Below are 54,025 nucleotides of genomic sequence, written 5' to 3' on the forward strand. Positions count from 1 at the left end.
TTCCCTCATCCGACAAGCCGAAGCATTGCTGGGCAATGTACATGCGCAGCATGCGCTCAAGACCGACCGGCGGCCGGCCACGACCATCGCCTTTCGGATAGTACGGCAGCAGCGCCGCAACCAGAGTTGGCCACGGCGTTGCAGCCTCGATCTCTGCAAGGAAACGGTCGCGTCGAGTCAGCTTCTTCTTGCTGGCGTACTCAACATCGGAAAAGCTCATCTGCGTCATCGATTTACTCGGAAATTGGATGCGCTATTGTGACAGCTCAGCAGATTGGCAGACGATTAAATCAGTACTTCCATAGAGGTCGCCATATTTGAAACCGGCGAAATATTCGAATTGATAGGTTTTCAGATGCTCGTCATCAGTTCCGGTGCCGAGGACTGGATCCGCTTTGGAGCGCGTGGTGTAGAGCGCATTCAGATTTGCTAGCTGGAATTCTGTGGCGGCCGCTGTGACGGCATTGACCAGGCACAGTAGGGCGAGTGCGGTCCGAGCCGAATGATGCCTTGTACTCATCTTGTCTCCATGATTATTGCGCGGGCTCGGCGCCAGTAGCCGGCCCGCGTCTGTTATGCCGTACGCTGGCAGGATGATCGATCAAGCCGGTACCGCTTCCTGGACACCCTTGTCATGCCAGGGGATCTCGCTCGCCGGGAGATGCAGCGCAGCTTCGCGGGGAGCGGTATCGCGCACGTCCTTGTGGATGACGCCGTCCTGCATCACCATCGCGATGCGTGCCGGATCGGTCAGGATGCGCAGGTCGCACAGTGGATCGCCATCCACCAGGACCAGGTCAGCGAGGAAACCAGGCTGGATCTGTCCGAGTTCATCCCCGCGCATCATGATCTCTCCTCCCAGGCGGGTGGCGGACAGCAGCGCTTCTTTCGGCGTCATGCCGATGTAGTCGACGAAATATTGCAGGTCATTCGCGTTCGTGCCATGAGGCATCCATGCAAACCCATAGTCTCCTCCCGGCAGGACACGGATCCCTCGCCTGTGCATTTTTCTCAAGGTGTCCGCGGCCGCTTCGAGCTCATGCCGGTATCCCATCTTTTCCGCGATCTCAGGCGTGATACCATATTCGGAGGCGTGGAAACTTGTGCGCACCAGCCAGCCGATCCCCGGCGCCACGAAATGCTTTTCCTTGTTGGCCTCGAGCATGTCGAGCGCTTCCTCGTCGGCAAAACTGGCGTGGAAGACCATCTCGATGCCATGCCGCACGCACTGCTTCACCGATTCGGCAGAGCGCGCGTGGGCCGCGACCCGTTTGCCGTTGCGTTTGGCCTCGGTGGTCAGCATGGCGATTTCTTCTTCCGAGAAGGGCGACAGCTCCGCCGGGATGCCTGCGATGTACTCGCCCGACAGATTGATTTTCAGGTGGTCGACACCGAACTTGAGGAACATGCGGGTCGCCTTGCGCACCTCTTCCGGTCCGATGACGATGTGGCCGAAGCTGAATTCCTCGAACGGCAGATGCGGCAAGGTCATGTCGCCGAGGCCGCCCAGAGTGGTGATTTCCTGGCTGCCCGCCAAGTAGCGTGGCCCGGGGCACTGGCCGGCGTTGATGGCATTGCGTAATACCACGTCCAGGCGTGCTTTCGCGGCCGCGGCGCCGATGGCCGACGTCCATCCCATGTCGAGGTAACGCTTGGCCACCTCGACGCACCAGAGAATATGTTCTTCGGGCGGCATCATCTGGATGGCAGCGAGGGTCGGCTGATCGTTCCAGGAGAAATGGGTATGCGCTTCGGTCATGCCAGGCATCAGGAACTTGCCCTTACCGTCGATGAACTGGTCAGCCTGCGCGGCAATCTTCTCGGGAAAGCGCGCTACTTCGACAATCCGGTTTCCTTCTATGAGGATTTCACCGTTGAACACGTCACCACCGCTGCCATCGAAAATCGCAACGTTGGTAATTGCTGTCTTTTTCATGTCTATCTCCTCATTCCTTGAAAAGTCTTAGCTCGACGGGTGCAGGAAGGTGTCGAGCTGCCGGATGCATTCCTGCGGCCGCTCGAAGGTGGTCCAGTGGCCGCAGCCCGGGATGACCACCATGCGGCTGTTCCGTATGCGCGCCGCCATCGCCTCGACAGCCGCGGCGGGCGCCACGCCATCCTGGTCGCCGGTCACCAGCAGGACGGGGACGCTGATCCCATCCACCGCCGCCGCTTGCGCATCAGCCAGCGCGGTGCAGCTTTGTGCATAGCCCGCGGGCGACTGGCGCATCACGCTCTCGCGCACCAGGGCCAGTGCGGCCGGCTGGGTTGCCTTGGTCTCGCGCCCCGTGGCGGCGGCGACTATGGCGTCGGCAATGTCCTGCATGGCCGCCACGCCGCCCGAGGTGGCCTTGTCGGCACGCGCTCGGATGCTGGCGCGCCCCTGCTCGGGAGGGCAGAGCAGGGGGCCGAACAGTGCAAGCCGGCGTACCAGGGACGGATTCCGTGTCGCGAGGTGCTGGCAGACGATGGTGCCCATCGAGTGACCGAGGAAGACCGCCTCGTTCACATCGAGGCGGCGGCATACTGCCTCTACTGCCGCGGTCATGCTGCCGATGCAGAGCTTCCCGGCGGGCAGCGGCGAACGGCCGCTGCCCGGCAGGTCGATCCGGATGACGCGATGGCCTTGCAGCACCGGCAGTAATGGCGTCCAGGTGTTGCTGGTTCCGCCCAGTCCGTGCACGCAGACGACAGCCGGTCCCTCTCCCTCGATTTCGACGGCAAGGTCTTCAATGATGTGGGTGGCCATGCCGGCTCCTCAGGCAAATTTGTTTTCGATGGCGCCAATGCCATCGATTTCGACGCGCACCACGTCGCCGGACGACAGGAAGCGCGGCGGCGTCATGCCCAGGCCAACGCCCGCCGGCGTCCCGGTGGCGATGACATCGCCGGGATAGAGCGTGATGCCGCGTGAAATGGTTTCGATCAACGTGGGGATCTCGAAGATGAGGTTCTCGGTCGGACCATCCTGGCGCAGTTCGCCGTTGACCCAGCAGCGCACCCGCGTCCTGGTGCCGTCGAGCTGGTCGGCCGTGACGATCCACGGTCCCATTGGGCAGAAGGTGTCGAAGGACTTGCCCATGTCCCACTGCTGGTGGCGCATCTGGACGTCGCGCGCGGTGACATCGTTGACGATCGTGTAGCCGAAGACATGGTCCATTGCACTGGCCCGGCTGATGTTCTTGCCGCCCTTTCCGATCACGACGGCGAGTTCCGCTTCGTAATCGATCTGTTCGGAGATGGCGGCGCCAGGCAGCGTCACTTGGTCGTACGGGCCAACGACGCATTCCGGGACCTTGGTAAACACGATCGGCCACGATTCCGGATTGGCGTCGTTGTCCTTGAAAACCGAGGTCTGCAGCTCTTTGGCATGCGCGTGGTAGTTGCGTCCGACGCACCAGAGATTGCGGCGGGGGTGAGGTAGCGGCGCCAGCAGTTGCACCGACGCGAGCGGCACTGCCTGTCCGGAGGCAACCGGCAGTGCCGCGCCCTTGGCCAGCAGTTCGATCACGGAGAGGACGCCGGTCGCGGCGACGCCTTGTGGCAGATCCAGTGGGGTGACATGCTGGCCGTCGGAATCGACGACTCCGACAAACCGGCGGTGATCAAACAGATAGGCTGCGAGTTGCATTGTTTATTCCTTCCTAACGTCGGCCTGTTCCACCCTGTGCGGAACGAGCAACCGTGCGACGAAGTGTAGGAACAAGGAGCGCGATGCGCTTATCGCAGGATGGCCGCTCTTATCCTCGTATCCGACGGCTTATCAATGCGTCTGATATCTTTTCGATCGATGTCCTCCATCAGTTCAAGCGAGATTAGAATCGAGCTACAAAACGACCGGAAAGACCGGCGAGGAGACATACAATGGCAGAGGCATACGCGTTCCGTGAAGGAGCGTTTGGCCAGGCGATCGTGCTCGAGGCTTGCAACGACCTGGTGGCGCATTCACACTCGGAATCGCAAATCGTATTCTGGCTGGGTGGTGCGCGTGCGCGGGCTAGCGTTGGCGGGCAATGTATCCAGTACGATGAGAATACCGGACTGGCCACCAATGCAAATCAGTCGCATGACATGACGGTGCTGGATACCGGAAGTCCGGCGATTTTCCTGGTTTTCATGATTTCGCGGAGCTGGCTGAACGAGCGCCGCAAGGCGACCGGACGGCCATTCGTGTTTCCATCGCCGAGAATTCCGATTGACGCGGGTTTGCGCCAGGCGTGCTGGCAAGTCCTTGACCTGATTCTCTCCGACCCCGAGGCGGAGCAGACGCTGGACGATCTGGTCGAACAGCTCATCATCGCCACCATCGATGCGGTCACCCGGCAATCCGTGGTCGATGCAAAGCGCCTGCTTCCGCCGCTCCTGGATCACCGCTTGCGCACAGCGATTGCGCTGATGCGCGAGCATGTCAGTGAAAAGTTCGCGGTCGACGAGATCGCTACACGGGTCGGCTTGTCGCGGGCGCATCTGTTCACGCTGTTTCGCGACCAGCTCAATACGACGCCACAGGTGTTTTGGAGCGCCGTGCGCGTGGAGGAGGCAATGCGACGACTTATCAGCAAGGAAGAAACCCTGACATCGGTGGCCTTCGACCTGGGCTTCTCCGCGCCCAGTAACTTTTCGCGTTTCTTCAAGGAGCATACCGGGGTGTCGCCGTCGACATTCCGCCGAGCAGCAAGCGGAGCAATGCCAGCAACGGTCACGGGCCTGGCTGCATAGCGCTGCCCGGACCCGCCAGGCATGAATTGATTTCGCCCTTCATTGAGATTTCCTCGTTTGTCCTCGTCGCCACGATCCGCGAACATGAGGCCACTACGAACATTTCAGGAGACGAAAACATGTTACTCAAAGATCGCGTGGCAGTCGTCACGGGCGGCGCCGGCTTCAACGGCCTGGGCTTCGCCACCGCACGCATGCTGGCGGCACAGGGCGCCCGGGTCGTGATCCTCGACCTGGCATCCAGCAACCCGGCCGCCGCCGCGGCCGAACTCGGCCCGCAGCACCTCGGCCTGGTCGCCGACGTGACCAACCAGGAACAATGCGAAGCCGCCGCGCGCGCCACGCTGGAGCGCTATGGCCGCATCGATATCCTGTTCAACAACGCCGGCATCACCCAGGCGCGCAAGACGCTCGACATCTCGGCCTCCGACTACGACGCCGTGCTCGACGTCAGCCTGCGCGGCACCCTCCTGATGTCGCAGGCCGTGCTGCCCGCCATGCAGCAGCAGCAGGGCGGCAGCATCATCTGCACCTCGTCGGTGTCGGCGCAGCGCGGCGGCGGCATCCTCGGCGGTCCCCATTATTCGGCAGCCAAGGCCGGCGTGCTCGGCCTGACCCGGGCCATGGCGCGCGAATTCGGCCCGCAAGGCATCCGCGTCAATGCGATTACGCCGGGACTGATCGCGACCGACATCATCAAGGGCAAGCTCACCGAGGACCGCAAGGATGCGATCGCGCAGGACATCCCGCTGGCGCGCCTGGGCCGCGCGGATGACATCGCCGGCGCCGTCGTGTTCCTGGCCAGCGACCTGTCGAGCTACTGCACCGGCATCACGCTGGACGTCAACGGCGGCATGCTGATCCACTGATCGCCGCAGCAGGCCGGGTGATCCCGGCCTGCATCCCCCGCACCCATCCGCCTTCCTCACGAGCGGGCTGCCGCATCCTCCGCCGTTCCTTCGCCCCCGTTCCAGTCCGCGAACCCCTTGATCCAGTCCACCACGGCGCCTACCGCCTGGAGCCGCTCCTTGCTCCTGGGGACGGCCAGGTAATGCGCCGTCGCCTCGATGGCGAGTTCGCCGAACGGGCAGACCAGGCGCCCTTGCTGCAGGTACTCGTGCACCAGCACCGTGCTCTCGATACACATCCCCAGTCCGTTCTCCGCCGCACTGAGCGTCATGAAGGCGCGGTCGAGGCGCAGGCCGCGCACCGGGTTGCTGCAGCCCGGCGCGAAGCGTGCGATCCACTCGTCCCACGAGGTCAGCGACACGTCGTTCTGCACCAGGTAGAAATGCTCGATGTCGCTGGCCGGCAGCGGCAGCTCCCATCCATCGACGAGCGTGGGACTGCACACCGGCAGGTAGCGCTCGCGCGTCGAGATCGGCTCGACATGCACCCCGGCCGAGGCGGGCGGACGGCCATAGGTCACCGCCACGTCGACACCGCTATGGGAAAAGTCCGGCGCCTGGTGCACCGCCCACAGGCGCACGTCGATCTCGGGATGGGCGCGCAGGAAAGCGGGCAGGCGCGGCATGATCCAGATCGCGGCAAAGCTCGGCGCGCTCTGGATCGTCACCACCTGCTGCTTGTCGCTGCGGTCCAGGATGGTCCGCAACTCGTCGTCGATCTCGCTGAACGAGCGCCGGATCACGTCGTACAGCCTGGCGCCGGCCTCGGTCGGCACCACGCCGCGCCGTCCGCGCTCGAACAGCATGGTGCCGAGCGCATCTTCCAGCGTCTGGATCGAATGGCTGACGGCCGATGCGGTGATCGACAGCTCCTGCGCCGCACTGGCGAAGGAGCGGTGCATGTAGGCCGCCTCGAAGGCCTGCAGGCCCTTGAGTGAAGCCTTGCGCAAGGCGCGATATCGCTGAACTAAATTCATGTATGGCTAAATATTACTCGCTATGCGATTCATGTCTCGATTTATACACTGGTTTCATGCAAGCGCTGCTTCGACACGCGCGATTTCGACACCAACCGGAGACAAGCATGGAAAACTCTCTCGCCGCCCTGAACAGCGCGGCCTACCGCATTCGCCGCTACGCCCTGCGCATGGGCGAAGTCCAGGGGCAGGGCTACGTCGGCCAGGCCCTGGGCATGGCCGACATCCTCGCCGTTGCCTATCGACATGCCATGCATTATCGGCCGGACGATCCCGCATGGGAAGGCCGCGACCGCTTCCTGCTCTCGCACGGCCATTATGCGATCGCCCTGTATGCCGCCCTGATCGAGGCCGGCATCATCCCCGAGTCCGAGCTGGAAACCTATGGCAGCGACGACAGCCGCCTGCCGATGTCCGGCATGGCGACCTACACGCCGGGCATGGAGATGTCCGGCGGCTCGCTCGGCCAGGGCCTGAGCATCGCCGTCGGGATGGCGCTCGGGCTGCGCCAGAAGAGCAACCCGGCCTTCGTCTACAACTCGATGTCGGATGGCGAGCTGGATGAAGGCTCGACCTGGGAAGCCGCGATGTCGGCCGCCCACTACGGCCTGGGCAATTTGATCACCCTGGTCGACATCAACAACCAGCAGGCCGACGGTCCGTCGAGCAAGATCCTGGGCTTCGAGCCGCTGGCCGACAAGTGGATCGCCTTCGGCTGGTTCGTCCAGCGCGTGAACGGCAACGATATCGCCGCGGTGCGCGAGGCCTTCGATGCCGCCCGCAAGCATCCCGAGTCCCAGCCGCGCGTGATCCTGTTCGAGACGCTGATGGGCGCCGGCGTGCCCTTCCTCGAGGAGCGCGACAAGAACCACTTCATCCGGGTCGAGCCTGAAGAATGGCAGCAGGCCATCGCCATCGTCGACGACAACAACGCAGGAGACCAGCAATGAGCACCGCAACCGCCAACAAGCCGCGTTTGACCACCTCGGCGATGATCGCTTCCATCGCCAGCGAAGGCCAGCGCACCCGGAGCGCACCCTTCGGCAACGCCCTGGTGAAACTGGCCGGCGAGCGGCCCGACATCGTCGGCATGAGCGCCGACCTGGCGAAATACACCGACCTGCACCTGTTCGCCAAGGAATTCCCGCAGCGCTTCTTCCAGATGGGCATGGCCGAGCAGCTGCTGATGGGCGCCGCCGGCGGCATGGCCAAGGAAGGGTTCACGCCCTTCGTCACCACCTACGCGGTGTTCGCCTCGCGCCGCGCCTACGATTTCATCCACCAGGTGATCGCGGAAGAACACCTGAACGTCAAGATCGCCTGCGCCTTGCCGGGGCTGACCACGGGCTACGGCCCCAGCCACCAGGCCACCGAGGACATCGCCATCTTCCGCGGCGTGCCGGGCCTGACCATCGTCGATCCCTGCGACGCGCTCGACACCGAGCAGGCGACGGCCGCGATCGCCGCACACCAGGGTCCGGTCTACATGCGCCTGCTGCGCGGCAAGGTGCCGCTGGTGCTGGACGAATACGATTATTCGTTCGAGCTCGGCAAGGCCAAACTGCTGCGCGACGGCCGCGAGGTGCTGGTCATTTCGAGCGGCATCATGACCATGCGTGCGCTCGAGGTCGCCGAGGCGCTGAAGGCCGATAATATCGGTGTCGCGGTATTGCACACGCCGACCATCAAGCCGCTCGACGTCGAGGCGGTGGTGCGCGAAGCCTCGCGCGGCGGCCGGCTGGTGGTCGTGGCCGAGAATCACTCGGTGGTGGGCGGACTGGGCGAAGCCGTCGCCGGCGCCCTGCTGCGTGCGGGCGTGGCCTGCGCGTTCAGGCAGGTCGGCTTGCCGGACGCCTTCCTCGATGCCGGCGCGCTGCCGACCCTGCACGACCGCTACGGGATCTCGACGCAGGCCATGGCGGCCAGCATCAAGTCCTGGCTGGGCTGAGCGCCGGCAGGCGGCGCGGGCGGCAAGAAGGCGCAGACCTTCGCCGCGAACGACCTGCGCCGCATGCGCTTGAATAGAGTGCCGCGCGTCGACACACGACGCGGCGCCACAATGAGAATCATCTGGAGACACGCATGAAATCGCATACCGTCACATCCTCGGCGGGCGCCGAGGCCTACGCAGCGCCCGCCGACGACCTGGAAGCGCGCACCTATGCCAAGGTGATGCGCCGCCTGGTTCCCTTCCTGATGCTGTGCTACCTCGGCGCCTACCTGGACCGGGTCAACGTCGGCTTCGCCAAGCTGCAGATGCTCAGCGACCTGCAGTGGAGCGATACCGTGTATGGCCTGGGCGCCGGCGTCTTCTTCATCGGTTACTTCCTGTTCGAAGTGCCCAGCAACATGATCCTGCACAAGTTCGGCGCGCGTCGCTGGCTGGCGCGGATCATGATCACCTGGGCGATGATCTCCGCCAGTTTCAGCATCGTCGATTCGCCGACCGCGTTCTACGTGCTGCGCTTCCTGCTCGGCGTCGCCGAAGCCGGATTCGCGCCGGGCGTCATCCTGTACATCACCTACTGGTTCCCGTCGGCGCGCCGCGCCAAGGTGATGGCCTTCTTCTTCATGGCGATCCCGCTGGCGAGCATCGTCGGTGCGCCGCTGTCGGGCTGGATCATGGAAGCCTTCGCCGGCGTGCAGGGCCTGCGCGGATGGCAGTGGCTGTTCGTGCTCGAGGCGCTGCCGTCGCTGATCCTCGGCGTGGCCATCCTGTTCTACCTCGACGACAGCATCGCCGCCGCCAAATGGCTCACGCCGGAAGAGAAGGCCCTCCTGCAGCGCAATATCGAGAAGGAGGCGGGAGAGAAGGTCGAGCACCATTCGGTCGGCGCCTTCTTCTCCGACCGCCGCCTGTGGCTCCTGACCGCCATCTACTTCTGCATCGTGATGGGCCAGTACGGCATCACCTTCTGGCTGCCGGCCATCCTGAGCAACATCGGCGCCGGCAGCGTGGGCAGGATCGGCATGCTGGCCGCGATTCCGTATGTGTTCGCCCTGGTGTGCCTGCCCTTCGTCGGCAGGAGCTCGGACCGTACCCGGGCCCGGCGCCTGCATTGCGGTGCGCCGATGCTGGTGGCCGCGGTGGCGCTGTTCGCCCTGGCGTTCACCGACGGGATCGGCCTCGCGCTGGTGCTGCTGAGCGCCGCAGCGGCGGGGGCGATCTGCGGCACCTCGCAGTTCTGGGCGCTGCCGACCGCTTTCCTGGGGGGGATGGCGGCGGCGGCGGGCATCGCCACCATCAACTGCATCGCCAACCTGGCCGGCTTCTTCTCGCCCTCGCTGGTGGGCTGGCTGAACGATGTCACCGGCAAGCAGGGCGCGGGCCTGATGCTGACCTCCGCCGCCTTGCTGGTGGGCGCCTGCCTGCTGCTGTTCGTTCCGAAACAGGCAGTCGATCGCTGACCGGAGCGCAATCCGCAGGGGCGCGCCTGGACCTGTCCGGCGCCAATCGTGAAAAAGGCTCCCGCCGGGAGCCTTTTTTTCAGTCGGGGAAGAGGCGCTTCAGCGCGAGTCGTCGGCGGAACCGGACCCCTTCATGTCGCTGTCGGCGCTGTTGACGTTGACGTCCGCGGTGTACGAGCCGCCTGCGGCGCCGCCTGCGCCGCCTTTGCCGCCTGGACGGGACACGCCCTGGTCGGACGTCCCGGGCCTGCCGCCGCCCGCCGCGCCGCTCAGGCCGCCCCGGCCCCCGGCGCCGGCCCCGCCGACCGTGCCGCCCGGCATCGATTCAGCAGCGCCGCGGTCGCTTTGCGGCGAGCCCGCCGGGAACACGTTGCTCTCGGGCGGTGCATTCAGGAAGCCGGTGTAGTGACCAGCGTTCGAGCCCTGGGCGCCCTGGTCGGGCTTGTCGCCCTGGGGCCTGGCCTGGGACTGGTCGCTTCCCGGGTCTTTCGGTTTGTTGTCAGCCATCATGATCTCCCAGCATCAATCGATAGACCCCATGGTAATCCTTCATTCCCGGCCTTCAATAGGCGCAGGCGCTGAGCGGGTGTAGGAGTAGGCGAGAGCCGGGCCATCGCGTCCGGCCGCGCGCCCCCTACAGCCGAGCGTGGCGACGCCTTGATTGCATAAATGGCATGATGCTCGCGAGTTGTCGAGAGGAGTGCAATGTGTGGTGGGAACGTAGCTGGATGACGGTACAGCAGGAATTTTCGGACCTGGGCAATGCCGAGGACATCACCCGGATCGTGGTGCGCCTGCTGATGGCGGTCGCGCTCGGCGGCTTGCTGGGTTATGAGCGCGAATCGGTCGGCGCCTCGGCCGGGCTGCGCACCCACATGCTGGTGTCGCTCGGCTCCGCGCTGTTCGTGCTGATTCCATTGCAAGCCGGCATGGAAATCCAGGACCTGTCGCGCGTCCTGCAGGGCGTGACGGCCGGCATCGGCTTCCTGGGCGCCGGCGCCATCCTCAAGCAGACCGAGAAGAACGACATCCGGGGCCTGACCACGGCGGCCAGCGTGTGGCTGACGGCCGCCATCGGCATCGCGGCCGGGATGGGCAGGGAGGCGACGGCGGTGCTGAGCGCACTGTTCGCCATGGTCATCCTGGCGATCCTGCGCCACCCGTCGAAATCCGAATGAGCCCTCAGCCGCGCTGGCGCTGGTCCGCGAAGAAGGCGGATGGCGTGCACCCGAAGGTCTTCCTGAACATGGCGGTGAAGGCGGACTGGCTGGCATAGCCGAGCTGCCCGGCGACCTGCCACAGCGGCATGCCGCGCGCGATCAGGGGCGCCGCGTGCGCCAGCCGGACCTGCTGGCGCCACTGGCCGAAGCTCATGCCCAGCTCTTTCTCGAACAGGCGCGCCAGGGTGCGCTCGGAGGCCCCCACCGCGCCGGCCCACTGGGCCAGCGTCTGGCCATCGCCCGGCGCATCGACCAGGGCCGCGCACAGGCCCTTCAGGCGCTTGTCGCGCGGCATCGGCACGCGGATCGGACGGGTCGGCGCCCGCACCAGTTCGTCGAGGATCAGCTCCCCGATCAGCGCCGCCCGCTCCGGCGGCAAGTCCTTGGTGCCGGTATCCAGCGCGGCGATCAGCTCGCGCAGCAGGCCGCTGACTTCCAGCACCCGGCAGGTTTCGCCGGGGAAGGGCGCGCGCGAGGCGTGCACGCGCAGCGGACTCAGACAGGCCGCATCGAGCATCGTCACCTCGTGCTCGATGCCGGGCGCAATCCAGATGGCGCGCTGCGGCGGCACGATCCAGCTGCTGTCTTCCGCACTCACGCGGATTACGCCGTTCGCGGCATAGGTCAGCTGTCCCCAGGCATGGCTGTGGGCGCCGATCATGGTGTCGGCGGGAAGCATGCGGGCGGACAGGGTGACGGGGCATTGCCGGGTAGGATCCGGTCCCGGCCCGGGTGAAAGGATAGCCATGGCAGTTTCTCGTTAAATGTTGTCGCACTATCTTAAATCGGTCGCGCCGGTTTTGCTTACACTGGGTTTTTCTCACGAGGCGCAGCATGAGCAACGACAACAACACCGTCCGCCAGGATGCCAGGGTGATCGGCCTGGTCGGCCTGGCGCACGGCACTTCCCACTTCTACCACCTGATCCTGGCCGCGCTGATTCCCTGGCTCAAGCCCGCCTTCAATCTCAGCTATACGGAGCTGGGCCTGCTGATGACGGTGTTCTTCGTCGTCTCGGGCGTGGGCCAGGCGATGGCGGGCTTCGTGGTCGACCGTGTCGGTGCGCGCAACGTGCTTTACTTCGGCATTTCCACGCTGGGCCTGTCCGCCGTCGTGCTGTCGGGCGCGGGAAGCTATGCGGGCCTGATGGCGGGCGCGCTGCTGGCCGGCGTCGGCAACTCGATCTTCCACCCCGCCGACTACACCATCCTGAACCAGCGCGTGTCGCGTGCGCGGCTGGCGTATGGCTTCTCGGTGCACGGCATCGTCGGGAATATCGGCTGGGCCGCCTCGCCGCTGTTCCTGACCGCGATCGCGGCAACCCAGGGCTGGCGCACCGCATTGCTGTCGGCGGCGGCGCTGCCGCTCGTGGTGCTGGTCCTGCTGGTGCTGAACCGCGAGGCCCTGCGTCCCGATCCGATCGGCGCGCACGCCAGGCCAGGCGGCGCGCAGGGCGGCACGCTGGACTTCCTCAAGCTGCCGGCGGTGTGGATGTGCTTCGGGTTCTTCCTGCTGACGGCGGTGGCGCTGGGCGGGATCCAGGCCTTCTCCTCGATCAGCCTCGAGGCCCTGTACGGGATCTCGCGCGAACTGGCCACCAGTTCCTACACCGCCTACATGCTGGCCTCGGCGGTGGGCATGCTGGCCGGCGGCTTCCTCGGCGCGGGCATCAAGCACCACGACCGCACGGTGGCCGCGGCCTTCGCCGTCGCCGCGCTGCTGGCCCTGGTGCTGGCCGCGGGCGCCGGTCCGTCGTGGATGGCGCTGCCGCTGATGGGCCTGATCGGCCTGTGCTCGGGCGTCGCCGGTCCGTCGCGCGACCTGATGATCCGCGCCGCCACGCCGGCGGGCGCGACCGGCCGCGTGTACGGCGTGGTCTACTCGGGCCTCGACAGCGGCCTGGCAATCGGCCCGCTGCTGTTCGGCCTGGCCATGGATGCCGGCCGTCCGGGCTGGGTGTTCGCAGGCGTGGCGCTGTTCCAGGCGCTGGCGATCGCCACCGCGGTGGGCGTGGGCGGGAATACCCGCTCGGCGCAGCTGAAGGCCGCCTGAGCGGATCAGGGAACGATGGTCGTGAACAGGTAGACCGCGAAGATCACCAGGTGCACGGTGCCCTGCATGACCGTGGTGCGCCCGGTGCCGAGCGAGAGCGTGGCCACCATGAGGGACAGCAGCAGCAGCACGGTCGATTTCACGTCGATCCCGAGCGACAGGGTCCAGCCGGTGGCCAGCGATACGATGGCCACCGCGGGAATGGTCAGCCCGATGCTGGCCAGGGCCGAGCCCAGCGCCAGGTTGAGGCTGGTCTGCAGGCGGTTGGCGCGCGCGGCCTGGTAGGCCGCGATCCCTTCCGGCAGCAGCACCACGGTCGCGATGATGATGCCGACCAGCGCCTTTGGCGCGCCCATGGCCGCCACGGCCGCTTCCAGGGTCGGCGACAATGACTTGGCCAGCAGCACCACGCTGGCCAGGCAGGCCAGCAGCAGCCCGGCGCTGATCCAGGCCATCTTCGCGGGCGGCGGCGGCGCATGCACGTCCTCGTTCTCGGCGGCGCGCTCGGGCAGGAAATAGTCGCGATGGCGCACGGTCTGCACCAGCACGAAGGTCCCGTACAGCACGATCGACACCACGGCGATGAAGCCCAGCTGGCTGCTGCTGTAGACCGGACCCGGGGTGGTGGTGGTGTAATTCGGCAGCACCATGGTCAGCACGGAGATCGCCGCCAGGGTCGCCAGCGAGGCCGAGACGCCATACAGCCCGAACTTCTGCTCGCCATGCCGTTCCGCGCCCGCCAGCAGGCACAGCCCCACCATCCCGTTCAGGATGATCATCACGGCGGCAAACACGGTGTCGCGCGCCAGCCCGCTGGTCGCCTCGCCGCCGGCGAGCATCAGCGACACGATCAGCGCCACCTCGATCGCGGTCACCGCCACGGCGAGCACCAGCGTGCCATAGGGTTCGCCGACCTTGTGCGCGACGATCTCGGCATGGAAGACGGCGGCCAGCACGCCGGCGAACAGGCCGATGACGAGCAGGATGGTGTAGGCCACGCCGAGGAGATCGCCCGCGCCGAGGGCCAGGCCTGCGAGCAGGAGCCAGGCAAGGATGGGAGCGGCGATCGACCAGGCGGGGAGGGCAGCGGAGATTTTCATGGCAGTCTCGAAACGGGAGACTATCCAGTTTAACAACAAAGCTCTGCTGTTCGCTATCCTTACGCGGTGCTGGCCGGCTGCGCCGGCGCGGTCTTTTGCAGCGCCGGCGCCTTGCGCCTGGCCGGCTGGCGGCGGAACTTGATCCAGATGACCAGCCCGGTGATGAAGAAGGCCAGCGGGCTCAAGCCCACCACGCTGACCAGGATGCGGCCGACGATGCCGAAGGCTTCGCCCGTGTGCAGCGGGAACAGGGTGCTCACGAACCAGTCGCCGCCGCGCGCCGCCAGGGGATCGGCCACGCGCAGCACCTCGCCGCTGCCGGCGTCGATGCTCACGCGGGTGGCGCCGTCGCCGTGGCGCAGTTCGCCGGGCTGGCGCACGCGCAGCTCGAACGGTTGATTGGGCTTGGCCGGGAAGCTCAGGCGCGACACGCGGCCCTCGGGGAAACGCGCCTGCGCGGCCGCGACCGCGCTGGCGGCGTCGATGCGCGGCGCGCCGGCGTCGCTGCGGTTGTCGAGCTTCGGGTTCGGACCGAGCGGCGCCACCGCATTGATCGCCGGCTTCACCCAGTCCGGCGCGTTGAAGTAGACGCCCGAGAAGGACAGCACCACCAGGAACGGCGCCGTGTAAAAACCCGCCGCGCGGTGCAGCTGGAAGCTGAAGCGCGGCCAGTTGCCGCCATGGCGCACCGTCAGCGCCTGCCAGATCGCCTTCGCGGTCAGCTTGGGCCACCAGACCACGATGCCGGTCAGCGCCAGCAGGAACAGCGCCACGCCCTGGACCGCGATCACGATCTTGCCCGCTTCGCCGGACATCAGGTAGCGGTGCAGGTGGAACAGGGTCGGCATCAGGAGCGGGCGCGAGAGGCCCGCTTCGCCCCAGTTGCGCTCGCCCAGGATGGCCATGCTGGCCGGATCCACCATGACCTGGCGCGTCACCCCCTGTTCCCAGCTGGAGGCCGGGGTCTGCGGCCGGTACCAGGCGATGAACACGCCGCCCTGGGTCTCCGGGAACATGATCATGTTGGGACGGCCATAGCCGGGCTCGCGCGCCAGCCGTTCGGTCACCGCCTGCGCCGCCGCCGGGCTGACCCGCATCGGGTCGCCGGCCGTCGCGCCCGCCGGCGGCGCGACGCGCAGCAGGCCGGGATTGAGCCAGGCGTCGAGCTCGTGACGCCAGCCGAGCACGGTGCCGGTGAGGCCCTGCAGGACGAGGATGGTGCCGAAAATCAGGCCGGTCCAGAGGTGAACGGTGCGGATGAGAGATTTCATGAACGAGATGATAGCGCAAATGAGAATGATTCTCGATCCTTGCATATGGAATTGAGAATCGTTATCATTCTCACGCTTTATTTCACAAAAGAAAAGTGTCCCTTCGCAAAGTGTCGAGATGATGAGTACGATGAAACCGGTTTCCCTCGCGGTCGCGGCCGCATGCGCGCTGATGGCGGCGCCGTGCGCCCTGGCCCAGCAGGCCCAGCAGAACCAGGAGCAGGACAGCGAGATGGCCTCGGTGGTCGTGACCGCCACCCGCACGGCGAAGGCCGTGGACAAGATCCCGGGCGCGGTGTCCGTGATTACCCAGCAGGAGCTGTCGACCCAGTACCTGATCGCCGATGACCCGTCGCAGGCCCTGGCGACCTATGTGCCCGGCTACGCGCCGAGCCGCCAGAAGCTGACCTCGACCGGCGAATCGCTGCGCGGCCGCCAGCCGCTGATCCTGCTCGACGGCATTCCGCAGTCGAACCCGCTGCGCGCGGGCCAGCGCGAAGGCTATTTCGCCGACAGCGCCATCATCGAGCGCATCGAAGTCATCAACGGTGCGTCGGCGATGCAGGGCCTGGGCGCGACCGGCGGCATCATCAACTACATCACCAGGACCCCGCGCGCCAACGGCACCAGCTACAACGTCAACACCCGTTTCTCGAGCCAGTTCCGCTCGGATAGCCTGGACTGGAAGACCGGCCTGACCGTCAGCCACAAGTCGGACGGCTTCGACCTGCTCGCCTATGGCGCCGTGCAGCGCCGCGGCATGGGCTATGACGGCAAGGGCCGTCGCCTGGGCATCGACAACGTGCAGGGCGACACCCTCGACTCGCACGGCGACGACCTGTTCGTGAAGATCGGCAAGACCTTCGGCGACCAGCGCCTGCAGCTGAGCGTCAACCGTTTCAACCTGAGCGGCGACGGCGACTACCGCAACCAGCCGGGCGTGGTGGCCGAGGGCGTGCCGACCAGCTCGGAGCCGGGCGACCCGATCGGGGCGGAGCCGCGCAACAAGGTGCGCAGCGCCAGCCTGGACTACCGCCATGCCGATCTCGGCGGCGGCGCGCTGACCGCGCAGCTGTTCACCCACGATTTCGAGGCGCTGTACGGCGCCACCAATACCGCGACCTTCCAGGACGCCCGCATCGCGCCCGTCAGCAGCCTGTACGACCAGTCGCACATCGTGGCCGACAAGCTCGGTTCGCGCATCACCTGGGTGCGCCCCGACACCCTGGTCGAGGGACTGGAAGTGACCGCCGGCCTCGACTGGCTGCGCGACCACACCCTGCAGCGCCTGGCGCAGACCGACCGCACCTGGGTGCCGGAACTGAAATTCCGCTCGCTGGCGCCCTTCCTCCAGCTCGAATACGAGATCGGCCCGGTGACGGTGCGTGGCGGCGTGCGCTACGAGGACGCCAAGCTCGAGGTCGACACCTACACCACCCTGGCCGCCTATGGCAACCGGGTGGTGCAGGGCGGTTCGGCCGAGTTCACGAAATCGGTCAAGAACATCGGCGCGGTATGGCGCTTCGCCCCGCAATGGTCGGTCTTTGCGGCCAGCTCGGAAGGCTTCGGCCTGCCGGACGCCGGCCTGGTGCTGCGCGGCGTGGCCGTGCCGAACCAGTCGGTGTCGAACCTGGTCAGCCTGCAGCCGATCGTCACCCGCAACAACGAGGTCGGCATCAACTGGCGCGGCGCGAACGGCCAGTTCGGCGTCTCGCGCTACGACTCGCGCTCCAAGATCGGCAGCGTGATCCGCATCAACTCGGCCGGCATCGGCCTGGTCGAGCGCGTGCCGACCACGGTCAAGGGCTGGGAGGCGAACGCCGAGTGGCGCTTGACGAAGGGCCTGTCGCTGTCCGGCACCTGGTCGAGCATCGACGGCAAGACCGCCGCCACCCAGGGCGCGCCGCTGGACCTCGACCTCGGCGCCCGCTCGCAGGGCCCGGACAAGACCACGCTCGGCGCCAACTGGAGCTTCATGCCGAAGGCCCAGCTGCGCCTGCAGGCCTCCCACCTGCGCGACCGCGACATCAACATCGGCCGCCGGGTCGGCACCGCCAACCTGGAAGAGCACTTCAAGGGCTACACCCTGGCCGACGCGGCCGCCACCTGGGACAGCCGCTACGGCAAGTTCGGCGTGAGTATCGAGAACCTGTTCGACAAGCAGTACGTCGGCTATTACTCGCAATCGGCATCGGCGGTCGACTCGACCGCCACCTATGCAGGCCGTGGGCGTACGCTGGCGCTCAGCTGGAACCGCAGCTTCTGATTCTTCCGCGGTGCGAGGCGGCCGGCCCCGGGCCGGGCCGCCGCCCAGCCCGCCCCCTGTTCGCCGCTAGCGCTTCACCGCGTGCAGCCAGACCGCGGCGATCCGTTCCACGTCCTCATAGCCCGGCTCCCCGAGCTGCCCGCCGAAGATGTCGGGATCGAGTTCCTCGTAGCTCCACATGTCGCAGGTCCGCTCGAGCAAGGGGCGGAGCGATTCCAGGAAATGGTCGTCGGCCCCCGACAGCGCCACCCCCGTATACAGCATCAGGTTGCCCCCCGGCCGCAAACGCGCCAGGCTGTCTTCCACGATACGGCGCGAGAGCTCCGCGCCGCGTTCGCCGCCGCCGTGGCGGTAAGGCAGCCTGTCCTCGTCCAGGATGTAGGGCGGATTGGCGACGATCAGGTCGAAGTCGCCTTCCAGGGAGCCGAACAGGTCGCTGTGGCAGAGCGCCAGGTTGTCGACCCGGGCCAGGCGGGCATTCACGGCCGCCAGTTCCAGCGCCTTGACGTTGATGTCGGCGCCGATCACCTCCGCATGGGGAAACTTGCGCGCGATCGTGAGCGCGGCGGCGCCGCTGCCGCAGCCGATGTCGAGCGCCCGCGTCGGGCCGGAACCGATCCAGGGAAAGGCGCGCTGCATGGTGCCGACGAAGCGGTAGGTATCCGGCCCAAGGAAAACCGCATCGGGCTCGCTGGTCGGGTATGCTGAATGGAACAACAACAGCTCGCCCAGGGTGGATGCCCGCACCGTGGAGCGCAGCGCGGCTTGCTTGCCCGCCAGTACGCCCGCTTCCTTCATCCGCTCGAGCATGTCGGGTGGCAGGAGTTCGGGGCGGAACGGCCGGCTCCAGCCGAACACGCCGCGCAGGTCGGTCGCCTCTTCGTTGCCGGGGCGCCCGTTGAGGCGCCGGTGGGTGGACGGCGTGACGGTCATGAAGCGGTAGCCTGCCGCGTGCAGACTGCGTCCCAGGGCAAGCAGGGCGTTGGCATTGGAAGTGTTCATTGCCTCAGCGTCGCATGCGCCCGGCCGGCGCTCCGTGCGCTGGGCAACGTAGCCGGATAAGCGGACAGGCGGCCTGTGCGGAATTTGATTCGCTATGTGAATGGTCGAACAGTCTCCGTGCGAGCCCTTGTCCATACTCGATTGCAGCTGTACCTAAATAGGGAGAGCAACCATGGCAGAGAAGAAACAGGACGTGGCGCCGAAGGGCCGCATCGAACGTGAAATCGCCCGTGAACGGCACGAGCGCAGCCTGCACGACGAGGCGCGCGCGCGGCTGGCCACGCCGGAGGATTTCCACACCAAGGATGCGCGCGAGAGCGCCGATTCGAGCAACGTGAAGCGGCACCCCGGTCGCTGACCTGGGACGCCGTCAAGGAGACGGGCGATGAAATGGGAAGGTGACCGACAGAGCGACAACGTGGAGGACCGCCGCGGCAGTGGCGGCGGAGGATTTGGCCTGGGCGGGCGTTCGATCGGCATCGGCACCCTCGTCATCGCCCTGGTGGGCTCGTATTTCCTGGGCGTTTCTCCCACCACGATCCTGAACATGCTGGGCGGCGGCGAGGCGCCGCAGGTGGCCCAGACCCAGACCGTGCCGGCCAACGACCGCGAGACCCAGTTCGTGCGCACCACGCTGGCCTATACCGAGGATGCCTGGGTCGAGCTGTTCCGCCAGCAGGGCGCGCAATACTCGCCGGCAAAACTGGTGCTGTTCAACAACCGCACCGAGACCGCCTGCGGCCAGGGACAGAGCGCGACCGGACCGTTCTATTGCCCGGCCGACCAGAAGGTGTACATCGACCTGAGCTTCTTCCGGCTGATGCAGAGCCGCTTCAACGTGGCCGGCGAATTCGCCCAGGCCTACGTGATCGCGCACGAGATCGGCCACCACGTGCAGAACCAGCTGGGCATCTCGAACCAGGTCCACGAGGCGCAGCAGCGCGCCTCCGAAGCCCAGGGCAATGCGCTCTCGGTGAAGCTGGAACTGCAGGCCGACTGCTTCGCCGGGGTCTGGGCCCACCACACCCACCAGCGCGAGCAGTTCCTGGAGAAGGGCGACGTCGAGGCCGCGCTGAACGCCGCCACGGCGATCGGCGACGATGCGCTGCAAAAGCAGTCGCAGGGCGTGGTCGTGCCCGACTCGTTCACCCACGGCAGTTCGGCCCAGCGCGTGCGCTGGTTCAGCCGCGGCCTGGAGAGCGGGAAAGTGGAAACCTGCAATACCTTCGAGGCGCGCCAGCTCTAGCCTGTCAAGTTCTCAACAATTTCCAGCCGTGAATGATTCGCCCTCACGGCTGGAAAATCTCCAGAGAATTGCGTGTTCGTTTCCGTGCGCTTATCGCAATTCTTAGTCCTTTGACATAACGTGTTTCCTCACCAGCCCGTCGGTATCGGCGGGTTTCACAACCGTTGTTGAGGAGGACTTTATGCTGGCAATGAACTACCGCGGACCGTACCGCGTCCGCGCCGACCACAAGCCCGATCCGGTCATCGAGCATCCGGGCGACGCCATCGTGCGCGTCACCCGCACCTGCATCTGCGGCTCGGACCTGCACCTGTACCATGGCATGGTGCCCGACACCCGCGTCGGCCACACCTTCGGCCATGAGTTCATCGGCGTGGTGGAAGAGGTCGGCTCCGGCGTGCAGCACCTGAAAGTCGGGGACAAGGTCCTGGTCCCGTTCAACGTGTTCTGCGGCTCCTGCTTCTTCTGCCAGCGCGAACTGTACGGCAATTGCCACGACACCAATGCGCAAGCGAGCGCCGTGGGCGCCATCTATGGCTACTCGCACACTGCCGGTGGCTACGACGGCGGCCAGGCCGAACTGGTGCGGGTGCCGATGGCCGATGTCGGGCCGACGGTGATCCCCGACGACATCCATGACGACGATGCGGTCCTGCTGACCGACGCGGTACCCACCGGTTACCAGGCGGCCGAGATGGGGGACATCGAGGAAGGCGACACCGTGGTCGTGTTCGGCGCCGGCCCGGTGGGCATCTTCGCCGCCAGGTCGGCCTGGCTGATGGGCGCGGGGCGCGTGATCGTGGTCGACCAGGTCGACTACCGGCTCGAGTTCGTCAAGCGCTATGCCCAGTGCGAAGTGGTCAACTTCAAGGATGTGCAGGACATGGCGCTGCACATCAAGAAGATGACCGACTGGATGGGCGCCGACGTCTGCATCGACGCGGTCGGCTGCGAAGCGTCCGGCAATGCGATGCAGACCATGTCCGGACGCTGGGGCATGGTGCAGGCCGGCGCCGCCACCGCGCTGCACTGGTGTATCAACTCGGTGCGCAAGGGCGGCAACGTGTCGATCGTCGGCGTCTACGGTCCGACCTTCAACGCGGTCCCGATCGGCAATGCGCTGAACAAGGGCCTGACCCTGCGCATGAACCAGGCGAGCGTCAAGCGCCACCTGCCGCGCCTGATCGAACACATCCGCGCGGGCCGCCTGAACCCGAAGGAAATCATCACCCACCGCGTGCCGCTGGAGGAAGTGTCGGACGCCTACCATATCTTCTCGGGCAAGCTCGACAATTGCATCAAGACTGTCCTGATTCCGCCCAACACCAACCAGGTGCGCAAGATAGCGGCCACCGCATCGCATTGAGGAGAGAACATGGAAACGCGTACCGAACTGAAGGAACACGAGCACGAGCATGATCACCAGCACGGGCATGGCCACGTGCATGCGCATCCGTCGCAGGGCCAGCTGCAGCCGCGCCGTCCGACGCGCGAGGAGCTTGGCCATATCCCGGGCTGGGGCGCCGACCTCGACCGCAAGAACCGTCCGGCCGTGCCGATGGAGCGCACCCCGCCGCGCTTCATCAACGCCCCGGTGCCCGAACCGGAGCAGCAGCCCGAGCGGGTCGAGGTGCTGGTCTCGCCCGAGCGTCCCGGCATCACCCAGATTTTCGGCACCGTCCAGCCGCCGTCCGGCCTGTCGGGCGTGATCCGGCGCGCGGCGTTCAAGACCACCGAGAACGACCTCCGCCACTGGCTGCTCCTGCTGCTGGCGGACCGGGTCAACATGGTCGAGGGCATTGCCGACGACCTCGCGCGCGGGCATGTGCCCAACATCCTGGGCGAGATGGGCATCAAGGCGGAGTGGAAGCATAATCCGGCGGGGCTGGTGAAGAAGGCGGCCATCGCCACGGCGGTGGTGGGCACCGCGTACTACCTGCTCAAGGGGCGCGACCGCAGCCATCGCTGATCCCGGGAGAGGAGGGTGCGGGCGCCGAATCGCCGGCGCACCCTCCGACAGCCACGCCCACCGACGCGCTTCTTGCGTCTAAGCAAATACTCGTCCGCAAGCAAGTCCATCATGTCCGATGACCGGCGCACCTGCGCCGGCTCTGACCGGATGGAGACGAGATGACCCCTCACACGACACTCCGGGCAGCCCTGCTGGCGGCTGCCGTCCTGCTCGCACACCCCTCGTTCGCGGCTCCCGTGATGAGCCCGCCATTGACCCTGGACGCGAAGGCGCAGGCGGCGGTGCTGGGCCAGCTCGCCTCGCTGCGCCCCTCGCATGGCCTCGACCCCGACCACTTCTACAAGGTGACGGCCCAGCATCCGGGCGTGCAGGGCACCCAGGTGGTGCGCGCCGCGCATACCTACAAGGGCCTGAAGGTGTTCGGCTCCGATTCGGTGGTGCTGCTGGACCAGCAGCTGCGCATCCTGTCCGAGACCGCCTCCACGCGCCGCCTGCACCTGGGCCGCGGCGTGGCCAACCGGCTGGGCGCCGCCACCGCCAGTTTCGTCACCCGGCCGCGCATCGGTGCGAAAGCCGCGATCGCCGCCGCGCTGGCCATCCTGGCGCAGGGCGCCACCCACGTGGCGGCGCCGCGCGCCGAGTTGCTGATCTATCCGGTGATGGGCGAGGAGCGCCTGCCCGAGGCGCTCGGCAAGGCCGAGGAAGACCTCAATGCGCTCGACGTCCAGGAAGTGGTCGAACGCTACGAGCTGGCCTGGCTGGTGCGCACGCGCATGCGCGTCGGCGAGCAGCCGCTGTTCCACGACACCGTCATCAGCGCCCGCGACGCGGCACCGATCGACCAGTGGAACATGCTCCAGACCGTGGCCGGTGTCGGCCGCAGCCAGTACAACGGCGAGGTCCCGCTCAGCACCACCTTTGCCGACGGGGTCTACCGGATGCTCGATCCCGAACGCGGCAAGGGCGGGACCTTCGGCGCGATGGCGATCACGAACGCGAACCACGGCACCAGCGCCGGCAAGGTCTACGCCAGCGACAGCAATACCTGGGGCGACGGCAAGCAGTTCGTGGAGGGCGGCAGCACCACCGGGCCGAATGGCCAGACCGCGGCCGTGAACGCCATGTGGGGCCTGATGAACACCTACGACGCGCTGAAGAACGTGCTCGGCTGGCGCTCGCTCGACGGCCGCGACACCGCGACCCACATCGCCGTCCACGTCAACCGCGGCTACGACAACGCCTACTACAGCGACACCTGCCGCTGCATGTTCATCGGCGACGGCAGCTTCTTCACCAGCCTGGGCTCGATCGACGTGATCGGGCACGAGATGGGACACGGGGTGACGGCCGCGACCTCGAACCTGGTGTACATGGGCGAATCGGGCGGGTTGAACGAATCGGCGTCGGACATCGCCGGCGAGGTGGTCGAAGCCTATGCGCGCGCCGGCGGCAAGGGCGAGGCGATCCCGGACGAGGGCAACGACTGGATGCTGGGCGCCGAGATCAGCCGCAACGGCACGCCGCTGCGCTGGATGGCCAGGCCCAGCCGCGACGGCAGCAGCCATGACGCCTGGAGCACCGGCCTCAAGCGCCTCGACGTGCACTACAGCAGCGGTCCGAACAACCGCATGTTCTACTTCCTGGCGCGCGGTTCCGATGCCGCGCGCGACAGCGAGGCCTGGAGCAAGTACCTGGTGAAGCAGCCGGCGGCGATGACCGGCATCGGCCTGGACAAGGCCTTCCGCATCTGGTTCCACGCCAGCACGACCAGGTTCACTTCCAGCACCAACTATGCCGCCGCGCGCGCCAGGATGATCGAGGCGGCCGAGGACCTGTACGGCAAGGACGGGCGCGAGGCGGTCGCGGTGCGGCGCGCCTATGCGGCCATCAACGTCGGCGAAGACGTCGACGAGCCGCCCGTCAATCCGTCAGCAGCGGAAACGGATTGAGCGGGGTGCCCTTCCACCACTCTTTCTCGGGCGTGAGTTCGACCAGGGCGAAATGCAGGTGCGGCGCGTTGGGGTCGGAGTTGCCGCTCACGCCCACGTAGCCGACCAGGTCGCCGCGCTTGAGCGTCATGCCTTCCTTGACGCCGTCGGCGTAGCGGTCGAGGTGGGCGTAGTAGTAGGCGTATTTCTCGCTCGGGTCGAACTGGTAGACCGTCAGGCCGCCCGGCTTGCTCTCGAACAGCTTGACCACCTTGCCGTCGCCGGCCGCCAGCACCGGCGTGCCTTTCGGAGCCATGATGTCGAGCGCTTCGTGGTGGCGCTGGTTGCCGCGCGGCTTGTCGAAGGTGTCGGTCAGGCCCGCGGCCTTCACGCCCTGCACCGGGACCAGCAGCCTGGTCGGCAGGGTGGAAACGGCGCCGGGCGTGGCCCTGGCGGCCGACAGCGCGTCGGCGGTCGGCCGCAGCGGCAGGTCGGCCTCGGCCAGGTTGGTGGGAACGACCGGGGCGCCCTGCAGCTGGGCGTCGACCGGGGGCGGCGTGCCGGCCGGCGGGGCCGGCGGGGCGGCATCGGCTGGCGCGGCATCGGCTGGCGGCGGCGCCGCATCGGGCGGCGGCGCGGCCGCGACCGCCGCCGTATCCACCGCGGCGACCTGCGCCGGCGCCGGCTCGTCCGCCACGTCGTTCAGCAGGACGAACAGCACGCCCGCGCCCACCAGCAAGCCCACCACGAAGATCATCAGCCGTTTCATCTCATCCTCCGCTCGGATCAGCTCAGTCCTGAAGTACGACCTCGACGCCGGCCGCGACCACCTTCGCCACCTCGGCGGCGCTCCAGTTGGTCAGGCGGATGCAGCCGTGCGATTCGGTCTTCCCGACATGCCCGGGCACCGGGGTGCCGTGGATGCCGTAGTGCGGCTTGGACAGGTCGATCCAGGCCACGCCGACCGGGTTGTTCGGACCCGGGGCGATCTTGGCCTTCTTGTCGCCCGGCTCGGCATCCCAGAACAGCTTGGGGTTGTAGTTGTAGACCGGATTCGGGTGCACGCCCTCGATCTTCCAGGTGCCGACCGGCAGCGGATCACGGTCGCTACCGGTCGAGGCCGGGTACTGGGCCAGCAGCTGGCCGCCGGCGTCGTACAGCTGCAGGGTCTTGGCCTTGTCGCGCACCACGACCTTCGCCGCCGGCGGCAGCGGCTCCTTGCCGCCCACGTTCGGCACCGTGATCTCCTCGCCGGCGCGGGTCAGCTCCTTGCCCGGATTGAGGCGCTCGAGCAGCTTCGGACTGGCATGGAATTTCTCGCCCAGGCCCTCGGCCGCGCTGGCATAGCCGAGCGCCGGCAGCGCGGCTTTCGCCATCATCTCGCTCGGCACCGGGCGGAACGGACCGGCCACGTCGGCCTCGGCCAGGGTATAGCTGACCAGGTGCGGGGTGTCGTCTTCATTCAGCGCGTCCCAGGTCGCCTTGTCGAGCTTGCCGGTGACGGGCAGCTTGCGCGCCGCCTGGAAGCTGTTCAGCGCCTGGCGCATGTTGGAGCCGTAGGCGCCGTCGATCTCGCCGGGCGAGAAGTAGGCGCGGTCGAGCAGCACCTGGGCGCGCAGCAGGCGCTCGAACTGCGCCTGCTTGCCGGCGGCCGGTTTCTTCGGCGCCGCCTGGACCTGAGGCTGTGCGGGGTCCGCGGGGGCCTGGGGAGCCGGCGCCGCCGGCGGGGCGGGCACGGCCGGTTGGCCGGCGGGCGGCTGGGCGACTGCGCCCGCGGCGAGGGAAAGGGAGCCCAGCAGGGCGGCGATCGAGGCTGCGGTGGTTTTTTTCATGTGGTTTCCTGCTTCTTGCTCTGGAAACCCCAGCGTAGTGGCGCGGCTGAAAGGAGTCTGTGCGACAACGTACCCTGCATCCCGACATCCCGGACGCTACAATCGGCCACCATGTCCACGACCATCCACACTGTCACCCTGCTGCCGGGCGCGGAAAGCTTCGGCGCCGACGAGCACACCAGCATCCTGCGCGCCGCCGAGGCGGCCGGCCTGGACCTGCCCAGTTCCTGCCGCAACGGCACCTGCCGCACCTGCATCTGCCGCCTGCGCGCGGGGCAGGTGGCCTACCTGGTCGAGTGGCCGGGCCTGTCGTTCGACGAGAAGCGCGAGGGCTATATCCTGCCCTGCGTGGCGGTGCCGCGCAGCGACCTGGAGGTCGAGGCGCCGCTGGCGCGGCGCGTGCGTCCGGCCGAGCCTTAAGGGCTGGCCGGCTCCGGCGCCGCTGCGCGCGCTCCGGTCCCGAGCGCGCGCTCGATGACCTGGAGCACCCGCGGCCAGGCGGGCGAGGTGGCGGCCACCTCGTCGTAATGGCTGGCATCGGGCAGGATCACGACCTCGGCCGCGTCGCCGGCGGCGCGGGCGCGCGCCGCATAGTCGTGCGCGGCGCGCGGCGGCGAGATGGTGTCGAGCGCGCCCGTCACCAGCCAGGTGCGGCTGCCGTTCGGCATCAGCTCGGCCGCATTGGTGTCCACGAACACGTCCGGACGGCCGGGGCCCGCTTCCCCCGCCAGCTGCGCGGTATCGCGTCCGCAGCTGGACTTGATCAGGGCCGCTTCGTGGCGCAGGTCGGCCAGTCCGCCGAGGCTGACGATGTTGCGCACCGGGAGCGGATCGGCGCGGTACAAGGGGCTGTCGCGGGGAATGCGCGCGCGGCCGGCGATCCATTGCACCAGCTGGCCGCCCGCCGAATGGCCGACCGCGACCACGCGCCCGAGGTCGAGCGGATGGCGGCCCGCCTGGGCGCGCAGGGCGTCGAGCGCGCCGTGCATGTCCTGGTACATGCCGGGATAGCCGCCGCCCGGCTCGTCGACGCGGCGGTATTCCACGTTCCAGGCCGCGATCCCGCGCGCGGCCAGCGCGCCGGCCATGTTGCGCAGCTGGGTGATGCCGCCGAACTTGCTGGTCCAGCAGCCGCCGTGCACCAGCACCGCCACCGGGAACGGCCCTTTGCCCTGCGGCAGGAACAGTTCGGCATACTGCGAGGGCGCCGGACCGTAGGGAACCCGCAGCAGCGGTTCGGGGCCGCCCAGGGCCAGGTAGTCGGCGAGCTTCATCGGGCTGGCGGCAAGGGCATGGGTGGCGGCGAACAGCAGGGCGGCCGGGAGCAGGCGGAGCGGGAGCATGGATGCGGGTTCATGTGGATGGAGTCGCCACTATAGCCGAGCCGGGACGGTCCGCAAAACCCCCGCGCACTATTGAAAAACCTGCTGTTGGCATCCGTGCTAGGCTCCTTCCGACGTCATCATTTTCATCACGGAGGCAAGCGATGGGCAATTCGAAATCGAGCGGTACCCAGAACAAGCAGTCGGCCAATATGTCCGAGGAAGAACTGGCCAAGCAACGGGCCGGCAAGACCGAAAAAAGCAGCCACGATGAAAAATCGCGGGTGAGGGCGGGCACCGGCGAAGGCGCCGGCGGCGGCGCCAAGCAGAAGCAGAAGCACTGAGCATCGAGCTCGCGGCGGGCGCCCGCCTGCCGCGGTTTCCGGCAACCTCGTTGCCTTCCATGTCATCGCGCGTCGCGCCATGCCTCTCATGTGCGCGGCGCGCGGCATCCACCTGAGAGGCCAACCATGAACGAGTTCACGGCGCAGGACACGCTGCGCGATTCCCTCGACATCCTGACGGCGCAGGATCCGGTGCGCGATCCGGCCGCCACCGCGATCTCGGCGCATACCACGCCCGATCCCGAAACACCGCCCGACCAGAAACCGCCGGGGCATCCGCCTCCGGTGCCGGACGACGTCCCCGACCCGATCAACGCACCGGTCGAGGAGCCGCGCCTGCCCGAGCCGCCGATCCGGGCCGGCTGAACGGGCCGGCCAGGGCCTGCGGACCGGGCTCCAGCCCCGGTCCCGGGCCTTACATTTGCGCTTGCCCGCGCCGGCTTACGGCGCCTTGCTGTCGGCGGGGGCATCGCGCCCCTGGCCTGCCTGTCCCGCATCGCCCGACTGCCGGTTCGACGGCGGCAGCGGCGGGATCTGCCTGATCATCTCTTCGGTTTCCTGCTCTCCCGGGGATTTCTCGCCGCTACCGATATCGGCTTCGTCATAGAGGGGGCGGCCTTGCGCCGCGGGGTCGACCGTGGGACTGCGGTGGTTCATGCTGTGCTCCAGTAAAGTTGTCAATGTCGTATGATCCTAACAGGCCCCTACGTCGGCTGGCGCGCGCTAGTGGCCTGCCGGTGTTGCTTTTTCGTCTGGCCGACGCATGCTGTGCCGTTCGTCACACAGCTGCCATACCGGAGTTTCTATAATGAGATCAGGAACATGACATTGCAGGAGGCGATGATGATGGGTTCGACTTTGTACAACAAGATCTATCTGGGCCGTAGCCCGCTGTTCGGTTCGCGCCGCGTGCAGCTTGCGCTGGCGCTGGGCCTGGCGGCGGCGAGCGCCGGCATCGGCTGGTTCGCACTGCGTTCGACGCGTTGAGGTTGCCGTGCGCCGGCGTGGCGGTTACCATGTCGCGCCTTGGTGAATGAAAGCGGTAATGAAGAACGAAAAGCTGACGACAGACGAATTCGACGCACTCGAGCTGGTGCGCCGCGGTACCCGGCGCGAGAACGCCACTGCCTGCGTGGGGCGCAACGCCAAACGCCTGGCCGGCCTGAAGATGATCGAATACGCGCGTGACGGCCGCATCCTGCTGACTGAAAAAGGGCAGCAGGTGCTGTTCCTGCGCCGCTGCGTGGAAGCGATGCGCGCACTGGCGGACGACGCCCAGGCCCAGGTGCCTGGCGACGTGCTGCAATTCCTCAGCTCGAAGTCGCACGTGGCCGCGCGCGAAGAGGGCGGCTACGCCTTGACGGAGAAGGGACGCGAGTCGCTGGCCGACATCGCGCATCAGGAAAAGAAGCGCTAGGAAAGACACGCCAGCGGCGACTCCCGCCCGCTGGAAGGGGTTCCTAGCCGCCGCGGCGGCGGTTCGGGTAGACCAGCACGCGGACCGCCACTTCGGCCGGGACGTTCATCGTCGCGAGGAACTCGGCTGCGCGCGGCAGGCCGAGGGTGGGAACCGACGCGATCGCCTGGTTGACCAGGTCGCGCGTGCGGATGTCGGTGCGTTGCCTGCGCGTTGCCGATTCCTCGGCCTTCGGAGGCAATAGTTCATTCATGACCATGTTTTCCAGACTCCGGCGTTATGAAATAGGCATGAGATTGTATGCCAGTGATGTCTTACTGGCTACAAAAATGTTTTCCGGACAGGTTTTATTGATGGGCAGCTTCAGGCGGCCGCCGCCACGACCGCCGGTTCCCCCTCGGGCGCCTTCGCCGGCAGCGCGCGGCGCTGGCGCAGCAGCTGCTCGAAATCGGCCGCGGGCAAGGGCTTGCTGAAGTAATAGCCCTGCATTTCGTCGCAGCCGTGGGTGCGCAGGTAGTCGAGCTGCTCGGCCGTTTCCACGCCTTCGGCGATCACCGCCAGCTTCAGGTTGTGCGCCAGCGCGATGATCGAGGTGACGATCGCGGCGTCGTTGGCGTCGTGGGTGATGTCGGCCACGAACGAGCGGTCGATCTTCAGCACGTCGATCGGGAAGCGCGACAGGTAGGACAGGCTCGAGTAGCCGGTGCCGAAGTCGTCGATCGACAGGTTCACGCCCAGCGACTTCATGCGGTGCAGCAGTTCCACCGCCGGCGTCACGTCGCTCATGAACAGGCTCTCGGTCAGTTCGATCTCCAGGCAGTCCGGCTCCAGCCCGGTGTCGTTCAGCGCCGCTTCCAGGCTGGCGATCAGGTCGGCCGCGCCGAACTGGCGCGCCGACAGGTTCACCGCCACCCGCAGGCGGCCCAGGCCGGCATCCTGCCAGGCCTTGTTCTGGGCGCAGGCGCTGCGCATCACCCAGGCGCCGATCGGGACGATCAGGCCGGTCTCCTCGGCCACGCCGACGAAGCGGCCAGGCGGCACCATGCCCAGTTCCGGGTGGTTCCAGCGGATCAGCGCCTCCATGCCCACGATCTGGCCGCTCTTCAGGTCGACCTGAGGCTGGTAATGCAGCACGAATTCGTTGCGCTCGAGCGCATTGCGCAGGGCGCTCTCGATGCGCACGCGCTCGAGCGATTCTTCGTTCATGGCCGGGGTGTAGAACTGGAAGTTGTTGCGGCCCAGTTTCTTGGCGCGGTACATGGCGATGTCGGCATGCTCGATCAGGTTGTCGGCCGCCGTGCCTTCGCTCGGGTAGACGGCCACGCCGATCGAGCAGGTGACGAAGAATTCCTTGGTGCCGAGCATGACCGGCTGGGCCACCGAATCCATCACGCGCTGCACGATGTCGCTCGTCAGGGGCTCGTCCTGGTACTGCGACAGGATCACGACGAACTCGTCCCCGGACAGGCGCGCCACGGTGTCGGAATCGCGCAGCGAGGAGCGCAGGCGCGCCGCCACCGTCATCAGGAGCACGTCGCCGGCCTTGTGGCCCATGCTGTCGTTGACGAACTTGAAGCGGTCGAGGTCGATCAGCATCACCCACACCGGATGGCCGCTGCGGTTCGCATAGGCGATCGCCTGGGCCAGGCGGTCCTGCAGCAGCGAACGGTTGGGCAGGCCGGTGAGCACGTCGTGCTGGGCCACGTGGTGCACGCGCTGCTCGGTCAGCTTGCGCTCGGTGATGTCGGTGCCGGTGCCGCGGTAGCCCGTCAGGACGCCGTCGTCGTCGAACACCGGCTGGCCGTTGACGCAGAACCAGCGCGTGTCGCCATGCTCGTCGACGGTCTGGTATTCGAGATTGGTGAATGGCTCGTGGGCCCTGAGCTGGGCGACGTGGGCGCGGCCGAATTCGGTCTCGAGCAGGCTCGGCATGTATTCCCAGCGGGTCTTGCCGAGCAGGTTCTCGACCGCGACGCCGGACTTCTCGGTGAAGCCGCCGGTGACCATCGTGAAGCGCAGCGCTGCGTCCTGTTCCCAGTACCAGTCGGACGACATCGACACCAGCTGGCGGAACCGCTGTTCGCTCTGCTGCAGCGCCTTTTCCGCGCGCTCGCGCGCCACCATGTCGTCCAGCAGGCGGCGGTTGGTGCGGCGCAGGTCGGCGGTGCGCTGGCGCACCAGCTGCTGGACCTTGCGCGCGCGCTGGCCGGAGGCCTGCACGAAGGCGGTGCCGAGCAGGGTGACCAGGATGCCGCCCACCAGCAGGGCCACCGAGGCCATGTGGTCGGGCAGGAAAGGGCGCGGGGCGGCCGCCACGTCGATGCGCCACGGGCGCCCGCCGACCTTCAGCACGGTGCTGCTGGCGCCCGGATGGGAGGGCGCGAGCCAGTTGGCCAGCCAGTGGCGCCGGACCGCGCCGGTGGGACCGGTCGACAGCAGCAGCAGCTGCGGGTCGGCGTGCTCGCCGGCGTAGACCGCTACATGGACAACGTCGGTCTCGAGCAGGCCGGCGCCGGCCAGCGCGGTGCGCACCAGGTCGCTGCCGCGGATGACGACGGCGGTGTCGCCGACCATCACGCCCGCCTTGTCCAGCACCGGCATGATCAGCTCGAAGCTCGGCTGCGGCGTCGCGTTCTGGGCCAGCGCGAACAGGCTGGTCGCGGCCGGCTGGCCGGTGCCGCGCGCGAGGTCGAGCGCGCCCATGACCGCCGGGTTCCGGCTCAGGTCCAGGCCGAAGGCCGGTTCGTTGCCGGCCATCGGCTCGAGATACTCGACGATGTGGTAGTGGCCGCGGGCCGGCGCCGGCGCCAGGCCGCCGGACTGCATCTCGGTGATGACGGCGCCGGGGCGGATGCGCTGCAGCTCGGCTTCCATGTCCGCGCGCTGTTCGCCGGGCACCACCCGGTGGTAGTTGAAGGCCTGGATGAAGGCGTGGCGCTTGAGCAGCGCCGCCGTGAAGTCGTGGAAGCGCTCGCGGCTGACCTTCTCGCCGGCGGCGAACAGCTGGTTGGTCACGCTCAGCACCTCGACCGCCTGGTCCATGCCCTGGCGCACCGCGGCCACGCGCTCGTCCGCGCGCTGGCTGAAGGCGAGCGCCATGTTGTCGTACTCGAGGTGGCTGACGCCGAGGAACAGGGCGCCGGAGGCGGCCAGGCCGCCCCCCAGTGTGAGGGCCGCCGCGAGGGTAAGCGACAAGGGCAGGCGGCGACGCGGCATGGTGGGCTTCAGGTGCGTATTGGTATCTGGTAAAGGGGCTTGCCAAGAGGCATCAGTGCGCGCCAGTGTGTCATAAAACCGCGCGTTTTCGCAAACGAATTGTGCCGAATGGAACAATTCCACCACTGCCTGTGGCGACCCTCAGACAGAGCGGCGTGATAGCCAGGCAACGACGGCGCGCGCCAGCAGGCGGTTGGTCCAGCCCAGCCCGAAGCCGCACGGGCGCCCGATCCGCGCCAGCACGCGCCCGGCGCGCCCGGCATCGGGTCCGGCGCCGGGGCGCACGGCGAACAGGATGCGGTTGTTCCCGGCGATGCCCTTGAACCAGCCGAGGCGGCCGGCAAACGCGTCGTGCAGCCGTTGCACCGCAGATACATAGTCAGGATCGTAACTGAAGATATTGGCAACCATCACGCCGCCCGGACGCAGTGCGCGCCGGCAGTCGGCGTAGAAGCCCGCGCTCGACAGCTCGGGCGGCAGGCCGGCGGCATCGAAGCCGTCGACCAGCAGCACGTCGGCGCTGCCCGGCGCCTCGGCCAGGTAGTGCACGGCGTCGCAGTGCAGCACGCGCAGGCGCGCATCGTCGGGCGGCATGTGGAACTGCTCGCGCAGCGCGATCACGTCGGCGCGCACTTCGAGCACCGTGATGCGCGCATGGGAAAAGCACCGGTAGCAGAACTTGGCCAGCGATCCGCCGCCCAGGCCGACCATCACGATATGGCGCGGACGCGGCACGAACAGGGCGAAACACATCATGGCGCGCGCATAGGCCAGCACCAGCGCGTCGGGACGCGACAGCAGCATTTCGCTCTGGATGTCGCCCGGCGTGAACTCGAGCGTCCGGCGGTCGCCGCTGGTGCGCACCAGCGGCGGAGCATGGGCGGCCGGCGAGCCGGCGGAGACGGGGCGGTCGGAGGGCAGGGGCATAGGCAGAGTATACGCGAGCGCTGGGCGCTCCGGCGCAGCTTGTTCCGGGGCATCGCTTTCTGATAAGCTGACCGCCGCAGCCACTCGGAGAACGCATGTTCCTGGACCATCCCACCATCACCGCGACCAACAGCCAGACCGAGCCGGACCGGATCGAGCGGCTGGGGCGCGTGTACGGGTATGCGATGGCGCTGGCGGATGGCGCCGGCAACGAGGGCTTGGTCCACAAGCTGACCCAGCTCCATGACCACAAGGGCACCCTGATCGTGTTCTGGCACGAAGCGCCGCGCGACGAGGAAAAGGACTACTTCACCCGCGCCTGGGCCAGCCGGGTCGGCGACGGCAGCACCCACGTGGAGCACGAGTACTGATGATGACCCTCGACGCCTCGACCATGGTGCTGGTGTTGGCTTTGGGCAACCTCTCCCTGGTTGCACTGCTGACCTTCTTCGAACAAAACACGGCGCGTCCCGGCGCGCTTGCCGCCTGGAGCCTGTCCAAGCAGACCCAGGGCGGCGCCTGGCTGCTGCTGGCGCTGGGCGATGCCGGCGTGGTGCCGGCCCCGCTGGCGATCCCGGGCGGCTATGCGCTGCTGCTGGCCGGCGTCGCCGTGGAAGCCGGCGCGTCCTGGGAAGCCGCCGGCCGCGCGGGCTGGCGCCGTCCGACCCTGGTGCTGGGCGGGCTGGCGATCCTGGCGTTTTTCGTGTGCTACCTGATCGACGAGGAGGGCTTGCGCGGCGTGGCCGCCTCGCTGCTGCTGGGCGCGTTCTACCTGTCGGGCGCGGTGGCGCTGGCGGTGCGCTGGGGCGAGGCCAGCCTGCTGCAGCGCTTCCTGGCCCTGGTGACGGCGGTGCTGGCGCTGGTGGTGGCGGCGCGCGGCCTGTCGGTGCTGCTGCTTCCGGGCGGCTGGGGCTGGCTCACCAACGACCTGCTGGGCCAGCTCTCCGCGGCCGCGCTCTACCTCCTGATGCTGGCCAACGGCTTCGGCATGCTGCTGCTGGCGCGCGAGCGCGCGCAGCGCGCACTGGCGCGCCTGGAAGTGGTCGATCCGCTCACCGACGTGCCGAACCGGCGCGGCTTCTTCAATGCGCTGGCGCCGTGGATGGCGCTGGCGCGCCGTCCCGGCCTGCCGACCGCGCTGGTGGTGCTCGACCTCGACCAGTTCAAGCGCGTCAACGACGGCTATGGCCATCCGGCCGGCGACGTGGTGCTGCGCCACGTGGTCGAGCTGTGCAAGAGCCAGCTGCGCGACAGCGACCTGCTGGGCCGCCTGGTCGGGGTCGAATTCGCGATCCTGCTGCCGCGCACCAACCTGGACGAGGCCAGCCTGGTGGCCGAGCGCATCCGTGCGGCGATCGCCGCCACGCCGGTCAAGAGCGAGCGCGCCATGATCACCATGACGGCCAGCTTCGGCGTCACCACCCTGCGTCCGGAAGACAGCACCGTGACCCTGTTCCAGCGCGCCGACGAGGCCTTGCTGGAGGCCAAGCGGGAAGGGCGCAACCGCGTCGCGCGGGCGGCGCCGGCCATGGCCGAGGTCTAGGAACCGGTCCCGGCAGGCGCGCGTCGCGGGGCGTCACGACGCTGTCACATTGGCGGCTTATGCTGCGCCATCTTCGCAGCAGGTGCCGCCATGATTCACCCTCCAGCAGACCTCCCCCTGTATGCCGCCGTCGAGCTCGGTTCAGACAGTTTCCGCCTGCACGTAGGGCAGATCGAGGATGGCGTCCTGCATCTCAGCGCTTCCATGGCCGAGCCGGTCCGGCTGGCCGCCACCATCGATGAAGACGGTTGCCTGGACGCCGCCGCCATGCGGCGCGCGCTGGTCTGCCTGGCCGAGTTCCGGCGCGCGCTCGACGCCTGGCATCCGCAGGCGGTGCGCGTGGTCGCCACCGCGGCCCTGCGCATGGCGCGCAATGCGCCGCTGTTCCTGCCGGCGGCCGAACAGGCGCTCGGGCGCCCCATCGATCTCATCAGCGGCAAGGAAGCCGGGCGCCTGGTCTACATGGGCGTGGCCAATACCCTGGGCGAGGCGCAGGGCGGACGCCGCCTGGTGGTCGACATCGGCAGCGGCTCGACCGGGCTGGTGCTGGGATCGGGCGCGACGCCCGAACGCATCGACACCTTCGCAGTAGGCGCGGTACGCCAGAGCCTGAGCTTCTTCTGCGATGGCGTCATCGACGCGGTCGGCTTCGAGGCCGCGGTGCGCTCGGGGCGCAACCGCTTCGCCGGCAGCGGGATGGCCGGGCGCGGCTGGAGCGCCAGCTACGGCGCCTGCGGCACCGTGCGCGCGCTGGCCGAGATCGCGCAGCAGACCGGCATCTCGACCGGGCCCTTGACGCCGGCCTGCCTGGCCGAGCTGCGCCGGCGCTTCATCGACGCCGGCCACGTGGCGCGCGTGCGCCTGGCCTGGGAAGCGGCGGCGCGCGCCCCGCACCTGCCGGGCGGCCTGGCCCTGCTGGTCGGCCTGATGGAAGAACTCGGCATCGATGAACTGGCGCCGGTCCACGCCGGCCTGCGGGTCGGCGCGCTGTGGGATCTTCATCAATGCGCGGTCGCCTGCGCGGAGTAAGCTGGTTGCGGGCGCCTGGCGTGCGCCGGCCAGCCCTGATTCACGACCCTTGATCCCACCATGACCAGCGACGCGCCGCTCTACAGGAACCAGGTACTGCTGCTGTCGCAGAGCTTCTTCATCAAGGACAACCGCGCCGAACTGCTGCTGCACGCGCACAAGTACGACTTCGACATCCGCTTCTTCGACGAGGTGAGCCGCTTCGTGGCCGCCGTGGAGGCGGAGCGCGGCAACAGCCTGTTCGTGATCGACCTGGACGCCCTGCACAACATGCAGTCCGACATGCAGGACAGCCGCAAGACCCTGATGCTGGGCGAACTGCTGCAGCGCCTGCCGGACGGGCGTGATTATGTCTACCTGCAGAGCGCGCGCCAGGGCAGCCGTTTCCTGCTGCAGCAGCGCCTGGTCGACAGCCATTGCCTGGCGTATGCGGAAAAGCCGATCCCCAACGAGGTGCTGGTCGAGCGGCTGTTCAACCTGTTCGTCCAGAGCAAGCGCGGCGACCTGGTGCGGGTGGTCTGCCCCGGCCAGGCGCCGGGGCTCGACAGCGCGGCGCTGGCCGCGCGGCGTATCGAGCTGGTCCCGCATGCCGAGGCCCAGACCCTGCACCTGCGCGTCAAGGAGCTGCAGCCCGACCTGGTCCTGCTCACCGACATCGAGTTCGTGCGCAACGAGGCCGTGGTGCGCATCCTCAAGAAGAACATGGACGCCGACCCGGTGCGCGAGATCCTGCTGCTGCCGGGGCGCCTGGACCCGGTCCTGGCCGGGCGCGCGCTGGCCGGCGGGGCCGACGCCATCCTGCTGCCGGGCGAGCCCGCGCTGCTGCTGGCGCAGCTGGCCGGCCGCGCCGACAAGATCCGGGTCAACAAGGACCTGATCGGCAAGGACCGCGCCACCGGGCTGCTCAACAAGGTCGGTTTGCAGAAGAAAGCCCAGGAGCTGGTCCGCGAGGCGGCGCGCGACGGCTGTCCGCTGGCCTTCGGCGTGCTCGACATCGACAGGTTCAAGACTATCAACGACACCTGGGGCCACCATTTCGGCGATATCGTGATCAAGCGCCTGTCGCTCGCGCTGGCGCCGCACCTGGGCGAGCGCGACCTGCTGAGCCGCTTCGGCGGCGAGGAATTCGTGGTCGTGTTTTGGGATTGTGGGCTGGAAGAGGGCTGGCGCCGGCTGGATGGCATGCGCCAGGCCTTCGGCGCCATCGTCTTCGCGGCGGCGCCCGGCGTGGTGCGCCGGTTTTCCTTCAGCGGCGGGATCGCGGCCTATTCCGAGTGCCGCAGCGGGAACGAACTATTTTTGCAAGCCGACGCCATGCTGTACGAGGCGAAGCTGGCGGGGCGCAACCGGATCTGTCCAGCGCCACTTGCGTAGGGTGCAGGAGCGGGTACGCCGGCATCAGGCCTGCATTGCGGCCGCCCCTTGCGGTGACTCCGCCGCGACCCCTTCGATCATCCCGCGCACGTGGTGGCAGAACCCGGCCGGGTTCTCCAGCATCATCATGTGTCCCGTAGCGGGCACCACGAGTTCCCGGCGCGCCGCCGCGCGCACCCAGTCCGGCACATCCCAGCCGGAGACGCTGCGTTCGCCCGCCAGCAGGTAGAGCGGGGTGCGTGCGACCACGCGGCGCACCAGCTCCAGGTAGGCCGGCGCGCCGGTTTCCTTGACGACCGAGGTCGCCATGGCGAGCACCGTGGCGGCGCTCTGGTTCTTCAGGATGGCATCGGCCCAGGCCAGCCGTTCGGCGCTGGGGGCGATCTCTCCGCGCGCCAGGAAGCCTTCCGGGTCGGCCGCCATCACGCGATATTGTTGTTCCCACTCTTCGACCGGGGTGGCCGCGATCCTTGAGCACCAGAAGGCGTCCTTGAGGGTGAAATTTCCCTCCACGCTGATCAGGCCGGCGATCAGCTCCGGAATCCGGTCTGCAACCAGCATGGCGACCGCGCCGCCGACGCTGTGGCCCAGGAGCCAGATGGGCGCGCCGAAGCGCTCGCGGATGGTCCGGACGATGGCGTCCGCCTGCAGATGCAGGTCGATCGTTTCGGGCGGGACGGCGTCGGCCCTGCTGCCATAGCCCAGCTGGTCGGGGGCGAGCAGGTCCAGCCCGGCCAGGCGGCTGCCCGGTGCGAAGTAGGCTATCGACCCCAGCAGGCCGTGGATCAGCAACAGGTGTGGTTGATTGACGCTGGTCCCACCGGTTGTCGCGGCATCGTCGTGAGAAATACTGCAGTCGTAGTCACTACCCATCGGGGCACCTCGGATCTTGAATCGATGAGCTTATCAATGTTCAATCCTCAATAATGCGCACTTTCTCACTGCCTTGGCCGGGCGAAGATCCATGCGGTGAAAAGTGGCATGACGCCGTCTGCCAACTTCGCTGGCTGGCTTCAGGTAATGGCAGCCACGGTGCTGTTCATTATAATTATCCGAACCGCTACATGGAGAGGAGACACGGCATGGATCGATTCACTGGCGGCTGCCTGTGCGGCGACGTCCGGATTGTGGCCTCAGGACGGCCATACCGGGTTGGCCTGTGTCATTGCCTCGACTGTCGCAAGCATCACGGAGCGCTTTTTTATGCTGCCGCGGTGTTCCCTCAGGATGCGGTGGCGATCCATGGCGAAACACGCGACTATGCGGGGCGGTTTTTCTGTCCCCGCTGCGGCTCGTCCGTTTTTGCACGTAGCGCCGACGAAATCGAAGTGCACCTGGGAGCCCTGGATGCTCCGGACCAGCTGATGCCAACTTACGAAAGCTGGATTGTCCGCCGCGAGTCCTGACTGCCGCCATTTCCATTCACGAGAGGATACGAGCGCGATCGTGAAGCCACGGGTCGCTCCGGGGAGTAGGGTGGACGAATGGCGGGCGCGGGCGCCCGCCGGCATGAGCGTCTTATTCGTCGAAGTCCTCGGCCAGGTTCTTCCAGCCGCGGCTCTTGGCGAACGCGGCGAATTCCTCGGGCGCCTCGAGCACGATGACGCGGCTCTCCTGCAGGCCCGGATCGCTATGGCCGAAGTCCGGCCCCTTGTACCCGACAGCGCGCAGGCGATCGACGATCTGGCGTACGAGCACAGTGTCCTTGTACGCGCCGGGATCGAGCTTGTTCGCGAACTCCACATACACGTCGATGATCCCGTAACCCTCGTCGAAGATGCGGATCGCCTTGACGTCGAGGGTACGGCCGTTGCCGTCCTTGGCCTGGAAAGGGCCGGACAGTTCAATATCGGAGTCAGTAGTCATGGATTGAAGCATACCATCAGGGCGCGCCTCCCGGGGTCAGGCAGCAGTCGACACTGAGCGTCGGGTGGTGTCACTGCTGGGGGCGACCTGTCCGATACGATGGTTTTTCATGGATTGAATTGAAAAGACCTCGCAAAATCAACACCTAGGCGCTGTCACCTTTGTATATGGAAGAGCCCGATCGCGGCCCTGAGCAATTGTTCTGCGGAACTGATGCGCCCGCCGTCCAGCGCCCATTGCCAGCCGAGATAGTTGGGCAGGTAGCGCGACGCGACGCCGTGGAAGCGCGCCAGCCACTCACGAAAACGCCGGTGATAGGCATTCACGTTCTGCACGTGGATGGCGCCACGCACCCGCTCGCCGGCGCGCAGGCTGACGGTCTGGTGCGCGATGCCGGCTTCGCGGGCGAACGCGCGGTAGGCGGCGTGCGGGTCGGTCACCAGCAGGACCTCGGGATCGAGCACCGGCCGCAGGTGCTGGTGCAGCTGGCGGGTGGTGACCGCGCCCCGTCCCGTGACATAGTCGACGGTCTGCCCCGTGCGATCGCGCGCCACCAGGATGCAGTCGAGTTCCCGCGAGATGCCGCGCCGCCTGGCCACGCCGCCACGCTTGCGCGGTGGACGATCGAGCTTGCGCGATCCCTTTTGCGATTCGAGCAGGAACATTTCGTCGGCCTCGGCAATGCCTTTTAAACTGCTTGGCCGGTCGAGTTTGGCCAGGTGCAGGAAGCGGTGGCGCCAGCGAAAGCTCGTATTCCGATGCACGCCCACCGCCTTGGCCGCCGCCCGGACCGACTTCGAGTCGAGCATCGTGTCCAGGTAGTCGAGCCATTTCGCGCGGTGCCGCAGCCGCGCCAGCGGCGTGCCGGTGAGGTCGTTGAAGGTGCGCCCGCACTGGCGGCAGCGGTAGCGCTGCAAGCCATTGGCATGGCCGTGCCGGTGGCAACACTTGCTTGCGCAGGCGGGACAGCAGCGCCGGGCCGCCCTGGCCTGCGCGATCGCTTCGACGACCCGGTCCAGGCCAACGGCCGGACGCAGGGCTTGCAGCACCTGTGCCCGCTGGGGCCGGGTCAGCCCCGGCAGCCGTTTCAGCCACCTCTTGAAACTCGCCGCCTTCATCCTGCCTCCGCCCTTGATGCGATAGGCGTTGGACCAGGCAAAAGCTCAACAGTTCATAGCGGCCCAACAGGAAACGGTGACATCGCCAACACCTATGACAGGCAAGGCCTGTCATAGGCTATCCATGTGTAGCCGATACAGGGAAACGAGTTGTTGCCCGTATTTAATCCAGCTTGATATTTGCCTTCTTGATCACGTTTTGCCAGTAGTCAAGCTCCGTGTTCACCAGGCTGTTCAAGGCCGCCGGATTCAGGTAGCGCACTTCGACGCCTTGGGCGGCGGCCTGCTTCCTGGCTTCAGGCGTCTCCAGCGCTTGCTTCACACTCTCGCTAAGTTGCGTCACCAGGGCGGGTGGGGTGCCCGCCGGGGCAAACAGCCCGACCCAGGCTTCCAGCGTAAATTCAGGCAAGCCGGCTTCGGCCGTGGTGGGTACCGTCGGCATCATCGGATGATGGGTCTTGCCGGCAACCGCCAGTGCCTTCAGCTTGCCGGACTGGACGTGCTGCATCACCGATGGCGGCGTGGTGATGAATATCTGCACTTGTCCGGACAGCACGTCCGAAATCGCCTGGCCGGAACCTTTGTAGGGAACGTGCAGCATGTCGGTGCCAGTCTGCTGCTTGAACAATTCGGTCCCGATATGCGACAGCGAGCCATTGCCTTGGGAAGCGTAGGAGACCTTGCCGGGGTTCTTTTTCAGGTAGGCGATCAGTTCGCGCAGATTATTGACGGGCAGCGAAGGATGCACGGCGATGACGTTGGTGGCAGCGACAAGCAGCGCTACCGGCGTGAAATCCTTCGGCGCCCACGGCAGCTTCGTCATCAGAGCTGGGTTGGCTGTGTGATAAGCCGAATACGACACCAGCAGGGTAGCGCCGTCCGGTGCGGAGCGGGCAACCATCTGGTAAGCGATATTCCCGCTACCGCCAGGGCGGTTGTCGACCACGACTGTATGTTTGAGTATTTGTCCCAGCGGTTGGCCTATCACGCGGGCGGCGGTGTCGACCACGCCACCGGGAGGATTGGGAACGATCAGGCTGATCGGCCTGGATGGCAGCGATTGGGCCAGTGCGACTGCGGAGGAGGTGAGCAGCAGCATGCTGCAGGCAAGTTTGCGGAACATCGTGAGTCTCCTGTGAATTTAGTTTTGAATTGGCGCCGCTCTCGACTGCGGGATTCCAGGTAAAGCACGGGTACAGGGCAAATTTACCGATTTATTGGCAGTTCGGTATTCGTATTATCGACCGTCCTGCCTTCGCATTTCACGAAGCCTTCGCATTCCACGAAGCCCGAATTGCCGATTTAGAACTACCGCTCTCCCGCGCCTTGGGGTCACACTTGACAGCGGCATCCCCGCTTCGAGGTCGACCTTCGACAATGACTCATCAGGTTCTGTCCGGCATCCGGATTCCGGAGTCAGGACAGTTGGTCGCCGGGCCGGTCGCCGCCACAAGCTTTGCCGGTTCTGGCGCGGAAGTGATCGAAGTAGAAACGCCGGGCGACGGCGACCCCTGGCTTCGGGAAAGACGGCGTCCCTTCGGGCCGCATCGATGCGGCCAAGGATGTCGCCGGGGATGGGCACTGTCGGGCGCGCGGCGTGATTGAAAACGTACAGGGCGTGGACGGGCTGGAAGTTTCAGCAGCAGGCTTTGCTCACCGGTCGAGCAATCAATTTACAAGCGTAAGTCACGGGATGGAGGGACAGAAGAACATGGCACAAACTCTTTACGACAAGCTGTGGGCCCGGCATGCGGTGCATGTCGAGGAAGATGGCACCACGCTGCTGTATGTCGATCGCCATCTGCTCAACGAGGTCATGAGCCCGCAGGCATTCGAAGGCTTGCGCATGCATGAGCGCAAGGTGTGGCGCATCGCCTCGAACCTTGCGGTAGCCGATCACAACATTCCGACCACCGCGCGCAGCGCCGGCATCGACGATCCGGTTTCGCGCCTGCAGGTCGAGACGCTGACGAAGAACTGTGGCGAATTCGCCATTACTGAAATCAGCATGGCGGATAAGCGGCAGGGCATCGTGCACGTCATCGGGCCCGAGCAGGGCATCACCCTGCCGGGCTTGAGCGTGGTGTGCGGCGACAGCCATACCAGCACCCATGGCGCATTTGCTTGCCTGGCGTTCGGCATCGGCACCTCCGAAGTCGAGCATGTACTGGCGACGCAATGCCTGCTCGGCAAGAAATCGAAGAACATGCTGGTGAGCTTCGACGGCCAGCTGCCTGCGGGCGTCACGGCCAAGGACATGGCGCTGGCCATGATCGGCAAGATCGGTACCGCCGGAGCGACGGGCTACGCGATCGAGTATGCCGGAGAGGCGGTCAGCGCCTTGTCGATGGAAGGCCGCATGACCTTGTGCAACCTGACGGTGGAAGCCGGCGCCCGCTGCGGCATGATTGCCGTGGACGATAAAACGATCGGCTACCTGCAAGGCCGGCCGCAAGCGCCGCGCGGAGAACAATGGGAACGGGCGGTGGCGTACTGGCGCACCCTCAAGAGCGACGTGGACGCGGTGTTTGACCAGCTTGTGACGATCGACGTGACCCAGATCAAGCCCCAGGTCACGTGGGGAACTTCCCCTGAGATGGTGACCACAGTCGACGGCATGGTGCCCGATCCGGCGCAAGAGCCGGACCCGGTCAAGCGCGCCGGCATCGAGCATGCGCTGGCCTACATGGGGCTGGCGCCCCGTACGCCGATTACCGATATCCATGTCGACGTCGTATTCATCGGCTCCTGCACCAACTCGCGCATCGAAGACTTGCGCGCCGCCGCTGCCATCGTGCGCGGCAGGCAGGTGGCGCACAACGTGCAGCTGGCCATGGTGGTGCCGGGCTCCGGGCTGGTCAAGCAGCAGGCCGAGGCCGAAGGACTGGATGCCATCTTCAAGGAGGCGGGGTTTGAATGGCGCGAGCCGGGCTGCTCGATGTGCCTGGGTATGAATGCCGACCAGCTGCAGCCGGGGCAACGCTCTGCCTCGACCTCGAACCGCAACTTCGAGGGAAGGCAGGGCGCCGGCGGGCGTACCCATCTGGTCAGCCCGGAAATGGCCGCCGCCGCCGCCGTCATGGGACACTTTGTCGATATAAGGGATTGGCATTAATGGAAACGTTCACCATACATGAAGGGCTGGTCGTGCCGCTGGACCGCGGCAATGTCGATACCGATGCCATCGTTCCGAAGCAGTTTTTGAAATCCATACGGCGTTCCGGTTTTGGTGTGAATCTGTTCGATGCCTGGCGCTACCTGGACATCGGCGAGCCGGACCAGGATTGCAGCAAGCGGCCGCTGAACCCGGATTTTGTGCTGAACCAGCCGCGCTATCAGGGCGCGAGCATCATGCTCGCCCGTGAGAATTTCGGCTGCGGAAGTTCGCGTGAGCATGCCCCCTGGGCCCTGGCTGACTACGGCTTCCGCGTCATCATCGCGCCTTCCTTTGCTGAAATTTTCTATAACAATTGCTTCAAGAATGGCTTGCTGCCGATTGTTCTTGCGGAACAGGAAGTCGACGACTTGTTCAAGGCTTGCGAGAGTACGCCCGGTTTCCGGTTGACCGTCGACCTGCCGGCACAAATTGTCGCCTGGCCAGGCAAGCAGCGGGTAAGCTCGTTCGAGGTGGATCCTTCGCGCAAGCACCGCCTGCTTCATGGCTTGGACGACATTGCGCTGACAATCAGCCATTCCGACAAGATCAAGGCATATGAAGCATGGCGAAAGCAGGAGGAAGACTGGGTATTCTGAGGTTCGGCGGATCGCTCCGCAAGGCTGTGGGGGCTGGCGGCGCGTTCCGCCGTCGCCGCCTCGACTGGCCTTTGCGCGCACCCGCGGACAAGAGCCCCGTGCGCGTGTGGCAAAATGAACGCTTGCCGACATCGGTGCATCAAGGAGAGCGCTTGTGAACTATGCGCGGTTCGATCTGGTCACGCTCAACCTGTTCATTGAAGTTGCGCGCACCGGCAGCATTACACGCGGCGCGCAGCAGTCCAATCTTGCCATGGCTGCCGCGAGCAAGCGCATCTCGGACCTGGAAACCCACCTGGGAGCCAGGCTGCTTTACCGCCACGCCAATGGCGTCACCCTGACGGATGCCGGCCATACCTGTTTCCAGCATGCGCTCGGCATTCTCCAGGATGTCGACAAGATGTCGGGCGCGCTGTCCGATTTCGCTGCAGGCAGCCGGGGGCAGGTACGCATCTGGGCGAATACGTCCGCCATCACCCAGTTCCTTCCCGACGACTTGACCCGTTTCCGGCGCGAGCACCCTGGTATCCGGATCAGCCTGGAAGAGCGCAACAGCGGCGACGTGGTGGCCGCGGTGCGTGAAAACCGTGCCGATATCGGCCTCTTTGCCGACCGCACCGCGGTTGGCGACGTGGAAGTGTTCGATTACCGCAAGGACCAACTGGTACTGATTGTTTCCCAGGACCATCCGCTGGCCACGCATGCAAGCGTGGCGCTTGCCGATGCCTTGGACTATGAATTTGTCAGCCTGTCGGAAGCGACTTCGCTTGCCGAGCGGCTGCGCGCGGAATGCAGCCGGCTTGAGAAGCCACTGAAGCTGAGCATCCAGGTGCGCAGCTTCGACGCGGTCTGCCGGATGGTGATGGTCGGCCTGGGCATCGGCGTCCTGCCGTATCTGGCAGCCGAACCGCATGTGCGCTCGATGGGCCTGAAACTGATTACGCTGACCGACGACTGGGCGGAGCGCACCCTGCTGCTGGCGCTGCGCAGCACCTTGGCGCCGCCAATGCCGGTCAGGCTGCTGGCCAGCAGCCTCAGCGCCGATGCGGCGAGGGCGATCAAGCTGTCGAACAGCGTGTAGACGAAACCTGATGTTCGCTGCCCTCATCGTTCGCAACATGACTTCGTACGGCGCCAGCCGCCTGGGCTGGCCTGGTCAGGCAGGGGCAAGGGTGACGGAATGAAGTGGCCAACGGGGCCGAGCCTGATCGGCCTTTCCCTATGGGTCTAGCATAGAAAAGAAACCGCCATGAAGCTGTATACCTATTTTCGCAGCTCTGCTGCATATCGCGTCCGCATTGCGCTGAACTTGAAGGGGATACAAGCCGAGCTGTTGCCTGTGGACCTGTTGAAGGACGGCGGGGAACAGTTCGGCGCCGCATACGACGCGCTCAACCCGTCTCACCTCGTACCCATGCTGGAGGACGATGGGATGCTGTCCACGCAATCGCTGGCCATCATCGAATATCTCGACGAGACCTGTCCAGGCAATCCACTACTGCCGCGCACCCCACGGGAACGGGCCCGCGTTCGCGCGCTTTCCCAGGTCATCGCCTGTGATATCCACCCGCTCAACAACCTGCGCGTACTGAAGTACCTGAAAAGGAAGCTGAACGCCTCGCCCGAACAGCGGGATGAATGGTACCGCCACTGGATATCGCTGGGACTGGAAGCGCTGGAACGCCAGTTGGTGCGCGATCCCGAGACTGGCCTGTTCTGTCATGGCGATACCCCGACCATGGCTGACTGCTGCCTTGTTCCGCAACTGTACAACGCACGCAAATTCGACTGCGACCTGACGCCCTATGCAAGCCTGGTCGCCATTGCCGAACGCTGCGAGGCGCTGCCGGCGTTCCGCAATGCGCGGCCAGAGGAGCAGCAGGACGCTCGCTGAACGTCCCCATAGGCAAGAGCAAGCGACAGGAAGCGGTTGTACGAAGAGAGGCATGGCTTGCCGGCGCATGCCCCGGGCCATCTCAGGCCAGCGCTTCCCTGGCAGCTTCCTCGGGCGTGAGCGAGGCATAGAATTGGTCGGTAAACCAATCGATTTCCTCTTCGATATGATCCTGCGCCTGCTCGACGGTGGCGCCGCCGGCGACCAGGAATCCCTCCACTTCGATGCACCATTGAATGAACGCCAGGGTTTCTTCGTCGAGTTCTTCTTTCTTTGCCATGTCATTTTCCTTTACTGTTGAATTATCGGCGAACCGGCGCGATCGGCGCTGTGGTGATTTTACCGTAGCGGCCCGGTCGCCCGACTTCGGGCGGCCGCCGGCCATGTCCGGCGCACGGCGATCGTTGTCGAAGGCTGGTCCCGGGCTTGCCGGACAAGGGCCGGCGAACCCACTGTCGCGCAGCCGGCACGGCGCCTTCATTTTGCTGTTACTCAGCAATGTCTGATGGCATACTCCGATGATTGTCTGTTCAATCACATTCGCCCTCGGAACTCCATGCAGCGCTTCGTCTTTCTCGTGCTTTCCGTCTGGTGCGCCCTGGCCCGGGCCGCCGGGCCGGGCAGCGTCACCCTGTGCTTCGAGCGCCAGGCCGTGGCGCCCTGGCGCACGCTGGACGGCGGCGGCCTGAATTTCGACCTGCTGAACGAGGTCGCGCGCCGCACCGGCGTCAGTTTCGACTACCAGAGCATGCCGTGGAAGCGCTGCCTGGAGCAGCTCAAGACCAACCAGGTCAGCGGCGCCTTCGCGGTCAGCTTCAACCAGGAGCGCATGGCGCTGGGCGCCTTCCCGGGCGGCCAGCAGGCCGACCGCTCCAGGCGCATGCACGTCGACAGCTACATGCTGGTGCGCCGCCGCGGCAGCCGGCTCGAGTGGGACGGCAAGCAGTTCAAGCACCTGCACGGCCGCATCGGCGTCCAGCTGGGCTACTCGGTGGGCGACTTCCTGCGCGCGCGCCAGGTGCCGGTGGACGAGGGCAGCCAGCGCTCCGATGAACTGGCGCAGAAGCTGATCGCGGGCCGGGTGTCGGGCGCCGCGCTCGGCGGCGGCGACGCCGCGCGCATGATGCGCGGCCCGCTCGGCGCCTTCCTCGAAGTGGCGCCGCTGCCGCTGGTGGAAAAGGATTATTACCTGGTGCTGTCGCACGCCTTCGTGGCCAGCCAGCCGCAGCTCGCGGCGCGCCTGTGGGACACGATCGCGCAGGTGCGCACCAGCCCGGCCTACCGCAAGCGCGAACAGGCCGCCGCCGCGGGAGGCCGGTGAGCCGCCGGCGCGGCGTGCGGCTGCTGCCGCACCGGCTGGTCGAGAACTGGCGCCAGAACATCGTGTTCCGGCTCGGCGCCGGGATCGTGCTCGCGGTCGCCCTGTCGACCGGCGTCTACACCACCTACACCCTGCATGCGCTGCGGGCCGAGGCCGACGCCAGGCTGCAGGAGCGCATCGAGCGCCAGGCCACGGTGCTGTCGCACGCGCTGGCGCGTCCGCTGTTCGACATCAACAGCGCCGCCGTGTCCTCGGTGGTCGACGCGCTCGGCGCCACGCCCGAGGTCCAGACCCTGCGCGTGCTGGCGCCCGACGGCAGCCTGCTGGCAGCGCTGGACAACCGCGACAACGGCATGGCCGCGGTGCGGGTGCGGCGCCGCATCGCCTTCAACGACGGCAGCCGCGCCTATTCGGTCGGCGTGATCGAGCTGGCCTTCTCGCGCCAGCAGAGCGACGAGGACCTGCGCGGCCAGATCATCCATACCGCGGCCGCCAACGTGCTCCTGACCCTGGCGATCGTGCTGTGCGTGTTCGTGGTCGGGCGGCGCATGTCGCAGCCCTTCGCCGACATCCAGGACGCGCTGGAAAAGCTGGCGCGCGGCGAGACCGACATCCGCTTGTCGGGCATCGGCCGGCGCGACCAGGTGGGACGCCTGTCGTCGGCGGTGCTCAGCTTCCGCGACACCCTGAACCGGCTGCGCCAGGCCGAGCAGGCGACCTCCAAGCTGTTGCACGAGAAGAGCCGCATCGAGCAGCAGTTGCGCGAACTGAACGAGGACCTGGAACAGAAGATCGCCGCCCGCACCGAGGAACTGACGCAATCGAACCTGCGCGCCGAGGCGGCCAACGTGGCCAAGTCCGAGTTCCTGGCCAACATGAGCCACGAGATCCGCACCCCGATGAGCGCGATCATCGGCATGGCCTACCTGGCGCTGCGCACCGACCTCGATCCCAAGCAGCAGGACTACGTCGGCAAGATCCACCGCGCCGCGCTGTCGCTGCTGGGGATCATCAACGACATCCTCGACTTCTCCAAGATCGAGGCCGGCAAGCTGGAGGTCGAGCAGGTGCCGTTCTGCCTCGACGACGTGCTCGCGAATGTCGCCAGCGTGACCAGCCAGCGCGCCGCCGACAAGCAGCTCGAATACCTGTTCCACGTGCCGCATGCGGTGCCGCGCCAGCTGGTCGGCGATCCGCTGCGCCTGGGCCAGGTCCTGATCAACCTGGTCAACAACGCGGTCAAGTTCACGCCCGGCGGCGAGCTGCAGCTGTCCTGCATTCCGCTGCGCGGGGCGCCGGCCGGCAAGGTGCGCCTGCGCTTCGCGGTGCGCGACACCGGGATCGGCATCGGCGAGGAACAGCAGGCCAAGCTGTTCCGTGCGTTCAGCCAGGCCAACGGCTCGACCACCCGCGAATACGGCGGCACCGGCCTCGGACTGTCGATCTCGCAGCAGCTGGTGGGCCTGATGGGCGGACGGATCGCGGTCGAGAGCGCGCCCGGCGCCGGCTCGACCTTCCTGTTCGACCTCGAGTTCGCGCTGTCCGGCGAGCCGGAGGCGGCGTTCAGGGCGCCGGCCGAGCTGGCCGGGGCGCGCGTGCTGGTGGTCGACGACAGCGCGCTGGCGCGCGCGGTGCTGCGCGAGGCGCTGGCGGTGCTGCCGCTGCGGGTCGATTGCGCTGCCGACGCGCGCCAGGCCGAGGCCGCGATCGGCGCCGCCGACGCCGCCGGGATGCCGTACCGGCTGGTGCTGACCGACTGCGGCATGGAAGGCATGGACGGCATCGACCTGGTGCGCCGCCTCAAGGCGGATGCCGCGCTGCGCAGCCAGCCGCTGAGCATCCTGGCCACCCCGTTCGGGCGCGAGGAGGTGCAGGCGGCGGCCGAGGCGGCCGGCGTGAACGGCATCCTGTTCAAGCCCTTCGTGCAGTCGGCGCTGGCCGAGGCGCTGGCGGGGCTGTTCGGTCGCGGGCGCACGGGGGCCGCCGGCGCCAGCGTGGCCGGCGCCGGCCAGCTGGCGGCGCGCGTGCTGCTGGCCGAGGACAACCCGGTCAACCAGCAGATCGCGCGCGAGCTGCTGGAAGCGCAGGGCATCGATGTCGACGTCGCCGCCACCGGCCGCCAGGCGCTCGACAAGCTGCTCGCGGCCGGGCCGGGCGCCTACCGCCTGGTGCTGATGGACCTCGAGATGCCGCAGCTGGACGGGCACGCGGCGACGGTGGAGCTGCGCCGCGACCCGCGCTTCGCCGAGCTGCCGGTGATCGCGATGACGGCGCATGCGCTGGCCGAGATCCGCGAGCGCTGCCTGCGCGAAGGCATGCAGGACTACATCACCAAGCCGGTCGACCCGGAAAAGCTGTACGCGACCCTGGCGCGCTGGCTCGGAAAGGGCCTGCCGGCGCGGCCCGCGCCGCCGGCGCCCGACCAGCCCGCCCAGCCCGCGCTGCCGGCGCTGACCGGGATCGACACCGCCTTCGGCCTGCGTAACGTGGGCGGCAACGGCGCGCTCTACCTGGAGCTGCTCGACCGCCTGCGCGACACCCAGCGCGACGCCGGCAGCTGCATCCGCGCCGACCTGGCCTCGGGACGGTTGAGCGAGGCCGCCGGCCGCGCCCATACCCTGCGCGGCGTGTGCGGCAACATCGGCGCACGCGACGTGCAGGCCCTGGCCCAGGAAGTGGAGGAGGGGGCGCGCCGGGCCAGCCCGGGCGTCACCGGCCCGGCACTGGCGCGCAGCGCCGGCGCGCTGGAACAGGCGCTGGCCAGCGTGATGGCCGCGCTCGACCGGCACTTCGCCGGCGCCGGCGCGCGCGCCCCGGCGGCCGCGCCATGCGCGGCAAGCCAGGATGCGGCCAGGGCGGTCGCCGAGCTCGACACGCTGCTGGCCGAATTCTCGGGCGAGGCCCGCGATTATTTCGCCAGCGCGCGTGGCGCGCTGGCCGGGGTGCTGCCTGCGGGCGCGCTGGCGCGCCTGGACCACCACCTGTCGCGCTACGAATTCGAGGAAGCGCGCCTGCTGCTGGCGCAGGCCCGCGCCTCCGACATCGCGGAATCCTCATGAGCGCGGCCGGCAGGGACCGGGCGGCCATCTGATCGTCGACGACGCCTGAATCGTGCGCGCCTACCGTTCGGCGGGCAAATCGTTTATATTGTTCGCCCTTTGAACGTTGGAGTCACACATCATGCCAAGGAAAACGGCGACCGGCAGCGCGGCGCCGGCGACCAGCGCGCGCGCGAACGGCCCCGCAGCCACGGCGCCCAGGGCCGCCCCCGCACGCGCCGCCGCGGCCAAGCCCGCGGCCAAGCCCGCAGCCAAGCCCGCAGCCAAGGCCGCGCCGGCGAAGAGCGCCGCGCCGGCCCGCGCCAAGCCCCTCAGGACCGCCGTGAAGGCGGCCGCGAAGGCCATCGCCGCACCGCCCGCGAAGAAGACCGCGCAGAAGGCGCCGGCGCGCGCCGGGCGCGAGGGCGCCGAGGAGGCGCGCCCCTTGCTGGTGCGCGACAGCTTCACCATGCCGGAACACGAGTACGCGGTGCTGGCCGACGTCAAGCAGGCCTGCCTGCGCGCGGGCATCGATGTCAAGAAGAGCGAATTGCTGCGCATCGGCGTGGCCCTGCTGGGCCAGCTGGATCTTCCCACCCTGAAGAGCGTGCTGGCGGCGCTCCCCCAGCTCAAGACCGGGAGACCGCCCGCCCAGGGCTAATGGATCGAGGAGGCGCTGGTCAGTTCCTTCAGCTCGCGGATCGGGATGTTCGACTTCTCGTGCATGCGCAGGAGGATGGTCGCGCCCACATTGAGCTTGCGGTGGCGGATCTTGCTGATGATCGGCGGCTGCACCTCGAGTACGCGGCACAGCTCGGCGTCATTCTTCAGCTGCAGGCGCTCGATGAGGGTATCGAGCAGCTTGTTCGGCACAAAACTCGACGGCTCCAGGGCGCGGGCCCGGTGCATCGCTTCGAGCATTTCCTGTTTTTTCTGTCTTACACTCATGTTGGGCTCTCCAAGATGAAAACATGGGTTTGAGGACAGATCGACTGTTTTGGAAAGGTGCCCAGCCTGTTGTGTTCGCTAATACGGCGGCTGGTCGTTGTGATAGTACTACGATTGCGTCACGCACGATTACACGATTTAACTAAAGTTGCCTTATTGTCGCGTTTCTTCCTGGAATTTACGCGAATTTCAATCCGGAACTTGTCAGCAGCAGCACCTGGTCGGCCATGTCGGCCGCAGCATGCGAGTGGGTCACCATGATGGCGCCGGCGCCGTGGGCGCGGGTTTCGCTGCGCAGCAGCCTGAGGATGCCACCGGCGGTGTCGGGGTCGAGGTTCCCGGTCGGTTCGTCGGCCAGCAGCAGGGCGGGGCGGTGCACCAGCGCGCGCGCGATCGCCACCCGCTGCATCTCGCCGCCCGACAGCTGGCGCGGGAAGTCGTTGCCGCGCCCGCCGAGGCCCACCGCTTCCAGCATGGCGTCGGCGCGCGCATCCGGTTCGTGGTTCAGCAGCAGGGGCAGCGCCACGTTCTGGCGCAGGGTCAGGTGCGGCAGCACGTGGAAGGCCTGGAAGATGAAGCCCATGCGGGTGCGGCGCAGGCGCGTGGCGGCGTCGTCGTCGAGGGCCGACATCGGGGTGCCGTCGACGATCACCCGCCCGGAGTCCGGCGTGTCGAGGCCGGCGATCAGGTTCAGCAGGGTCGACTTGCCGACCCCGGACTCGCCCATGATGGCGACGAATTCGCCGGCCCGGAACGCATGCGACAGGCCGTCCAGCACGGTGCGTCCGCCGTAGGATTTGGTGAGCCGGTCGAGTTCGAGCATGGGTCGTATGGGTCAGCGGATCAGCGGGTCAGGGCACGGCGCAGCAGGAAGCTGGCCGCGTCGACGAAGGCCACCAGCAGCAGCATCGCGATCACCACCGTGGCCGCGCTCTGCATCTGGAACAGCGACAGGTGGTACTTGAGCATCTGGCCCAGGCCGCCGGCCCCGACCACGCCCAGCACCGCCGCCGCGCGGATGTTGTTCTCCCAGCGGTACAGGGTGTACGAGAGCATCTGCGGCAGCGCCTGCGGCAGGGTGGCGTAGAAGAAGGCGCCCAGGGCCGGCGCGCCGTTGGCGCGCAGGCTGGCTTCCGGCAGCGGCTCGACGTTCTCGAGCGCGTCGGCGAACAGCCGTCCCAGCACGCCGGTGGTGTGCGCGGCCAGCGCCAGGGTGCCGGGCAGCGGTCCCAGGCCGGCGGCGACCAGCAGTACGGCGGCCCAGACCAGCTCGGGCACCGAGCGCAGCACGTTGAGCACGATGCGGGTCGGCCCGCGCAGCAGGGCGCCCATGCGACCGGACGCCGGCAGCGCCAGCAGCAGGCCGAAGATGGCGGCCAGCAGGGTGCCGACCGCCGACATGGCCAGGGTCTCGAGCAGCGCCAGCGCGCATTTCCACAGGAAGGCGGGACTGGTCTCGGGCGGCGCGAAGCCGCGCAGGAATTCGGCCGCCGAATCGATCGCCTCGACCGTGAAGAAGGCCTTCCATTGCAGCGGCAGGGTGGCGAAGCTGGCGACCACCAGCGCGACCAGGCCGGCCAGCAGCAGCCAGGTAGCGATCGAGCGCGGCGGAGGCGGCGGAGCCGAAGACAGTGCGGCGCGCTTCATGCCAGCCTCGCGCGCAGCAGTTTCGAGACGCCGTCGGCCGCGGCCACCAGCAGCACGAACACCAGCAGCATGGTCGCCACTTCGCCGCCGGCCATCATCCTGGTCGATTCGTCGAGGCGCTGGCCGAGCCCCCCCGCGCCGACGAAGCCCATCACCGCCGAGCCGCGGATCGCGCACTCCCAGCGGTACACGGTATAGGACACCAGCTCGGCGCTCGAGTCGGGCAGGGCGCCGTACAGCAGCGCGCCCAGGCGCGGACTGCCGTTGCCCAGCAGCGCGTCGGTGGCGTGGGCGTCGGAAGATTCGAGGATCTCGGCATACACCTTGGCCAGCATGCCGCTATAGGACAGGGCGATCGCCAGCACCCCGGCGGTGGGGCCGAGGCCGACGATGCGCACGAACAGCAGCGCCCACACCAGTTCCGGCACGCTGCGCAGCACCACCAGCACCCAGCGCAGCGCCTGGCGCACCAGCGCCGCCAGGGGGCGGGTGCGTCCGGTGCCGAGGCGCGACACCGACAGCCGCGAAGTGATGACCAGGGTCGCCGGCACCGCGCCCAGCAGGGCCAGCGCCAGCCCGGCGGTGGCGATCGCCACCGTCTGCCAGGTCTCGGACAGCACCATGCGCAGGAATTCGGGGTCGTGCGCCGGCTTCAGGAAATCGGACAGGAACATGCCGGCCGCGCGCAGGCTCTGCGCATCGAACAGCAGCCAGGGCTTGAACTCGCTCGCCGCCAGCATCGGCCACAGCAGGACCAGGAACACGGCGCCGGCGGCCAGGCGCGTGCGCCAGGCCGGATCGGGATGCGCGACCGCCATCAGTAGCAGGCGCCGACGGCGAGGCGGTCGGGCGATTCGTGCGGGGTGGCGGGATGCGGCTGCACGCTCTCGTTCGCATACAGCTCGGCGATCATGGCGTCGCTGACCTGTTCGCGCGCGGCGTCGAACACGATGCGGCCGTCGCGCAGTCCGACCAGGCGCGGGAACTGCTCGCGCGCCAGGTCGACCTGGTGCAGGCTGCACACCAGGGTGGCGCCGCGCGCCTGCGCTTCCTGGCGCAGGGTGGCCAGGGTGTGGCGCGCCAGGTTCGGGTCGAGCGCGGATATCGGTTCGTCCACCAGCAGCGCTTCGGCGGTGGACAGCAGCAGGCGCGCCAGGCCGCAGCGCTGGCGCTCGCCGCCGGACAGGCGGTCGACGCGCGCATACAGCTTGTCGCCCAGGCCGAAGCGGCTCAGGGCCGCATGGGCGGCGTCGGGATCGCGCGGGCGCACCAGCGAGCCCAGGGCCTGCCACAGGCTCCAGTGCGGCAGGCGCGCGGCCAGCACCGCCGTCACCACGCGCTGGCGCGGCGGCAGGGGCGGCGTCTGC

At 67.3% G+C, this 54,025-nt stretch carries 59 protein-coding genes (1 of these 59 cut by a window edge); 31 read left to right on the top strand and 28 right to left on the bottom strand.

Translation table 11 applies throughout. The features are described 5' to 3' along the window. From H162_RS30935 to H162_RS0114615, 5 genes are all read right to left on the bottom strand, one after another. Window positions 1-229: transposase (locus H162_RS30935; RefSeq protein ID WP_020654216.1), on the bottom strand; the 229-nt coding region annotated here is incomplete at its 3' end. Between the two features lie 24 nt (window positions 230-253). After that, on the bottom strand, window positions 254-520 hold the full coding sequence (locus H162_RS34035) for a hypothetical protein (RefSeq protein ID WP_156885618.1): 267 nt from the start codon (window positions 518-520) through the stop codon (window positions 254-256). A gap of 81 nt (window positions 521-601) precedes the next feature. Then, window positions 602-1,936 carry a metal-dependent hydrolase family protein gene (locus H162_RS0114605; RefSeq protein WP_020654217.1) on the bottom strand — a complete coding sequence of 445 codons (1,335 nt, stop codon included), beginning with the start codon at window positions 1,934-1,936 and terminating at the stop codon, window positions 602-604. A gap of 27 nt (window positions 1,937-1,963) precedes the next feature. Then, complete coding sequence (locus H162_RS0114610) at window positions 1,964-2,749, bottom strand: alpha/beta fold hydrolase (RefSeq protein ID WP_020654218.1); 786 nt, start codon at window positions 2,747-2,749, stop codon at window positions 1,964-1,966. Window positions 2,750-2,758: 9 nt separating this feature from the next. Then, a complete protein-coding gene (locus tag H162_RS0114615) occupies window positions 2,759-3,631 on the bottom strand; it encodes a fumarylacetoacetate hydrolase family protein (protein WP_020654219.1) in 873 nt (290 codons plus the stop codon). A 233-nt stretch (window positions 3,632-3,864) separates the two neighbouring features. Between H162_RS0114615 and H162_RS0114620 the strand changes: the two genes are divergently transcribed. Then, the gene (locus tag H162_RS0114620) at window positions 3,865-4,719 is read left to right on the top strand and encodes a helix-turn-helix domain-containing protein (RefSeq protein ID WP_020654220.1); all 855 of its coding nucleotides are present in this window, start codon (window positions 3,865-3,867) and stop codon (window positions 4,717-4,719) included. Window positions 4,720-4,838: 119 nt separating this feature from the next. Then, a complete protein-coding gene (locus H162_RS0114625) occupies window positions 4,839-5,588 on the top strand; it encodes an SDR family NAD(P)-dependent oxidoreductase (RefSeq protein ID WP_026354651.1) in 750 nt (249 codons plus the stop codon). A gap of 56 nt (window positions 5,589-5,644) precedes the next feature. Here H162_RS0114625 and H162_RS30940 read toward each other — a convergent pair whose 3' ends face one another. Continuing rightward, entirely contained in the window at window positions 5,645-6,577 is a 933-nt protein-coding gene (locus tag H162_RS30940) for a LysR substrate-binding domain-containing protein (RefSeq protein ID WP_020654222.1), read from the bottom strand. A gap of 134 nt (window positions 6,578-6,711) precedes the next feature. Here H162_RS30940 and H162_RS0114635 point away from each other — a divergent pair, with 134 nt between their 5' ends. The 3 genes from H162_RS0114635 to H162_RS0114645 all read left to right on the top strand — a co-directional run bounded on the left by H162_RS0114635 (window position 6,712) and on the right by H162_RS0114645 (window position 10,012). Next, the gene (locus tag H162_RS0114635; RefSeq protein WP_020654223.1) at window positions 6,712-7,554 is read left to right on the top strand and encodes a transketolase; all 843 of its coding nucleotides are present in this window, start codon (window positions 6,712-6,714) and stop codon (window positions 7,552-7,554) included. Beyond that, on the top strand, window positions 7,551-8,552 hold the full coding sequence (locus tag H162_RS0114640) for a transketolase family protein (RefSeq protein ID WP_020654224.1): 1,002 nt from the start codon (window positions 7,551-7,553) through the stop codon (window positions 8,550-8,552). The genes H162_RS0114635 and H162_RS0114640 overlap by 4 nt, the downstream gene beginning before the upstream one ends. Before the next feature lie 134 nt (window positions 8,553-8,686). After that, a complete protein-coding gene (locus H162_RS0114645; RefSeq protein WP_020654225.1) occupies window positions 8,687-10,012 on the top strand; it encodes an MFS transporter in 1,326 nt (441 codons plus the stop codon). 99 nt (window positions 10,013-10,111) lie between these two features. Here the strand turns inward: H162_RS0114645 and H162_RS0114650 are convergent, their stop codons facing one another. Next, window positions 10,112-10,519: a hypothetical protein gene (locus H162_RS0114650; RefSeq protein ID WP_156885619.1), complete on the bottom strand. Its 408-nt coding sequence runs from the start codon at window positions 10,517-10,519 to the stop codon at window positions 10,112-10,114. A 170-nt stretch (window positions 10,520-10,689) separates the two neighbouring features. On the opposite strand from H162_RS0114650, the gene H162_RS30945 reads away from it, so the two are divergent. Next, window positions 10,690-11,190, top strand: coding sequence for an MgtC/SapB family protein (locus tag H162_RS30945; RefSeq protein ID WP_156885628.1), 501 nt, complete (start codon window positions 10,690-10,692; stop codon window positions 11,188-11,190). A gap of 4 nt (window positions 11,191-11,194) precedes the next feature. Here the strand turns inward: H162_RS30945 and H162_RS0114660 are convergent, their stop codons facing one another. Beyond that, window positions 11,195-11,980: an AraC family transcriptional regulator gene (locus H162_RS0114660; RefSeq protein ID WP_026354652.1), complete on the bottom strand. Its 786-nt coding sequence runs from the start codon at window positions 11,978-11,980 to the stop codon at window positions 11,195-11,197. 86 nt (window positions 11,981-12,066) lie between these two features. On the opposite strand from H162_RS0114660, the gene H162_RS0114665 reads away from it, so the two are divergent. Continuing rightward, on the top strand, window positions 12,067-13,284 hold the full coding sequence (locus H162_RS0114665; protein WP_020654229.1) for an MFS transporter: 1,218 nt from the start codon (window positions 12,067-12,069) through the stop codon (window positions 13,282-13,284). A gap of 5 nt (window positions 13,285-13,289) precedes the next feature. On the opposite strand, the gene H162_RS0114670 is transcribed toward H162_RS0114665, so the two are convergent. Both H162_RS0114670 and H162_RS0114675 read right to left on the bottom strand, forming a co-directional pair. Then, window positions 13,290-14,384: a calcium:cation antiporter gene (locus tag H162_RS0114670; RefSeq protein WP_020654230.1), complete on the bottom strand. Its 1,095-nt coding sequence runs from the start codon at window positions 14,382-14,384 to the stop codon at window positions 13,290-13,292. Window positions 14,385-14,443: 59 nt separating this feature from the next. Further along, window positions 14,444-15,655: a PepSY-associated TM helix domain-containing protein gene (locus tag H162_RS0114675; RefSeq protein WP_020654231.1), complete on the bottom strand. Its 1,212-nt coding sequence runs from the start codon at window positions 15,653-15,655 to the stop codon at window positions 14,444-14,446. A gap of 130 nt (window positions 15,656-15,785) precedes the next feature. On the opposite strand from H162_RS0114675, the gene H162_RS0114680 reads away from it, so the two are divergent. Further along, complete coding sequence (locus H162_RS0114680) at window positions 15,786-17,921, top strand: TonB-dependent receptor (protein WP_020654232.1); 2,136 nt, start codon at window positions 15,786-15,788, stop codon at window positions 17,919-17,921. 66 nt (window positions 17,922-17,987) lie between these two features. Here the strand turns inward: H162_RS0114680 and H162_RS0114685 are convergent, their stop codons facing one another. Continuing rightward, window positions 17,988-18,923, bottom strand: coding sequence for a methyltransferase (locus H162_RS0114685; RefSeq protein WP_020654233.1), 936 nt, complete (start codon window positions 18,921-18,923; stop codon window positions 17,988-17,990). 172 nt (window positions 18,924-19,095) lie between these two features. On the opposite strand from H162_RS0114685, the gene H162_RS0114690 reads away from it, so the two are divergent. The 5 genes from H162_RS0114690 to H162_RS0114710 all read left to right on the top strand — a co-directional run bounded on the left by H162_RS0114690 (window position 19,096) and on the right by H162_RS0114710 (window position 24,090). Further along, window positions 19,096-19,281, top strand: a complete 186-nt coding sequence (locus H162_RS0114690) for a hypothetical protein (protein ID WP_020654234.1) — start codon at window positions 19,096-19,098, stop codon at window positions 19,279-19,281. 27 nt (window positions 19,282-19,308) lie between these two features. Next, entirely contained in the window at window positions 19,309-20,169 is an 861-nt protein-coding gene (ypfJ, locus tag H162_RS0114695) for a KPN_02809 family neutral zinc metallopeptidase (RefSeq protein ID WP_020654235.1), read from the top strand. A gap of 181 nt (window positions 20,170-20,350) precedes the next feature. After that, window positions 20,351-21,535, top strand: a complete 1,185-nt coding sequence (locus H162_RS0114700; RefSeq protein WP_020654236.1) for a zinc-dependent alcohol dehydrogenase — start codon at window positions 20,351-20,353, stop codon at window positions 21,533-21,535. Window positions 21,536-21,544: 9 nt separating this feature from the next. Beyond that, window positions 21,545-22,138 (top strand): hypothetical protein, encoded by a 594-nt coding sequence (locus H162_RS0114705; protein ID WP_020654237.1) that lies wholly within the window; start codon window positions 21,545-21,547, stop codon window positions 22,136-22,138. Between the two features lie 161 nt (window positions 22,139-22,299). Continuing rightward, window positions 22,300-24,090: a M4 family metallopeptidase gene (locus H162_RS0114710; protein ID WP_026354655.1), complete on the top strand. Its 1,791-nt coding sequence runs from the start codon at window positions 22,300-22,302 to the stop codon at window positions 24,088-24,090. On the opposite strand, the gene H162_RS0114715 is transcribed toward H162_RS0114710, so the two are convergent. Both H162_RS0114715 and H162_RS0114720 read right to left on the bottom strand, forming a co-directional pair. Next, window positions 24,062-24,838: a M23 family metallopeptidase gene (locus H162_RS0114715; RefSeq protein WP_026354656.1), complete on the bottom strand. Its 777-nt coding sequence runs from the start codon at window positions 24,836-24,838 to the stop codon at window positions 24,062-24,064. The genes H162_RS0114710 and H162_RS0114715 overlap by 29 nt on opposite strands. Window positions 24,839-24,860: 22 nt before the next feature. Then, window positions 24,861-25,901, bottom strand: a complete 1,041-nt coding sequence (locus tag H162_RS0114720) for a L,D-transpeptidase family protein (RefSeq protein WP_020654240.1) — start codon at window positions 25,899-25,901, stop codon at window positions 24,861-24,863. Window positions 25,902-26,012: 111 nt separating this feature from the next. Between H162_RS0114720 and H162_RS0114725 the strand changes: the two genes are divergently transcribed. Further along, complete coding sequence (locus H162_RS0114725) at window positions 26,013-26,321, top strand: 2Fe-2S iron-sulfur cluster-binding protein (RefSeq protein ID WP_020654241.1); 309 nt, start codon at window positions 26,013-26,015, stop codon at window positions 26,319-26,321. On the opposite strand, the gene H162_RS0114730 is transcribed toward H162_RS0114725, so the two are convergent. Continuing rightward, the gene (locus tag H162_RS0114730) at window positions 26,318-27,244 is read right to left on the bottom strand and encodes an alpha/beta hydrolase (RefSeq protein ID WP_020654242.1); all 927 of its coding nucleotides are present in this window, start codon (window positions 27,242-27,244) and stop codon (window positions 26,318-26,320) included. The two genes, H162_RS0114725 and H162_RS0114730, sit on opposite strands and share 4 nt — an antisense overlap. A 143-nt stretch (window positions 27,245-27,387) precedes the next feature. On the opposite strand from H162_RS0114730, the gene H162_RS0114735 reads away from it, so the two are divergent. Further along, the gene (locus H162_RS0114735; RefSeq protein ID WP_020654243.1) at window positions 27,388-27,567 is read left to right on the top strand and encodes a hypothetical protein; all 180 of its coding nucleotides are present in this window, start codon (window positions 27,388-27,390) and stop codon (window positions 27,565-27,567) included. A 126-nt stretch (window positions 27,568-27,693) separates the two neighbouring features. Further along, a complete protein-coding gene (locus tag H162_RS30950; RefSeq protein ID WP_020654244.1) occupies window positions 27,694-27,933 on the top strand; it encodes a hypothetical protein in 240 nt (79 codons plus the stop codon). Between the two features lie 75 nt (window positions 27,934-28,008). On the opposite strand, the gene H162_RS0114745 is transcribed toward H162_RS30950, so the two are convergent. Next, window positions 28,009-28,224 (bottom strand): hypothetical protein, encoded by a 216-nt coding sequence (locus tag H162_RS0114745; protein WP_020654245.1) that lies wholly within the window; start codon window positions 28,222-28,224, stop codon window positions 28,009-28,011. A gap of 165 nt (window positions 28,225-28,389) precedes the next feature. Between H162_RS0114745 and H162_RS34040 the strand changes: the two genes are divergently transcribed. After that, window positions 28,390-28,554, top strand: coding sequence for a hypothetical protein (locus tag H162_RS34040; protein WP_156885620.1), 165 nt, complete (start codon window positions 28,390-28,392; stop codon window positions 28,552-28,554). A gap of 58 nt (window positions 28,555-28,612) precedes the next feature. Continuing rightward, window positions 28,613-28,984 carry a hypothetical protein gene (locus tag H162_RS0114755; RefSeq protein WP_020654247.1) on the top strand — a complete coding sequence of 124 codons (372 nt, stop codon included), beginning with the start codon at window positions 28,613-28,615 and terminating at the stop codon, window positions 28,982-28,984. Between the two features lie 43 nt (window positions 28,985-29,027). Here H162_RS0114755 and H162_RS0114760 read toward each other — a convergent pair whose 3' ends face one another. The 3 genes from H162_RS0114760 to H162_RS0114770 all read right to left on the bottom strand — a co-directional run bounded on the left by H162_RS0114760 (window position 29,028) and on the right by H162_RS0114770 (window position 33,127). Next, complete coding sequence (locus H162_RS0114760; protein WP_229452085.1) at window positions 29,028-29,237, bottom strand: hypothetical protein; 210 nt, start codon at window positions 29,235-29,237, stop codon at window positions 29,028-29,030. 110 nt (window positions 29,238-29,347) lie between these two features. Further along, the gene (locus tag H162_RS0114765; protein WP_020654249.1) at window positions 29,348-32,200 is read right to left on the bottom strand and encodes a bifunctional diguanylate cyclase/phosphodiesterase; all 2,853 of its coding nucleotides are present in this window, start codon (window positions 32,198-32,200) and stop codon (window positions 29,348-29,350) included. Window positions 32,201-32,341: 141 nt separating this feature from the next. Then, window positions 32,342-33,127, bottom strand: a complete 786-nt coding sequence (locus H162_RS0114770) for a spermine/spermidine synthase domain-containing protein (RefSeq protein ID WP_020654250.1) — start codon at window positions 33,125-33,127, stop codon at window positions 32,342-32,344. Between the two features lie 95 nt (window positions 33,128-33,222). On the opposite strand from H162_RS0114770, the gene H162_RS0114775 reads away from it, so the two are divergent. The 4 genes from H162_RS0114775 (at window position 33,223) to H162_RS0114790 (ending at window position 37,073) form a co-directional block, all read left to right on the top strand. Next, on the top strand, window positions 33,223-33,498 hold the full coding sequence (locus tag H162_RS0114775; RefSeq protein ID WP_020654251.1) for a hypothetical protein: 276 nt from the start codon (window positions 33,223-33,225) through the stop codon (window positions 33,496-33,498). After that, a complete protein-coding gene (locus H162_RS0114780) occupies window positions 33,498-34,670 on the top strand; it encodes a GGDEF domain-containing protein (RefSeq protein ID WP_020654252.1) in 1,173 nt (390 codons plus the stop codon). The genes H162_RS0114775 and H162_RS0114780 overlap by 1 nt, the downstream gene beginning before the upstream one ends. Window positions 34,671-34,760: 90 nt before the next feature. After that, the gene (locus H162_RS0114785) at window positions 34,761-35,699 is read left to right on the top strand and encodes a Ppx/GppA phosphatase family protein (protein WP_026354658.1); all 939 of its coding nucleotides are present in this window, start codon (window positions 34,761-34,763) and stop codon (window positions 35,697-35,699) included. A 60-nt stretch (window positions 35,700-35,759) separates the two neighbouring features. Beyond that, window positions 35,760-37,073 carry a GGDEF domain-containing protein gene (locus H162_RS0114790; RefSeq protein WP_020654254.1) on the top strand — a complete coding sequence of 438 codons (1,314 nt, stop codon included), beginning with the start codon at window positions 35,760-35,762 and terminating at the stop codon, window positions 37,071-37,073. A gap of 24 nt (window positions 37,074-37,097) precedes the next feature. On the opposite strand, the gene H162_RS30955 is transcribed toward H162_RS0114790, so the two are convergent. Further along, a complete protein-coding gene (locus tag H162_RS30955; RefSeq protein WP_020654255.1) occupies window positions 37,098-37,865 on the bottom strand; it encodes an alpha/beta fold hydrolase in 768 nt (255 codons plus the stop codon). 290 nt (window positions 37,866-38,155) lie between these two features. On the opposite strand from H162_RS30955, the gene H162_RS33250 reads away from it, so the two are divergent. Continuing rightward, the gene (locus H162_RS33250; protein WP_156885621.1) at window positions 38,156-38,479 is read left to right on the top strand and encodes a GFA family protein; all 324 of its coding nucleotides are present in this window, start codon (window positions 38,156-38,158) and stop codon (window positions 38,477-38,479) included. A 112-nt stretch (window positions 38,480-38,591) separates the two neighbouring features. On the opposite strand, the gene H162_RS0114800 is transcribed toward H162_RS33250, so the two are convergent. From H162_RS0114800 to H162_RS0114810, 3 genes are all read right to left on the bottom strand, one after another. Then, entirely contained in the window at window positions 38,592-38,939 is a 348-nt protein-coding gene (locus tag H162_RS0114800; RefSeq protein WP_020654256.1) for a hypothetical protein, read from the bottom strand. Window positions 38,940-39,094: 155 nt separating this feature from the next. Then, window positions 39,095-40,057, bottom strand: a complete 963-nt coding sequence (locus H162_RS0114805; protein WP_020654257.1) for an IS1595 family transposase — start codon at window positions 40,055-40,057, stop codon at window positions 39,095-39,097. Window positions 40,058-40,220: 163 nt separating this feature from the next. Further along, window positions 40,221-41,180, bottom strand: coding sequence for a Bug family tripartite tricarboxylate transporter substrate binding protein (locus H162_RS0114810; protein WP_156885622.1), 960 nt, complete (start codon window positions 41,178-41,180; stop codon window positions 40,221-40,223). Window positions 41,181-41,434: 254 nt separating this feature from the next. Here H162_RS0114810 and H162_RS33255 point away from each other — a divergent pair, with 254 nt between their 5' ends. The 5 genes from H162_RS33255 (at window position 41,435) to maiA (ending at window position 45,704) form a co-directional block, all read left to right on the top strand. Further along, on the top strand, window positions 41,435-41,662 hold the full coding sequence (locus H162_RS33255; protein WP_084677028.1) for a CoA transferase: 228 nt from the start codon (window positions 41,435-41,437) through the stop codon (window positions 41,660-41,662). A 106-nt stretch (window positions 41,663-41,768) separates the two neighbouring features. Continuing rightward, window positions 41,769-43,172, top strand: a complete 1,404-nt coding sequence (gene leuC, locus H162_RS0114815; RefSeq protein WP_026354660.1) for a 3-isopropylmalate dehydratase large subunit — start codon at window positions 41,769-41,771, stop codon at window positions 43,170-43,172. Beyond that, window positions 43,172-43,810, top strand: coding sequence for a 3-isopropylmalate dehydratase small subunit (leuD, locus tag H162_RS0114820; RefSeq protein WP_020654260.1), 639 nt, complete (start codon window positions 43,172-43,174; stop codon window positions 43,808-43,810). The genes leuC and leuD overlap by 1 nt, the downstream gene beginning before the upstream one ends. A 154-nt stretch (window positions 43,811-43,964) precedes the next feature. Further along, entirely contained in the window at window positions 43,965-44,891 is a 927-nt protein-coding gene (locus H162_RS0114825; RefSeq protein WP_020654261.1) for a LysR substrate-binding domain-containing protein, read from the top strand. 168 nt (window positions 44,892-45,059) lie between these two features. After that, a complete protein-coding gene (gene maiA / locus H162_RS0114830; protein WP_020654262.1) occupies window positions 45,060-45,704 on the top strand; it encodes a maleylacetoacetate isomerase in 645 nt (214 codons plus the stop codon). An 82-nt stretch (window positions 45,705-45,786) separates the two neighbouring features. Here the strand turns inward: maiA and H162_RS0114835 are convergent, their stop codons facing one another. Further along, on the bottom strand, window positions 45,787-45,984 hold the full coding sequence (locus tag H162_RS0114835; protein WP_020654263.1) for a hypothetical protein: 198 nt from the start codon (window positions 45,982-45,984) through the stop codon (window positions 45,787-45,789). A gap of 276 nt (window positions 45,985-46,260) precedes the next feature. Between H162_RS0114835 and H162_RS0114840 the strand changes: the two genes are divergently transcribed. The 3 genes from H162_RS0114840 (at window position 46,261) to H162_RS30965 (ending at window position 50,724) form a co-directional block, all read left to right on the top strand. Continuing rightward, the gene (locus H162_RS0114840; RefSeq protein WP_020654264.1) at window positions 46,261-47,025 is read left to right on the top strand and encodes a substrate-binding periplasmic protein; all 765 of its coding nucleotides are present in this window, start codon (window positions 46,261-46,263) and stop codon (window positions 47,023-47,025) included. Beyond that, entirely contained in the window at window positions 47,022-50,084 is a 3,063-nt protein-coding gene (locus H162_RS30960; protein WP_020654265.1) for a response regulator, read from the top strand. The genes H162_RS0114840 and H162_RS30960 overlap by 4 nt, the downstream gene beginning before the upstream one ends. A 121-nt stretch (window positions 50,085-50,205) precedes the next feature. Beyond that, window positions 50,206-50,724 (top strand): hypothetical protein, encoded by a 519-nt coding sequence (locus H162_RS30965; RefSeq protein WP_051109936.1) that lies wholly within the window; start codon window positions 50,206-50,208, stop codon window positions 50,722-50,724. On the opposite strand, the gene H162_RS0114855 is transcribed toward H162_RS30965, so the two are convergent. From H162_RS0114855 to H162_RS0114875, 5 genes are all read right to left on the bottom strand, one after another. After that, entirely contained in the window at window positions 50,721-51,011 is a 291-nt protein-coding gene (locus H162_RS0114855; protein ID WP_026354661.1) for a hypothetical protein, read from the bottom strand. The two genes, H162_RS30965 and H162_RS0114855, sit on opposite strands and share 4 nt — an antisense overlap. Before the next feature lie 178 nt (window positions 51,012-51,189). After that, a complete protein-coding gene (locus H162_RS0114860; RefSeq protein WP_020654269.1) occupies window positions 51,190-51,834 on the bottom strand; it encodes an ABC transporter ATP-binding protein in 645 nt (214 codons plus the stop codon). 20 nt (window positions 51,835-51,854) lie between these two features. Next, the gene (gene phnE / locus H162_RS0114865; RefSeq protein WP_020654270.1) at window positions 51,855-52,658 is read right to left on the bottom strand and encodes a phosphonate ABC transporter, permease protein PhnE; all 804 of its coding nucleotides are present in this window, start codon (window positions 52,656-52,658) and stop codon (window positions 51,855-51,857) included. Next, complete coding sequence (locus H162_RS0114870; protein WP_020654271.1) at window positions 52,655-53,476, bottom strand: PhnE/PtxC family ABC transporter permease; 822 nt, start codon at window positions 53,474-53,476, stop codon at window positions 52,655-52,657. The genes phnE and H162_RS0114870 overlap by 4 nt, the downstream gene beginning before the upstream one ends. Further along, a protein-coding gene (locus H162_RS0114875) for a phosphonate ABC transporter ATP-binding protein (protein ID WP_020654272.1) crosses the window boundary here: on the bottom strand, window positions 53,476-54,025 show its 3' portion. The gene runs 266 nt beyond the window's last position; the window shows 550 of its 816 coding nt (coding positions 267-816); the start codon falls outside the window, past its right edge — the gene reads right to left on this strand; its stop codon occupies window positions 53,476-53,478. Before H162_RS0114875 ends, H162_RS0114870 begins: the two co-directional genes overlap by 1 nt.

This window comes from Massilia niastensis DSM 21313 (assembly GCF_000382345.1).
Taxonomy (GTDB): domain Bacteria; phylum Pseudomonadota; class Gammaproteobacteria; order Burkholderiales; family Burkholderiaceae_D; genus Telluria; species Telluria niastensis.

Excerpts from the sequence above, each read along its gene's own strand:
- H162_RS34035 (WP_156885618.1), bottom strand. The coding sequence starts at position 520 with ATGAGTACAAGGCATCATTCGGCTCGGACCGCACTCGCCCTACTGTGC.
- H162_RS0114605 (WP_020654217.1), bottom strand. The coding sequence starts at position 1,936 with ATGAAAAAGACAGCAATTACCAACGTTGCGATTTTCGATGGCAGCGGT.
- H162_RS0114610 (WP_020654218.1), bottom strand. The coding sequence starts at position 2,749 with ATGGCCACCCACATCATTGAAGACCTTGCCGTCGAAATCGAGGGAGAG.
- H162_RS0114615 (WP_020654219.1), bottom strand. The coding sequence starts at position 3,631 with ATGCAACTCGCAGCCTATCTGTTTGATCACCGCCGGTTTGTCGGAGTC.
- H162_RS0114620 (WP_020654220.1), top strand. The coding sequence starts at position 3,865 with ATGGCAGAGGCATACGCGTTCCGTGAAGGAGCGTTTGGCCAGGCGATC.
- H162_RS0114625 (WP_026354651.1), top strand. The coding sequence starts at position 4,839 with ATGTTACTCAAAGATCGCGTGGCAGTCGTCACGGGCGGCGCCGGCTTC.
- H162_RS0114635 (WP_020654223.1), top strand. The coding sequence starts at position 6,712 with ATGGAAAACTCTCTCGCCGCCCTGAACAGCGCGGCCTACCGCATTCGC.
- H162_RS0114640 (WP_020654224.1), top strand. The coding sequence starts at position 7,551 with ATGAGCACCGCAACCGCCAACAAGCCGCGTTTGACCACCTCGGCGATG.
- H162_RS0114645 (WP_020654225.1), top strand. The coding sequence starts at position 8,687 with ATGAAATCGCATACCGTCACATCCTCGGCGGGCGCCGAGGCCTACGCA.
- H162_RS0114650 (WP_156885619.1), bottom strand. The coding sequence starts at position 10,519 with ATGGCTGACAACAAACCGAAAGACCCGGGAAGCGACCAGTCCCAGGCC.
- H162_RS30945 (WP_156885628.1), top strand. The coding sequence starts at position 10,690 with ATGCTCGCGAGTTGTCGAGAGGAGTGCAATGTGTGGTGGGAACGTAGC.
- H162_RS0114660 (WP_026354652.1), bottom strand. The coding sequence starts at position 11,980 with ATGGCTATCCTTTCACCCGGGCCGGGACCGGATCCTACCCGGCAATGC.
- H162_RS0114665 (WP_020654229.1), top strand. The coding sequence starts at position 12,067 with ATGAGCAACGACAACAACACCGTCCGCCAGGATGCCAGGGTGATCGGC.
- H162_RS0114670 (WP_020654230.1), bottom strand. The coding sequence starts at position 14,384 with ATGAAAATCTCCGCTGCCCTCCCCGCCTGGTCGATCGCCGCTCCCATC.
- H162_RS0114675 (WP_020654231.1), bottom strand. The coding sequence starts at position 15,655 with ATGAAATCTCTCATCCGCACCGTTCACCTCTGGACCGGCCTGATTTTC.
- H162_RS0114680 (WP_020654232.1), top strand. The coding sequence starts at position 15,786 with ATGAAACCGGTTTCCCTCGCGGTCGCGGCCGCATGCGCGCTGATGGCG.
- H162_RS0114685 (WP_020654233.1), bottom strand. The coding sequence starts at position 18,923 with ATGAACACTTCCAATGCCAACGCCCTGCTTGCCCTGGGACGCAGTCTG.
- H162_RS0114690 (WP_020654234.1), top strand. The coding sequence starts at position 19,096 with ATGGCAGAGAAGAAACAGGACGTGGCGCCGAAGGGCCGCATCGAACGT.
- ypfJ (WP_020654235.1), top strand. The coding sequence starts at position 19,309 with ATGAAATGGGAAGGTGACCGACAGAGCGACAACGTGGAGGACCGCCGC.
- H162_RS0114700 (WP_020654236.1), top strand. The coding sequence starts at position 20,351 with ATGCTGGCAATGAACTACCGCGGACCGTACCGCGTCCGCGCCGACCAC.
- H162_RS0114705 (WP_020654237.1), top strand. The coding sequence starts at position 21,545 with ATGGAAACGCGTACCGAACTGAAGGAACACGAGCACGAGCATGATCAC.
- H162_RS0114710 (WP_026354655.1), top strand. The coding sequence starts at position 22,300 with ATGACCCCTCACACGACACTCCGGGCAGCCCTGCTGGCGGCTGCCGTC.
- H162_RS0114715 (WP_026354656.1), bottom strand. The coding sequence starts at position 24,838 with ATGAAACGGCTGATGATCTTCGTGGTGGGCTTGCTGGTGGGCGCGGGC.
- H162_RS0114720 (WP_020654240.1), bottom strand. The coding sequence starts at position 25,901 with ATGAAAAAAACCACCGCAGCCTCGATCGCCGCCCTGCTGGGCTCCCTT.
- H162_RS0114725 (WP_020654241.1), top strand. The coding sequence starts at position 26,013 with ATGTCCACGACCATCCACACTGTCACCCTGCTGCCGGGCGCGGAAAGC.
- H162_RS0114730 (WP_020654242.1), bottom strand. The coding sequence starts at position 27,244 with ATGCTCCCGCTCCGCCTGCTCCCGGCCGCCCTGCTGTTCGCCGCCACC.
- H162_RS0114735 (WP_020654243.1), top strand. The coding sequence starts at position 27,388 with ATGGGCAATTCGAAATCGAGCGGTACCCAGAACAAGCAGTCGGCCAAT.
- H162_RS30950 (WP_020654244.1), top strand. The coding sequence starts at position 27,694 with ATGAACGAGTTCACGGCGCAGGACACGCTGCGCGATTCCCTCGACATC.
- H162_RS0114745 (WP_020654245.1), bottom strand. The coding sequence starts at position 28,224 with ATGAACCACCGCAGTCCCACGGTCGACCCCGCGGCGCAAGGCCGCCCC.
- H162_RS34040 (WP_156885620.1), top strand. The coding sequence starts at position 28,390 with ATGACATTGCAGGAGGCGATGATGATGGGTTCGACTTTGTACAACAAG.
- H162_RS0114755 (WP_020654247.1), top strand. The coding sequence starts at position 28,613 with ATGAAGAACGAAAAGCTGACGACAGACGAATTCGACGCACTCGAGCTG.
- H162_RS0114760 (WP_229452085.1), bottom strand. The coding sequence starts at position 29,237 with ATGAATGAACTATTGCCTCCGAAGGCCGAGGAATCGGCAACGCGCAGG.
- H162_RS0114765 (WP_020654249.1), bottom strand. The coding sequence starts at position 32,200 with ATGCCGCGTCGCCGCCTGCCCTTGTCGCTTACCCTCGCGGCGGCCCTC.
- H162_RS0114770 (WP_020654250.1), bottom strand. The coding sequence starts at position 33,127 with ATGCCCCTGCCCTCCGACCGCCCCGTCTCCGCCGGCTCGCCGGCCGCC.
- H162_RS0114775 (WP_020654251.1), top strand. The coding sequence starts at position 33,223 with ATGTTCCTGGACCATCCCACCATCACCGCGACCAACAGCCAGACCGAG.
- H162_RS0114780 (WP_020654252.1), top strand. The coding sequence starts at position 33,498 with ATGATGACCCTCGACGCCTCGACCATGGTGCTGGTGTTGGCTTTGGGC.
- H162_RS0114785 (WP_026354658.1), top strand. The coding sequence starts at position 34,761 with ATGATTCACCCTCCAGCAGACCTCCCCCTGTATGCCGCCGTCGAGCTC.
- H162_RS0114790 (WP_020654254.1), top strand. The coding sequence starts at position 35,760 with ATGACCAGCGACGCGCCGCTCTACAGGAACCAGGTACTGCTGCTGTCG.
- H162_RS33250 (WP_156885621.1), top strand. The coding sequence starts at position 38,156 with ATGGATCGATTCACTGGCGGCTGCCTGTGCGGCGACGTCCGGATTGTG.
- H162_RS0114800 (WP_020654256.1), bottom strand. The coding sequence starts at position 38,939 with ATGACTACTGACTCCGATATTGAACTGTCCGGCCCTTTCCAGGCCAAG.
- H162_RS0114805 (WP_020654257.1), bottom strand. The coding sequence starts at position 40,057 with ATGAAGGCGGCGAGTTTCAAGAGGTGGCTGAAACGGCTGCCGGGGCTG.
- H162_RS0114810 (WP_156885622.1), bottom strand. The coding sequence starts at position 41,180 with ATGTTCCGCAAACTTGCCTGCAGCATGCTGCTGCTCACCTCCTCCGCA.
- H162_RS33255 (WP_084677028.1), top strand. The coding sequence starts at position 41,435 with ATGACTCATCAGGTTCTGTCCGGCATCCGGATTCCGGAGTCAGGACAG.
- leuC (WP_026354660.1), top strand. The coding sequence starts at position 41,769 with ATGGCACAAACTCTTTACGACAAGCTGTGGGCCCGGCATGCGGTGCAT.
- leuD (WP_020654260.1), top strand. The coding sequence starts at position 43,172 with ATGGAAACGTTCACCATACATGAAGGGCTGGTCGTGCCGCTGGACCGC.
- maiA (WP_020654262.1), top strand. The coding sequence starts at position 45,060 with ATGAAGCTGTATACCTATTTTCGCAGCTCTGCTGCATATCGCGTCCGC.
- H162_RS0114835 (WP_020654263.1), bottom strand. The coding sequence starts at position 45,984 with ATGGCAAAGAAAGAAGAACTCGACGAAGAAACCCTGGCGTTCATTCAA.
- H162_RS0114840 (WP_020654264.1), top strand. The coding sequence starts at position 46,261 with ATGCAGCGCTTCGTCTTTCTCGTGCTTTCCGTCTGGTGCGCCCTGGCC.
- H162_RS30965 (WP_051109936.1), top strand. The coding sequence starts at position 50,206 with ATGCCAAGGAAAACGGCGACCGGCAGCGCGGCGCCGGCGACCAGCGCG.
- H162_RS0114855 (WP_026354661.1), bottom strand. The coding sequence starts at position 51,011 with ATGAGTGTAAGACAGAAAAAACAGGAAATGCTCGAAGCGATGCACCGG.
- H162_RS0114860 (WP_020654269.1), bottom strand. The coding sequence starts at position 51,834 with ATGCTCGAACTCGACCGGCTCACCAAATCCTACGGCGGACGCACCGTG.
- phnE (WP_020654270.1), bottom strand. The coding sequence starts at position 52,658 with ATGAAGCGCGCCGCACTGTCTTCGGCTCCGCCGCCTCCGCCGCGCTCG.
- H162_RS0114870 (WP_020654271.1), bottom strand. The coding sequence starts at position 53,476 with ATGGCGGTCGCGCATCCCGATCCGGCCTGGCGCACGCGCCTGGCCGCC.